This is a genomic window from Viridibacillus sp. d25.2, from assembly GCF_055456015.2.
Genome location: NZ_CM196652.1, coordinates 1499461 through 1557131, shown reverse-complemented (window position 1 = coordinate 1557131; position 57671 = coordinate 1499461). Strand labels below are relative to the sequence as shown.

Here is a 57671-nt window from a genome sequence, read left to right as displayed (position 1 = left end):
AAAAGGAAAATAATCGTTCCGATGACATTAAATAATACATGCATAGCTGCAGCTCGTCGAGCGGCTACTGATGCTCCAATAGATGCTAATACAGCCGTTATTGTCGTTCCTATATTATCACCGAACAAAATTGGTAACGCACCATGAAGAGGCATTAATCCTTCTCCATACAATCCTTGTAGAATACCGACAGTAGCACTAGAACTCTGTATGAATATAGTTATCAATGCTCCTAGAGTAACTCCTAGTATAGAATGCTCACTAAGACTTAACGCCATATCGATAAATGATGGTAGCTCTTGTAAAGGCTTCATCCCTTTACTCATTAGTTCCAGTCCTACAAATAATCCTCCAAGGCCAAAGACAATTTGTCCAATATTTTGTATGCTATTTTTCTTAAAGAAAAACAATAGAAATGCACCAATCGCTAAAACTGGATATGCAAATTGACCAATATCAAAGCCAATGATAAATGCCGTAAAAGTCGTTCCTATATTGGCCCCCATTATGACCCCAATCGCTTGACGTAGTGTCATAAAGCCAGCACTTACAAGTCCTACAATAATGACCGTGGTACCCGAGCTCGATTGAATAAGTACAGTTACTAAAATACCGACTAATACACCCATCACCGGATTTGTTGTATAGCGATCTAATATATCTCGAAGGCGATCTCCTGCTGATTTTTGTAAGCCATCACCCATGTATTTAATAGAAAATAAAAATAGTCCTAATCCTCCAAAGAACTGGAAAAGCATATCTTGCCAATTCAGACTCACCTGCTGTCAACTCCCTGCGCTTCTATTAAGCTATGTGCTTTATTATGAAGAAAACGTAATCAAATTGTAAGTTATTCTCGAAAAAATTTACAATCGTTTAATATTTTTACTTTTAATATAGTGGAATTGTTCACAATGACGACAATTACTAAGTATTATGAACTCATGGTAATATAACATAGAAGGAGAATATCATATTATGAAAATTAAACATTATCAATTATTTGTAGACAGTATATTACACCCAAAAAAGCTCGCAGCATACCGAATGCTACCAATTGGCAAATTGATTCAATACGTTTTTATATTAATCACTTTTATCACCATAATTTCTTTTATCCAGTTCTTAACGGGTGTTGGCTCAAGCGTAGACACTTCACAGCTTGAAGGGCTAAAAGAGTACTTGGAGGATATTAAATGGTTAATCTATCCGTTTGCTTTCATCTTTCTATTCACCATGGCTACGTTTTTAACTTTTGTACGAATAAGTATTTATGGATTTATAGGCTCTTTATTGTTGAAAATGATGGGACATCGTGGTGAATACCGCCATATTTGGCGTACAACTGCTCTTGCTACAACTCTATCTACTATTCTCTCCAGTTTACTATCTTTTACTTCATTAAACGGAACGCTAATGACCATTTTTTCTATGGTGATTACAGTAGCTTATATTGCAAGTGCTATTACAAAATACCCGAAAATAAAAAAATAATAGAATTGCAACGAATGAATCTCTCTCTTGTTCATATATTGAACGAAGGGGGAGATTTTTTTGAAGATATTCTTTTCTGCACTTGGTATTCTGTTTATTGCTTTTATCCTAAAAATTGATCTTCTAGAGGGTACAATCCCACTAGCAGCTTTTTATAAAGAATCAGTTGTTGAAGAAACTTGTGTTGACGTACCTGATATTCAGACAATCACCGTTCGTACAATACCAGGTGATAGCCTACAATCATTATTTGCGCTCTACCCATCTGAAGATTCAATGAGCTTCCCAGAACGCCTGGAGCTTTTTTATGAACTGAATCCACATTTACTAAAACAGTCCTTTAAGCCTGGTGAGTTAATTCAATTACCTTTCAGTACAAAAAATGCTCACTCATGTACAAATTAAACAATTAATGTTTCTTCCTTGTCATTTTCTTTAGAACACTGCTAAAATAGTGTACAGTGAAGGCTCTATTTTTGAGCCTATGAAGGAGAGAGTTTTCATGAATGAAATCGTTCACCGTACTAACACGCGGAAAGTTCGCGTAGGTGACTTAACAATTGGCGGAAGTAATGAAGTAATTATACAAAGTATGACAACAACTAAAACACATGATGTGGAAGCAACTGTGGCAGAAATTCTTCGTTTAGAAGAGGCTGGCTGTCAAATCGTGCGTGTTGCTTGCCCAGATGAGCGTGCAGCTGATGCATTAGCTGAAATTAAAAAACGTATCCATATCCCACTAGTAGCGGATATTCACTTTGACTACAAATTAGCCTTAAAAGCAATTGACGCTGGTGTTGATAAAATTCGTATTAATCCTGGTAACATCGGTCGTAAAGAAAAAGTAGAGGCTGTTGTAAATGCGGCTAAAGCTAAAGGCGTACCAATTCGCATCGGTGTAAACGCTGGTTCATTAGAACGTAAAATTCTTGAAAAATATGGCTACCCTACTGCAGACGGTATGGTTGAAAGTGCCTTACACCATATTAAAATCTTAGAAGACTTAGATTTCCATGATATTATCGTTTCTATGAAAGCATCTGACGTAAACCTAGCAATTGAAGCGTATGAAAAAGCATCTCGTGCATTTGACTACCCACTTCACTTAGGTATTACTGAATCAGGTACATTATTCTCAGGTACGATTAAATCTGCAGCTGGTTTAGGTGCAATATTAAGCATGGGTATAGGAAATACAATGCGTATTTCATTAAGTGCGGATCCTGTTGAAGAAATTAAAGTAGCACGTGAACTATTAAAAACATTTGGTTTAGCTTCTGACATTCCGACACTTATTTCATGCCCAACTTGTGGTCGTATTGAAATTGACTTAATTTCAATTGCTAATGAAGTAGAAGAATATCTTCAAACAATTAAAGCTCCACTTAAAGTTTCTGTACTAGGATGCGCAGTAAATGGCCCGGGTGAAGCTCGCGAAGCTGATATCGGTATCGCTGGTGCTCGCGGAGAGGGTTTACTATTTATGAAAGGTAAAACTGTTCGTAAAGTACCTGAAGAAACAATGGTTGAAGAGCTGAAAATCGAAATTGATAAATTAGCCGAAGAATATTATAAAAAAAGAGATGCTGAAAAAGCTGAAAATGCAAAAGCATAGTATACAGGGGGCAATGAAATGAAGAAAAACTACCGTTTTGGCATCGATATTGACGGTACCGTAACAAGTCCAGAATCACTTCTGCCTCATATCAATAAAGCTTTTAACGTCAACTTAGCTTTAACAGATATAACGCAATATGATTTAACTGCTGCGTTCCCTGTTGATAGTGTTGAGTTTTTTAAGTGGTTTAGAGAAAATGAACCTGAAATTTATATGGCTTCACCTATTCAACAAGATGCACAAGCGATTTTAACTGCTTGGCAAAAAGATGTGGAGCTTTATTACATTACAGCTCGTGAAGACAACTCAACAGAAGTCACATATGAATGGTTTAAACAATTCAATGTACCATTTGATAAAATTGACATCGTTGGACCAGTCAATAAAGCTTTTAAAGCCCGTGAATACGATGTACATGCCTTTTTCGAAGACAAGCATTCAAATGCCGTACAACTTCATGAGGAATTAGACATTCCAGTACTATTATTCGATGCACCTTATAATCGCGAACCCATTCCAAATGGCGTGATTCGTGTAAGTAACTGGCAAGAAGCTAATCACTGGATCAAAAAAGAATTCGGTATTTAAGGAAAACGCTAGACAAAAGACATTCAGAATGCTCACATTCTGAATGTCTTTTGTTATTTACATATATTTTGGTTATTTAAGCTCCTCTTTTGTAGATAAAATACTCTTTGAGTGTTAACTTGTATTCCATTTTTGAACTTCGCCAATTACAATTGGCGAAGTTCTTTAAATTCACAGCAGAAAAGGTAAGCATTTCCTGCATAGACACTTTTTTAAGACCGCTTACGGTATTTTTTATTGATTGTTATTATTCCCCATAATCTCAGAAGATTTGTTTATATTATATGTGTAGTTGATTGGAGCGAAGGTGGTGACTCCTGCGGGAAAAGCGAGACAGTCCAAGACCCTGCAGGAGCGTAGCGACGAAGCGGCTTAGCACCCGCCCGCGGAAAGCGTCCATCGTAGCGGAAATCAACGGTCTTATCTATTTAAAAAAAAAGATAAAAGACCGTTGATAAATTCGAATTTCTTCGACTTTGTCTACAGTCTGAAATGATTTCGCTATCATTTTCCACCAACTCAAAAGATTTTTTTATATTACATGTGTAGTTGATTGGAGCGAAGGTGGTGACTCCTGCGGGAAAAGCGGGAAGTCCAAGACCCTGCAGGAGCATAGCGACGAAGCGGCTTGGCGCCCGCCCGCGGAAAGCGTCCACCATAGCGGAAATCAACGGTCTTATCTTTTTTCAAAAAAATAGACCGTAGATAAATTCGAATTTCTTCGAGTTTGTCTACAATCTGAAAGGATCTCGTCATCATTTTTCATCGCCTCAAGAGATTTGTTTTTATTACATATGTAGTTGATTGGAGCGAAGGTGGCGACTCCTGCGGGAAAAGCGGGAAGTCCAAGACCCTGCAGGAGCGTAGCGACGAAGCGGCTTGGCGCCCGCCCGCGGAAAGCGCCCACCGTAGCGGAAATCAACGGTCTTATCTGTTTATTTTTAGTACGTAAATTGGGCACTAGCTTTTTTTGTTACCAATTGTTAAAATTCAATACCTAATAGTTCTTTCACTTCTTTATAGAGAGCAGTATTTTTCTTTGCTGATATATAAGTCATTTCTTTTTTTACTGGATCTTGGAAAAACACAGTACCATCTTTTAATACATATAATTTATACGTTTTACCAGTGACATCTGCTGACTTAGAAAGTGCAATAATATAGTTCCCTTCGTTATGAAGTTCTTTTACACTTGCAGTATCCTTATATGATTTCGGCTTGATTACTTCCATTAGATTCACTTTTTGTATAAATGATTGGATTACCTTCTTGTCTGTAATTGTCTTTCTAGTAGTATCCGTACCAACGCCCTCTTCATTTACACCTTGTACATATAGTGACTGATAATCCTCAGTATCTGGAATTTTTATTTCCTTCGTTTTACTCGCCTTATCTTCTTTTCCACAAGCACTTACAATCATTATCGTCATCAATATCATTAAGACTATCTTCCATGTCTTCAAGTATTTTCTCCTCCTCTAGTTGCAACAATATTTCAAGATCATATTGCCATTATTATACTACGGATATATAGCACTGTCATAAAGTCGCAGAAGTTGTAACAAGATTGGCAAACGTTTCTCCGGTTAATGTTATTTTTGAATCTATAGAACATATTAAATCCTTAAAATGCTTTTTATAGAAATTTATTGGAACCTTTTAAATTAGTGACCGTTCTAAATTCTACATATTAAGGAAAAGAGGTGGAAATAATTAATTTTCAAATGGATCGACAATTAAATTTATATTTATGTATGCTAGCATTTATCAGTTGCTTATTTATCTATTCAAGTAATGCTAATTCCGGGCAATATAGCGGTTCTTTTATAGTTAAACAAATGGTCTTCTTTTGCATAGGCTTTGCCATCATGTACATAATTGCAAGGCTAGATTTCAATCAATTAAAGAAAATTTCTTGGTATTTTTATACGCTGATTGTACTTTTATTAATAGTGCTAATTTTCGCCCCTGAAAGTATTGCTGAACCTATCAATAAAGCAAAAGCTTGGTATCAAATCAAATATATTGGTACCTTCCAACCCTCTGAGTTTTTAAAGTTTGCATTTTTACTCGTTGTTGCCCAAGTTATTGTAAAACATAACACAAAGACATTTAAACAAACTTACATAACTGACTTATGGCTATTACTCAAAATCGGTTTTATTGTCATTCCCCCAATGTTAATCGTTTACAAACAACCTGATACAGGAATGATTATGCTTTATATGGCTATGCTAATCCCGATGATTTATTTTTCTGGTATTAAATATCAACTGTTAGTACTCATGACACTAATTCCTACAATCGTCATTAGTGCTATCGTGATTATATACTTTAGATTTAATAGTTTCTATACAGAAAAAATTTTAGGTAGCCTGTCACCTCACCAAGTTTCTCGTATTAATGGCTGGCTTCATCCATTTGAATTTAGCGATTCTGCCTTTCAAACCAAGCAAGGATTGTTAGCAATTGGCTCTGGATTACTTGGTGGGAAAGGATACTTAGAGAATAATGTCTATGTCCCTGAAAAACATACAGATTTTATATTTTCTACTATTGCTGAAGAAACGGGATTCATCGGCGGATGCATTGTAATTGTCTTGTTCTTTTTATTAATCTATCGCATGGTTTTTCATGCTTTACATGCTAAAAAACAATATACCTTCCTATTAGCTTCCGGTATCATCGGCTTATTCACGTTTCAAATATTTCAAAATATCGGCATGACAATTGGCTTGTTGCCTGTGACAGGTGTTACATTACCATTCCTTAGTTATGGTGGTAGTTCGTTATTATCTAATATGATGCTGCTTGGGCTAATTCATGTTATAAAAAATTCGTATAACGGTTATTTGTTCCAAAATACAAATGAAGTGGATGTGCAATTTGATGCAAAATTCCCCCGACAAAAGGATACTCGTACTATTTAGTTTAGTAAGTTTCTTTTTATTAATACTAATTGTTCGCTTAGCATATATAATGATTTTCTAACAAATAAAGAGTATCTACCATAAAAAATGTGCAAGATACTACACTAACTATTTCCCAGAAAATAATAAAAGCATTTCCATTGAGATATTGATCTCTTTGGAAATGCTTTTTGTCATTCTATTGTTTCTTATTAACCATTAGATAAGACGCGTTTTGCATCTTCACGAATAGCTTCTAGACGTTTTTTATCTTCTACACGTTGTACTGCTTGTTCTTCTTTAACTGCTTTATATTCATCAATTCCTGTAACAATGGTATCCCACATATTCTCAATCGTTTCCATTTTAATACTTGAGCTCCCAGAGCGGCGGGCGATATCTACACTTTGTTGCATGATGTCGCTTGTTACATCTTGAAGCATTTGGTTAGCACGATCTTCAAACGCATTTAAAGAGTCCGCATGTAGCTTTTGGCGTCGTGCATTGACTGCATTTATAATCCCCATTTTAAAGACTGGGATCGTTGTTACAAACGCACTGTTAATTTTGGCAACCAAATCATTATTACCTCGTTGCATTGTTTTGATTTGTGGTGCAGCAATCACCGCAACCATACGTGCTTTTTCAAGGTCATCTACTTTACGTTCTAGTAATTCCTGTACTGTTCTTAAGTTTTCAAGCTCGATACGCGCCATTTGGTTTCCACCACTTACACGAGCTTCACATTCAGGCACTAACAACGTTTTCACTTCATCTAGCTTCATTTCTGCTGCGACAATATACTTCTCTAATTCGAAGTAATATTCAATATCCTCTTGATATAACCCTTCTAAATCACGGTTATTACTTTTCAATTCTTCTTCAATAATCATAAACTGTGCATGGATTTTCTCAATTTCTTTACCAAGCGTATTGTATTTATTGAAAAGAGCTTCTACCTTTTGCTTAGCCCGTTTGAAAATTTTATCCAACATACCAGGCTCTTTTGTTAGTTCATTTTTGTCAAATTTATTCATTAACTTTTCTAATTGATTTAACAGTTCACTTGATTGATCTAATTTAGATACTGTCATTGTATCTAGAATTCGGTCAGAGAAACGTGACAGTTTGATTGCTGGCTCTTTACCTAATGATAGTAAATCGATTTGATTTCTAATGTCTATCATCTTCACGATTTTTTGGACTTCAGGTTCCTGGCGTAACTGCAATTTCATTTCATTTGCTGTTTGTTCGTTTAATCCATCTTTTTCAATTGCAACTAAATCTGACATCTGGACACTCCCTACTCATAAGCTATAAAAACTTATGGATGAATTTTTTTATAATTGAATTTGGTTTTGCTTTTGGCTCTTGATATGGTTGGTCAAAAACCATATGTTCGAGTAAGTGAACGTCAAATATATCTTTTTCCATATACAATTCCATATCTAATTTACCTGTCGGGTTGTATAGAATGATATCTACACCAAATCTGTTTAAAAAGACTAATAATGCTGCATCTTCACGGGATAGTTCCCCATCCATTTGAGAATGGTATAAAATGAGTTTGGGTATTTCCTGTGAGTAATCAAAGTTCTGCAACAAACGTAACAACTCAACAGGAATCATCGTTGCTGTTTTAAACATAAAGAGCTGTAGATCAATCTCTTTCTCATGTCCAAGAGGTATGAGTGAAGGGTTTTCACAGCAATCTTTGATAGTATGTGCAATGGCCTTCTGAATGGATTCCTGCAATTGACCATATTGCCACCAATCGCTTGCTATCATTTTAGCAGGTGATAATTCATTATTCTCTAAACAATGATTAAAGTGGAATTGGAAATTGGCTTTGCTACTTTTCATATACGGGAACGCTTTTACAAATAGGCTATTCGATCCTTGTGTAAGCTTGTGCATATTCTCCCAATATTCTTCACGATCCGCTGAAATACCTGCAATTTTCGCAAAAATAACCGGAATATATATTTGCTCTCCTACAACTTTGAACTCCGGTCTCACCATCGCTTTTTCATTGCCATAGATGAAAATATCATCATATGTTGTCCGCAATGTAATGGAACGTGGTAAGTGTTCTTTGAACTGCCAAGGCTTGTATACACCTGATTGTTGGTCATGCATTAATTTGTCAAAATGTTTGCTAGAGCGATAACCAACAGTCGCTTGTCGCTCCCGTAATTTATCTGGAAAAGGTTGTAATGTCGTCGTCGTTGCATAACGATAAACAACAGACAGCTGCTCCTTAGTATCTAATGCAGAAAACTCATCTGTCCCAGTTGGAGAAAAAATTAATACATCACATCCAAGTTCCATTAACAATAACAAAAAGTAGCGCTGGCTAATGGTCGACTCTCCGTACCAAACTACTTTAGGAAATTCATCACCGATATCTATTGTCTGTGACCATTTTGCCCAATGGTTTTTAAGCCATTTGATCATATCAATTAAGAAGCGTCTAAATTCGTTTGATAGTAAACCCGCTGCTTGCTGTTCTTTAAATAATTCGATGATGTTAATCATAGTTAGCTGTAAATGCTTATTTATGAAAGCATTAGGGTGTTGTGGGATTAATTGATGTCCATACATCATGGCAACCAAACGATTAATAGACAATCCTTTAGGCGTCTCTTGATGTGCTTTTAAAATAGATTGCACAGCTTGAAAGTCCTTTGGATCGATATATTTATCCAATTCTTCGCTTAACACATGTACTGATTCATTTTTCCCCATATCATATAGAGCGTTATAATAATCATCTTCCTCTACAGGAACACCTAATACACGTACAGCAATCCGGCTAAAATTGAATTTAGCATCATCCAATTCATAAAGCGCTCTATCTTTGCTAGACGCTAAAAACTGCGCTTGCCAATCTGTTGTATCCTTATGTAATATAGGCTCAATTTGCATATTACGCATACAAACTCCTCCTTCCTTAAAGAGTGTGTTTGAACTTATAGTATTTCATTTTCTCTTATAGTGTAACACGATTTACATGCTCTAGAACATCTTGTAGTAGTTCTTTCGTAAAGGCTGTACCATTTTCGATTGAATAGTGAGTTTGTGTTAGTTTTTTCGGCTCTTTATCCTTCATATCACCGTGTAGTGGTGTGTACGAGCGGTCTGCCATTGCTAGCATATTATAGTCCAATATAGAATCGCCAGCCGAAAAATGATAATCGAAGCTGTATTTATTCTTGATGTACGAAACAGCTGCTTCTTTTGTTAGAACATTAGGCATCATATAAAGCTTTTTCTTTTGTAATAACAAATGCCAGCCAAATTCATGTAATTCATCTTTTAATTGCTGTAAAGCATCCTCTTGGACGTTCTCTAGATGAACATGATTGACATAAAATAAGTCATCTACATAAAACGATTGATCCATCCAATTTGAATATTTTATATTTTTCATGATATTCAACATTTGATCGTCTGGAATCGAAGAATCTTCAATAGATTGTCGCAAATGCTTTGCCCAAACTAAATCTGGCTTGCCTTTTTCTAATATAGTACCTCCGTTACTTGTAACTGCAACAACAGGATGTATATCTTGTATGAAATGAATCCGCTCATATTGATGTCGTGAACGAGTGGTAACCGGAACAAATATTGTCTTCTTTTTCACTTCTTTTAATAACTCAATCGTATTGTCACACATCCAACTAGTCTCTACACCGCCTTTACGTTCAACTGCTGTTTTTGGTGCGTTCGTGGGATAAAGTGACATCATATGATTTGAATAGATGAGGGTACGATCTAAATCAGATGTAAATAGTATCTTCATATTAACTCCTCTATACTTTTTTAATGAGTCCACAGCAAGAATAGGACATATTAGGGTATTCTTCAATTGGAATGTTTTTGTCTTTTGCTAATAATAAGACATGTTCTAATTCATCAATACATGCGGGGTTTATCAAAATTTTCCATGGCACACGTCTTAGTAATACTCGAGTTGTTTCCCCGATTCCAGGTTTTACGAGATTGGCGTCAGGTATTTCCATTTCTTTTTGAATAGCTTCAACAGCTTTTATCCCTAGCCAGGTTGGAGCTGTATCTTCTAAGAGACGCTTAACCAAAACACCTCGCGTCTCCTTAGCTATATCCTGGAAATAATTCGAGATTTTATCAACATATAAATTTGATACATCGTCGTCTCGTAACTCTTTATAAAATTTTGCTCCGTGAAAATCCCCTTTTTTCAAAAGAATTTCATTAAATATAGTACGACTTACAAGGCCTGAAACCGTGGAATTTAAACAAGCAGATGGAATTAAAAAGTCCTCTCTTGTCCCGTATAACGAAGAACAATGACCTGGGTCTGCTAAAACCGCTAAATCACTATCAATTTGTGTACCGTAATTTTCGTTATATTTTACACATGATTGCTCTAGCTGTTTTGTAATTGCTCCTTTTCCAGTCCAGCCGTCGATAAATTGAATATTAGCATCAGGATGTTTTTCGAAAATGTAACTAATGGCTGTCTCATCAAAACCTTTACCACGTATGATTGAAATCGAATAATGCGGGATGTCCACACTATAGTGTTCTTTTAAGTAACGCTTAATTAATACGCCGATAGGAGTACCCGCTCTCGCTAAACTGACAAGTACTAAATTCTCAAGGCTCTTTTGTATATTAATTTGCTCTGCTACGACGCCTACTGCAATAGCAATACGCTTTGCATATGCTGTTAAGGTTTTATGAAATAAGGTTAAATATTCTTCAGAAGGCTGATATTCAATGGGTAGCATTTCTGAATAGTGTGTGCCTGATTGAATTAGGCGTTCACGCGCCTCATTGCTCATTTCAAGCGATTGCATACTTAAATCTCGTAACAAAAAGACGCAGTCATCCGATTGATAGCTTCCCATTGGATCTGGTTCATATTTCATTTTACTCATTCATTTCCCTCCCCGTAATTCAGTACGAGGATATATATTTGCTCTATATTCACAGTTTCCAATTGCTCAATAAGCTCTGTTAAAGCCGCTTTATTTGCTATTCTTTCTACCACAAGAAAAAGTTCAGTGTATGGGTGGGTATTTAAATTATATAAGAAGTTCACAACTCCATTATTCTCTGGACTATCAAATGACCATTTCTGCGAAATAGTATATCCTTCTTCTAGAGAAGGATATATTGGGCTACGTGTCGTTGATTGGAAATAGACATCTGATCCCATAAATGATGCTATCCGCATTGGGAGATACATAAATTCTCCGGTCCCTACTACAAGAGCTGGACCTGTTGTACGTAATGTAGTGAGTTGTTCTGCCATTTGCAGTAGTTGTCCGTCAAGCTCATGATGCATTTCAGCAGTTAAGCCAAATCGGCCCGTACCTTGTAAATAGGATGCATTATTCACTTTTTTTTGCTCGTCTGTTGATGTATATTGGAGGATATTATTTGATTTAGCATCAAGTACTTGAATACATGCTTTATTTTGTGATGCATTCTCCAACTTTTGTTCCACTAGTTCCGGTACACCATGCAGTTCAAAGAAACCTTGCACAATAGATATAAAGTGAATAGTAATACCCCACTCTTGCTCTAACTGTTTAAAAATGGCTTGTTTCTCTTGTGGACGCCAATCTAGAATAGACATAATCGTGTAATGCTTAATATGTGGAAAGCGCTCATTTAACGTCTTAATAATATTAATCACTGTATTACCTGTCGTAATTTCATCATCCACTAAAACAATACGTTGTGCTTCCTCAAAAACGGCTTTATTTGTTGAATAAACACGGTGACTTGTCGCATGCGAGTGTTCCTCTTCAAAGCAAACAATTGGCTCAAGTCTATTGATCAATTCTCGCGTTGTATGAATATAAGTGGCATTTGAATCAAAGTTACGGAAAACGGCATGTCCTAAAGCAGTTGCAGTTTCAGCAAAGCCGATAAAAAGTGTCTGATGTTGTAAGTTTACGGGCTGTTTTGTCACTTGCTCATGCGTTTCTTGTAAATTTACTTCACGTCGCAATGCACGAACTACTAGATTTTCTAGTTCATTCATTTCACCGTATGTCTCTCTCATAAAACGCATACTTAATAAAGTACCTACTAATAAAGGTATTTGTGGCTCAATTGCCAAATGCTTTCCGAGTACTTTGCTAACAAAAAGAAATCCTCTCTTTTTATTAATACGCGTCGCCATTTGAAATAAATCCTCAATGTTAAATTGATATGGATTGTCATTTATAGTTACGGTAATTTCATAATCACCTAAAATCGGTAATCGTTGCTCATATTGATTCTTTATCAATTCATTCACCATCCATACTTAATAAAAACGTTGCAAAATCAGCTGATTCATTTAAAACACCAAAAAATTTTGCTCGCATAAGAATTTGTTCTGCCCAAAAGCTATGTGGTTTCATCTCGTTCATCTTATTTGCATATTGACTCTTCAAAACACCTTTAGAACCGTCATTATGCTGCTTGATACTAAGTGCATCCATATACTCTTCATGCGTCACAGCATAAAGCGCATGGACATAACGAATATGTGAGGGATGGATAATCGTCTTTCCTACTATGCCATTTTGTTTATCTAACAATACCTCTTTTACTAAACCATCTATATATTTATCTAGAATTGCCTGACGTTCATTAACGGCTCCATTTTTGATAAACGGGGTTTGTCTTAACGTTGGTTTTAACACACGCTCGTGACTAAAGTATTCCCATACAGGGCCTGAAATTACATAGGCATTCGGTTGTCTTTTAAACACATTGATGATGTCAGCCATACAATCTCTTATTATAGAAACATCATAGATCGTCGAATCTGCACTGCGACGAATACCATATATACCACAGAAATCAGTTGCGCCAATACGGACATTTAAAACAAGTTCACGATACTGATCTAGTAAATGTTTTATTGCCAAAAGTTTTTCTAAGCGTAGCTCTTTGTATATAATATCTGGTGTTTCTAAAATTGGCATACCATAGATTGTTAGATTAAATTGTTGTTTCGCTTTTGTTAATAAAGAAAAAAATTCATGTCCTACTTCGGCAGTAAATTTCGGAAATACATATCCCGTTAGCACCACTTGCTTACGGCCCATTGCTTGCATTAAACGATGTAATTGCTCAGGATCTCTAACACGAATAAATACAAGTGGGATATTTTCTATTACTGAGGCATCTTGTACATACTTTTCATAAAGTCTGTCCATTGCCTTTACAACTAACTTTTCAGCTTTATCAACATCATGATCACCAACTGCGTCCTCTAAATCTATTACTAGAGAAGTTAGATCATTGTATTTACGATTTTGAATTACTTCATCTAACTTCGGCAAGGTGCCGGGCATATATAAGGTTGCACCTAATGAATAGGCTAATTCTTGTGGATTATCCCATTTCGTAAAATGTTCTGGTGCTTTATAGAAAATTGTATCTAACATATTTTCAAAATGTCTCATATTGTTCTCTCCAAAGCTTTAAAATGGCATTACAAGTTCATAGAAAAAGGCATTCTATGAGTCTAAATTTAGTCGACTAATAGAACGCCTTCATGCTTGGTGTTACATATTTTCAAGGTTTTTCTTATTTCTGAAATGTACAATGAATGTACCTAAGAAAGCAACAATTAAGATAAGGAAGAAAGTTGTATTCTCCATGTGGAAACCGAATACACCTGCAAACATTTTAATCGCAATAATAGCGATTAATATAAAGGCTGTCGTCTCCATCTCTGGAACTCTTTCGATTAATGTAAGGAATACACCTGCAATTGTTCTCATCATAATAATTCCAAGAATTCCACCTAATAATAGGACCCATACTTGGTCAGAAATTGCAAAAGCAGCTAAAATAGAGTCAACGGAAAAAGCAATATCCATTAATTCTACAGAAATAACTGTTGCCCAGAATAAGCCAAATACACGTACAGTCCAGGATCCTTTTTTAAACTCTTTTGCTTCGTCATCTTCTCCCCCCTTATTCTTGAAGTGAGAATAGACAATCCAGCCTAAATAAGCGGCACCTAGAACTTTAACAAGTGAGAATTTGACAAGGTAAACACCAATTCCTATAAATATAAATCGGAAAATGTAAGCACCGAACATTCCGTAAAGAAGTGCTTTTTTTCTTTGTTCTGGTGGTAAGTGTTTTACTAATACAGCTAATACAAGTGCATTATCTGCAGATAAAAGTCCCTCCATTACAACAAGAGAGCCGATTAAACCCCAAGCTTCAGGGCTTTTTAATACCTCTCCCCACATTTCCCAATTGAAGAATTGAGCGTATGTACCAAATATTTCGTTTAGTATTTCCAAGTGACTTTCCTCCGTTAAATACATATTAAATTGTATGATTACTACTAAATCTTATTGAAGTCCATATGCGTTTACTAAAGCTCCTAAGCCACCTTGGTAACCTGAACCTACCGCAGCAAACTTCCAATCATTATTGTGACGGTATAATTCACAGAATACAACTGCTGTCTCAATGCTGAAGTCTTCACCTAAATCATATCGTAGTACTTCACTTTGCGAATCTTCATTTAATAAACGGACATATGCATTTGACACTTGTCCAAAGTTTTGGCGACGAGTATCGGCTTCATGAATCGTAACAGTTACTACAACTTTTTCGATTTGCGGAGAGATTTTGCTTAAATCCACAAGAATTTTCTCATCGTCTCCGTCACCTGCACCCGTACGGTTATCACCTGTATGTGTAATAGATTGATCTGCACTAACTAGGTTGTTGTAGAAGATAAAATCTTGTTCGTTACGGCATTTCCCCGATGCATCTAATAAAAATACAGATGCATCTAAATCAAAATCTTGACCGCCATCAAACTGTTTTACATCCCAACCTAAACCGATTCCGATATTTTTTAAACTAGGATCATTTTTTGTTAAATCGATTCGTTGTCCTTTACTAAGCTGAATTGCCATATACAGACACCCTTTCTAAAGTTAATAATAGAAAATTAGTTCACATCTAAGCCGTAATCATTACAAAGTGCAGCTAATCCACCTTGGTATCCAGCACCAATCGCATTGAATTTCCACTCTGCTCCGTGACGATAGATTTCACCAACAACAACTGCTGTTTCAATACTGAAATCTTCACCTAAATCATAACGTACGATTTCTTCATTTGTATTAGCATTCACTACACGAATAAATGCATTTGAAACCATACCGAAGTTTTGACGACGCGCTTCTGCATCGTGAATTGTTACTGTAAACGCAACACGTTCAATAGATGCTGGAATTTGGTTCAGTGATACTTTTGATGTCTCGTCATCTCCATCTCCAGCACCTGTTAAGTTATCACCAGAATGCTCAACAGCACCGCCAGCACCTTTTGTATTATTATAGAAGACAAAATCTTCTGGAGCAGTCACTTTGCCGTTTGCACCTAATAAGAATACCGAAGAATCTAAGTCAAAATCTCCGCCACCATCATATTTGTTTGTATCCCAACCTAATCCAACTATTAGATTAGTTAATCCAGGGTTTGATTTTGTTAAATCTACTTTTTGTCCTTTTTGCAATGAAATTGAAGCCATTTGAAATTCCTCCTAAATATTAATGTGCTATTTTATTGAAATCTATTACAAACTTCGCCTAATTTAGCATCTGTTGTACCATCACCAATGGCACCAAATTTCCATTCGCCGTTATGACGGTAAATTTCACCCGCTACCAACGTTGTTAAATCAGCATAGTTTTCAGATAAGTTATAACGAATTAATTCATTTCCAGTATTGGGCTCAAACACACGAATATATGCATTTTGTATCAAACCGAAATGTTGTTTACGCTTGACACAATCATAAATATTAACAACAAACACAAGCTTGTCATAATCTGCTGGTACAGCTTTTAAATCGATAGAAATGACTTCATCATCGCCGTCTCCATCACCCGTTAAGTTATCTCCAGAGTGCTGAACAGATTCACATTTACTTTTTAATTTACCGAAATATACGACATCTTTACCATCTTTTAAATGACCATCTTTTAACATTAATACAGAGGCGTCACAGTCAATATTACTACTGCTTCCTCCACCACCAAATAGTCCGCCTAGAAGACCTCCACTTTTCCCTTGGCTAACAGGGTCCCATCCTAATCCAACCATTACACGATTTAAATCTGCTTTACCCTTTGTTAAATCGACTCTTTGACCTTTTTGTAAATTAATGCCCATAGTCATTCACTCCTTATTATTAAAAAATCCGCACATATTTCAAAATTAATTTGAAAAGAAAATCATCATTGAACCTAAACACTTCATCATTGTAAGTATATAACAAATGTTAAGGTTATTAGTAACATTCTCTTTGAATCAAATTATATTATATACCCAATAATAGATTCATTATTGGTCTATTGCTTCTGCTGCATTTCCACCTTTTTATGTAAGAATTACTTCGTGTAGCAACTAGCTTATACGGCTTAATACTATATACGATTATAACATTAAATGGTTTCATTTTATTTTTCAAATCTTAGACAAATAAAAAGGGAAATTTCTTAATCTATTGTCGATTAAGAAATCTCCCTTTTTTTATTATTTTATTCATAATTTCTATTTATTCATGCAATTTCCCAGGAAATAGTTGCAAGAAAAACTGTTCAATATACGAAAATAAATTACCAGAATCCTTTTTCTGAGCCTCTTCTACAATTCCCTCCAAATTAAGCATTTGCTCTTTTCCATCACCTGTATAGTAGAGTGTATGATCATAAACTCTTAAATCACTCGACTCTTGTTCATTAATCTTCATTTTTTTTGAACCATCCATATGAATTCTAGTTAAATAACCATTCTTATCTTTATTACTAAAATACAACCAGTCTCCAGCTTTCACTAAGTACTTTGCATTTGTATTTGATATTTCCTTCTCATTACTTGTCGTTGTATCTCGCGTATAAATACCTCTACTACCGTTTGCCTTTGTATAGTAAACCTGGTCTCCAGATTTCACAAAGTCTTCGGTATCTCTAATAAAATTATACGATGAATCTGACGCTGCTTTATAATCTTTTGTCACCCATCTATGATCTTCAGCCAATACTGAATCAGATAACAAGAAATATTTGCTACTTACTATACCTTCACGATCTGGTGTAGGGTCATTAAAGGTAGAATCGACATGATACCACTTACCATCTACCTTTACTAAATTCCATGAATGAGCTACTTGATCGACATACCCTATAACATATCTCACATCAATTCCTGCTGCTTGATATAATTTATAGGCTGCTAGTGTATAGCCTTGACAAACTGCTTCTCCTTCTTTAAAAACAGCATAAGCCGAGTGAGCGCTTGCTTTAGTATCCGATCCGTACTTTGTATTTAATACGATATAATTATTAATCGCTTTTACTTTGTCAAAATCACTCATCTTTTCAGATATCTCTTCTTTTATGAAACGCTTTACTTGTGCATCTACATACTGTTCTTGACTCTTGGACGTATGATATGAAAACGTATAGTTTATAATAGCTGAACTTGAATTGTATTGATAATGAATTTTACTCTCTTTAAAACTACCTGAGAGATAATCATCTGCAGCTAAAAGTTTTTCCACAACTCCATTTATTTGCTCCATCTTTGGTGTAATATCTCCCTTATAAGAGATTATTAACTTTCCTTCATAATTGTGCATAGCCTTAGATACAGCTGATTTAAGACCTTTAACAGAGGAAACAGTGACGGCATCTTTTGCAGCTGATACTTCCAAAATCCCGTCCCTACTACTTGATAAAGCCAATATCAATATTAAACTGAAAATCGATAGGTACCAATTTACCTTTCTCACGTCATTATCACATCCTCTACATCATCAGTCTACATTCAATATACACCATATTCAAATTTTTTATTAGATAAATAAAAAGAAGGACAGTACAGAAAGTCCCCTTTCCTATTATACGTTTTAGAGTCCTAAGTATTCCCAAAAAAGAACTCTAAACAGACTATTTTGATTCTTCGTTTGTAGTTTTTTATTTTAAACTCGAAATAAATTTACCTACATTCTTTATTATTTCAAGTTCACTTTAAGAAATGGCAAATTTATTTTTGGATACCACTTAAGCTTGGTCGACAAGATAAACTGAATTTAGAAGTCTTATTATTTCATTTGAATGCAAGCTATAGAAAACGAGTATTTGAATTGGCACGAAATTGTTACTTTATGTACTCCTTCCCATTATAATTACTCCTTTTCAAGTTAGTACAAGCAAGTCTTCAAGCTATTTGATATGATAATAACAGAATGAAGAATGTACTGAGGTGGTTTTGTGCAAGACATAATACAAAAAATGCAATCGCTTGGCTTTAACCAATATGAAGCCAAAGCATATTTGGCATTAGTGCGACTTGGCTCTGCCAGTGCTTATCAAGTAAGCAAGGACTCAGGTATACCACGTGCACGCATATACGAAATATTAAACGGACTTGAAAAACAAGGGCTTGTCTTGAAAGAAGAAATTAATGAAGCTGCGCAATATTCTCCGCTCCCTGTAGATGTTTTTTTAGAATCAATGCAGTCAAATTGGCGCACTAATTTTGAATCCATTAGCGAGTCGTTAAAGGAGCTTGAAAAAACTGAACTGACACCCGATAATCGCGTAGCAACATTAAAAGGTGCCGAACATATTCTCTCCTTCTGTCGCACTCTGCTGAAAAAGGCTGAGAAAAAAGTGGTGATTTCATTTTGGGGAGATATGTATGAAGAATTACTTGTAGATTTACAGTCAACCTCCAAAACCTGTGCTTTAAAAGGCATCGTCTTTGAAATTGAACAACCATTACTTGGTTTAGATCATCATCGCACAACTACTTATACAGAGAATATTGGTCATCAAAAGTGGTTTATCTTATCTATTGATGGGAAAGAAATGATTTATGGTCCCTCCATCTTGGAAAGAGAAACCGCTTTTTATACCGACGATCCAATCCATATTTATTTATTAGAAAACTATATCTGGCACGATATTCTTGTCAATCGTTTAGTCAAAAAACAAAATGATACAGTAGAAAAATGGATTGCAACTGAAAGAGAGAAATTTTTTTCAATATAAACTGAAAATCACCTTCGCATTTTATCTTGCGAAGGTGATTTTTTTTATAAAATATGTAAATAATCAAGTACGTTTTTAAGGATTAGAATAACCGTGACAAAAATAAATAACAATCGCACATAACGTGCTCCCTTTTTGATTGCAAATCTCGAACCTACAATAGCACCTACAATCATTGCAAGCCCCATTGGTATCCCATATGAGAAATTAACAGCTCCGAGAAATAAGAACATTATGAGCGCAGCAATATTACTAGCAAAATTCAAAAACTTCGCACTTCCTGCGGCTTGTAAAAAATCAAACCCAATCATTAAAAATGCGAAGATAAAAAACGAACCGGTCCCGGGTCCTAAAAAGCCATCGTAGAATCCGATAATTGTCATTACCGCTGTAAAAATCAGCGCTTTCTTTTTATCTAATTTCGCATAAGTGGACTTTTGACCCCAATTTTTTTTGAAGATTGTATATGTTGCCACAGCAATTAAAAGTATTAACACAAGCGGCTTCAGCACTTCTGGTGATATAAAATGTACAAACCATGCACCGAACATCGAACCAAAGAACACGAGTGGGAAGTATTTACCGACTATTTTAAAATCGATTTTTCCGGAGCGAAAAAATGAAATAGTACTTGTAAGGGACCCCATTGACCCTGCTAGCTTATTCGTCGCAATCGCAGTAGAAGGTGATAAACCAGTAAACATTAATGCAGGAATTGAAATCAAACCGCCCCCTCCAACGACTGAATCAATAAATGCTGCTAAAAATCCAAATGCAATTAACAATAAAAGTGTATATAAGTCTAAATCCATCATGCAAACCATCTCCCTAACTTTCTAATACAGCAAATAACGTTACTACTTTAATAGTAACTATAGTTTGTTGCATTGTAAATAGAAAAAATGTGCATTTTCTAAATTATATAACTATTCTTCAATATGTTTCGTATACTAATTTATAGAGAGGAATAATTCAATGATCAATATCATTTTCACTATCGGAGTTATAGCCCTTCTCGTTGCAGGACTTCTAATAGGGGCATGGCAAACTGACCGAAGATCAGTTCAAAATATTACATCAGAAGATCGTGATATAAGGATGAGAATAAGTACATATAGTTTAGCAGTTGGCGTAATTTGTTTAATAATCGTTTGGGTACTTTGGTATTTTGGCATTAAATAAGGTAGTAAAAGCAATTGCTTTTACTACCTTATTTGTTTAGATAATCACGTTGTAATCCATTTTACTTAACATTTTATAATAATTTTTAAAATATGATGTTGAATTCAATTCAGCACAATTATTTAAAGTAGAAAAAGCACTTTCTATAAGAAATGCTCTTGGTTCTTCCTTATTCAACAATTCTTGTTGAATAAAAGAAAGAAGATTTAAATAAGTATCTCTTTTTGAGTTCTCATTAACAAATACTTTTTCAATTTCCCTTCTTAAAGCAAGAGTTGTAAAGGATAATTCATTATCAAAGAAATCATCGTTATTAACCTGTGGGAAAAGTTTATTTACTTGTTCCGGCGTGAAAATTCGATCCCCTTTTCTACTTATATCATCTAAAATATTCATAATACGATCCATACAATACTTAGCTATCTCCTTATCTGAAATACTTTCATGTAAAATTTTCGTCGTTTGAAGAAAACTTTGCATAATACCATTGAACATAATAGCACAGTCAAATGAATAAGGTTGTTTATCATTTGGAAGTATATTCAAAAACCGACCATGTACCCACTGTAAAAACATAAATTTGAAATTTTTAATGAATTTAATTAGATCAGGATCATTTGAAACAATCACATCATTTAATAGCTGATGTAATTTATTTTTTCGATTTTCCCTAATCATTAAACTCACTTGTTCTATAAACACATTAACATCAGAGATATCTTTTCCAATCATTAATTTATCTCTTTTCTCTTTTAGCTCATCTAACATTAATTTAAAGACGGATTTAAAAAGATCAGCCTTAGAAGGAAAGTAATTATAAAATGATCCTTTAGAAATACCACAGTGATTAAGAATATCTTGTATCGATGTAGAATGATAACCCTTATCTATAAATAACTCATGAGTTTTTTCAATAACTTGCTTTTTTCGTTTATTCATCTAAATACCCCTTTGAACAATGGCTGTTTATACTCTTATGTACATCTTACCACAATGACTTAATTAGGAATTTTTAGAATTTCAATTTAAATGATAACAGCAAACACATTTACCATTTTTCTGTCAGAATAATGTGGTACATCGATTGTTAGGAAATTTAAAAATAAAAAAACTCATCAATCAAATAAGGGACTGGCGAGTTTTACATCATGACATCTCGCTCAAAAACACAATTACAACTCATTAACTATCATCCTTATTCTCTTATTAGTTTTTGTATAGTATCTATAATTGTAACATCAGCCGTAACCAATCTTATTACCCTACTTTTTTCATCATCAATCACCCGTTTACTCTGTCATACATTTTCACCTAGCTCACTATTATCAAGTGGCATCAATTTTATAGTTTTTTCTAATGAAATATATGGTAAGGTAAGTACTGTTATATATACACTATGGAGGTATTACAATGAAAAGAATCATTCTTACAACATTTGCATCAACATTACTACTAGGATTATCTGTTCCCCCTTTAGAAACAGATGCTGCTGCTAAATCGTTTAAAAACTGTACAGAGCTTAACAAAGCTTACAAGGGTGGCATTGCTAAAGATAACAAAGTAAAAAACAAAGGCGGTAAAACTAAATATAAACCTACAGTATCTGCCAAACTTTACGCGGCTAATAAGTCGAAAGACCGTGATAAAGATGGCATTACTTGTGAAAGATAAAACCTCCTCATAATAAAACAAGCATCTTCCTATAGTAGAAGATGCTTATTTTTATTTACTTTTACTTTATAATTGCTGATATTTTTTACAATCTGGACACTTGCCATAGATTTCAAATTTGTGATCATCAATTTCGTATGAAGGTAGTTGCTCTTGTAGGAGGTCCATTGGGCAAAGATGAATTTCTTTAATATTGCCACACGCCATACAAATGAAATGGTGATGATGATGTTCCGTTTCACATTGCATGCGGAAGTGACGCTCGCTGGAAAGTTCGGTTTCTTCAAGTATTCCTAGCTGTACAAAAGTAGCAAGATTACGATAGATTGTGTCGTAACTCATACCTGGGTAATCTTTTTTCATAACAAGTAATAGGTCACGTGCGGTTAAGTATTTTTCTGTAGCCGCGAACATATCTAAAATTTGCTCTCGTTTGTCCGTTTTTTTATAGCCATTCTCTTTTAAAATTTCCAATGCTCTAGAAATATTCATACCCAAACTCCTCCTTGTAAATTAAGCGCGTACGCTCATCGCAATCTTCTTGCCTACAATAACGATTAATAAAATCAAAATAGAGATTACAACGATTGTTCCACCAGGTGCTAAGTCTAAGTAAAAGGCTGATACAAGACCTGCAATAACAGCTATTTCCCCAAAAATAATTGCATATAATATAGCTTGTTTAAAGCCTCTCGCAATACGAATACTTGCTGCTACTGGTAACGTCATTAATGATGAAACTAGTAAAATCCCAACAATTCGCATACTAGCAGCAATAACTAGAGCTGTCACAATCATAAATAATAAGTGAATCCATTTTGCAGGCAAACCACTCGCCTTTGCATATTCATCATCAAATGATAAAACGAATAATTCTTTATAAAATAAATATATAAATGCTATCACTAACAAAGCTATTGCCACAACTATAAATAAATCCTGTCTACTAACAGCTGATACTGAACCAAATAAATAACTAAATAAATCAGTGCTAAAGCCCTTTGCAAGTGAGATGAAAATTGCACTAATCCCAATCCCACCAGACATAATAATTGGAATTGCTAACTCCTCATAATGCTTATAAAGTCGACGTAATCGTTCAATAAGTACAGAGCCACTGACAGATGCCACAATCCCCAAATAAAGCGGATTAAGTAATGCTAGACCTGTGAACGTTTGGCTTAGATAAAGACTACCAGCTATCCCTGCAAGGGTTACATGGCTTAGAGCATCCGCAATTAACGATAATCTTCTTACGACGATAAAAACACCAAGTAACGGAGCAATGATTCCTATAATAATGCCAGATAAAAATGCGTTTTGTAAAAATTCATAATGTAGTATAGATGAAATCATTGCGTCTTCTCCTCTTTAGTATGGTGAATTTTACGTACTGTGTGACCATACCAAGCATTCAATTGATCATTAGATAACGAATCATAATCGTTTTTGAAGCCGTGAAAATGAATTGTTTGATTTAAACAAGCAACATGACTTATATGATTTGAAACGGTATCGACATCATGTGTTACTAAAATCATTGTCATTTTATGGTGCTCATTTAAGTTTGCGAGCATATCATAAAATGACTGCACATTTTCGTGGTCAATACCGACTGTCGGCTCATCTAAGATTAATAACTTCGGCTCTGCGACAAGCGCTCTTGCTATAAAGACACGTTGCTGTTGCCCGCCTGACAACTCACCGATATTCCGATTCGCAAAGCCATCCATTCCGACGTCTTGTAATGCTTGCATCACTTTATCATTTTGATCAGCTAAGTGGCGCTTGAAAAGACCAATCTTTTTTGTTAAGCCACTTGCAACAACTTCCTTTACTGTTGCTGGAAACCCTGAGTTAAACGAGTTTGATTTTTGTGAAACATAACCAATCAACTCACGCTTTTTAAATGTGTTTGCTGGCTGTCCAAATAATTCAATTTGACCGGAAGTTGTTTTCATCAACCCTAAGATTAGTTTTAACATTGTTGATTTCCCCGAGCCATTTGGTCCGAGTAATGCGAGAAAATCGCCTTGCTCCACTTTTAAAGAAATATTTGATAACACTTGAGTATAGTCATATTGGAATGAAACATTTTTAAGTTCGATTAAAGGCACTTGCGCCATATTCTTCGCTTCTTTCTAATTCAGAATCATTACGATTTACAAAGAATTAGTATAAGTGAAAGATAGGACTTTGTAAAGAACGAATACTTGAAAGGGTGAAAGTATGGATTATATGTCATTAATACAGGAATTCCAAGGCAAATCGGATGAGGAGCTTGCCCTCTATGCAAAAAATTACAAGATTCCATTATCGAAAAAAGAAATTCAAAAGTTGCGCCCACTATTATCGTCCTTTTCCATTCAATGGGTGCTAATGGGGATACCAGATCAAGTAATGCGAGATATTGAGAAAGCCATTGGCAAACAGAAAACAGCAGATTTACTAAAACAGTTTGGCCGCTAAAATTCTTGCAACATTATGATAACAGTACAAAAAAGACTTCTCACCTTTTTAGGAGAGAAGTCTTCATCATTTAAAACTTTTAAAATTATTCCCCTTTTAATGCATCTATTTTCTCAGGCATAAAAGATTGGTTACGGAACATTTCAATTTCATATTTGTATGGTGCTTTTTTATTTTTTGCATCTGTACCAACAAATGGTGTTTCTAAAATTTTCGGTACATCTTGGAATGCTTCATGATGAACAATACGGTTTAGGGCTTCAAAGCCAATATGACCGAAGCCAATATTCTCGTGACGGTCCTTCGCTGCACCACAAACATTTTTACTATCATTGATATGGAGCACTTTGATACGATCGATACCAATCGTTTTATCAAAGTTTTCAAGAACTCCATCAAAATCATTGATAATATCATAGCCTGCATCATGTGTGTGACAAGTGTCAAAGCATACAGAAAGACGTTCGTTATTTTTTACACCATCGAAAATCTGAGCAAGTTCTTCAAAAGTGCGACCACATTCAGAGCCTTTACCAGCCATCGTTTCAAGAGCGATTTGTACCGGATAATCTTGTGATAGTACTTCGTTAAGTCCTTCAATGATTCTTGCAATACCAACCTCAGTACCTGCACCAACATGAGCACCTGGATGTAAAACAATTTGTTTTGCACCTATTGCCGCTGTTCGCTCAATCTCTTTTTGCAAGAAGTCGACGCCTAGTGCAAATACTTCAGGTTTTGTTGTATTGGCAATGTTAATAATATACGGTGCATGGACAACAATGTTCGAAAGTCCATGCTCCTGCATATGCAATAATCCTGCGTCAATATTTAACTCTTCAATTGGTTTTCTGCGTGTGTTTTGAGGAGCACCAGTATAGATCATGAAAGTGGATGCCCCGTAGGATGCTGCTTCTTCACTTGAAGCTAGCAGCATTTTCTTGCCGCTCATAGATACGTGTGAGCCAATAAGCATGGTCTGTGGTCCTCCTTAACTATTTCTGACGGTTTTTCAAACGACGCTCACGTTTTTTAACTTTATCCATTTCCCATTTCATATTACGTTTATAGCCAGGTTTAACCTTCTTGGGTTTACGGACAAGAGCTTTCGCTTTTTTGTCAATTTCGTTTTCTTTTTTCTCACGGTTTTGACGTGCATTACGCTCTTTCATGTCAATTAGTTCGCCGTTTTTAATGTCCTTTGGTTGGAATGGAATACCCATTTTCTCAACGCGTACGATTGCATCTTCTTCTGATGGTTCGAAAATTGTGATAGCCGTTCCTTTGTTACCAGCACGAGCTGTACGACCTACACGGTGAATGAAGAACTCTAAATCCGAAGGTAATTCGTAGTTAATAACATGGCTGACTCCTGGAATATCGATTCCACGTGCAGCAAGGTCTGTTGCAACAATATATTGGAATTCCAATTCACGTACTTGTTTCATCACTTTTTTACGATCACGTGGTGATAGGTCTCCGTGGATACGTCCAGCTTTGACGCCGTTATTTGCTAAGAAATCAGCAACATAATTCGCTTGTGAACGCGTGTTAGTGAATATAATAGCTAAATACGGATTGATTGTCTTCATCACTTCAAGTAAACGACTGTTTTTTGATTTACTACGAGTTGATACTAAATAGAAATCTAAATTTTCCGCTACTGGTCGCTTATCATCCATTTTGATATGGACTGGTGAAGACATATATTTTTTCAAGAAAGGTTGTAATTTCTCAGGAACTGTTGCTGAGAAAACGAACATTTCAAGAGTTTCAGGCATTTGAGAAGCAAATTTATCGATATCCTCGATGAAGCCCATGTCGAATGCAAGGTCTGCTTCATCTACCACAAGCATTGGCGCCGTATATACTAACAAAGCTTTTTCATCAACTAAATCACGGATTCGTCCTGGTGTACCGACAACAATTTGCGGTTGTGTTTTTAGTTTATCGATTGAGCGTTGTTTGTCTGTACCCCCGATGAACAATTTGGCTTGGATCGATGTTTCTTCGATTAGTTTTTGCAACTCTGCAAAAATTTGTGTTGCAAGCTCGCGAGTTGGTGCAGCAATAACCGCTTGCACTTCCTCTTTATCTGCACGGATTCGCTCTACGATTGGAATAAGGAAACTATGTGTTTTCCCTGTACCTGTATGTGCTTGACCGATAGCACTTTTCCCTTTTAACACCAAAGGAATTATTTCCTTTTGGATAGGTGTCGGTTCTGTGAAACCTAATTTCTTAATTGCATCTTGCAAAAAAGGTTGAAAATTGTAATCTGTATATTTGGACATAATTGTCCCTCCTAACTTACTTACCTCATTGTAACATGATTCGTACATTTAGTAGACCATTTGCATATGATATCTATTAATAGAACGTACGTCAATTCAAGGCGACCATTATTTTTTAAAAATAGTGGCTATTCTTGATAAAAATGTGCAAATACCAAGTAGAAAGGAGATCATTAATGCGCTATTCATCATTTTATCCATTTGCGCAAGGTTTATCGCGAGCTGGAGGTGCTGCTGCAGCCGGGCCTAGTGCTGCCGGTATGTTTGGTAGAGCCGCTGCTGGGCCTAGTGCTGCTGGCATGTTTGGTAGAGCTGCTGCATCTGCTGGTCCTGAAGCTGCTGGTATGTTTGGTAGGGCCGCTGCCGCTGCTGGACCTGGAGCTGCTGGTATGTTTGGTAGAGCCGCTGCTGCTGCTGGACCTGGGGCTGCTGGCATGCTAGGTAGAGCCGCTGCTGCTGCTGGACCTGGGGCTGCTGGTGTTGCAAACGCTGCTGGTGCAGTTGGTGGTTTGGCAAGGATGGATCAATATTTGGCAACTGCTGATAAGTTTATGTCTACAGCGCAACAGTTCACGCCTATTTTCAAACAAATTTCGCCCATGTTCCAAAACTTGCCTGCACTTTATAGATTATATAAAGGTTTTAAATCAATTCCTTCAACAGGTGGGGAAGGGGCTAGTTTAGAAGGAGCTACCCCTCGCCAAGAATCACGCTCTCAAGGAAGTGATCTAGGAAGGAGTAATTCTGCACCAGAACAAAGTACTTCCATCCCTAGTACACCTAGACCTTCCACTCCTCGCATATTCCAACCACCATTTTAAAGTAAAATAGTGACCGATTCTTTGTATATAGTCGGGCTGTCCGTTATAATGGTATTTAACGAGCAATGAAGGGAGTTCGGATCATGCAAGTAACTAAAATTACGCCACGAGGATATTGCTATGGTGTTGTTGATGCTATGGTCATCGCACGTAACGCTGCATTAGACAAAACATTACCTAGGCCTATCTATATTCTCGGAATGATCGTTCATAATAAACATGTAACGGACGCATTTGAACAAGATGGAATTATTACTCTTGACGGTGAAAACCGCAAAGACATTTTAGACAAAGTTGATAAAGGGACAGTCATTTTCACAGCTCACGGTGTTTCGCCTGAAATTCGTGAAATTGCACGTCAAAAAGGCTTAGTGTCAATTGATGCTACATGCCCTGACGTAACTGTAACCCATGATTTAATAGCCGAAAAATCACAAGAAGGCTATGACATTATCTATATCGGGAAAAAAGGACACCCTGAGCCAGAAGGTGCCATTGGTGTTGCTCCTGATCATGTACATTTAGTGCAATCTATTGAAGATATTGATCAATTACAATTACATCGCGAAAAATTACTTGTAACAAACCAAACGACAATGAGTCAATGGGATGTTGCACATTTAATGAAACGTTTGGAAGAAAAATTTCCAAATATCGAAGTCCATAAAGAAATTTGTCTTGCGACTCAAGTTCGCCAAGAAGCTGTTGCTAAGCAAGCCGGTGCAACTGATTTATTAATAGTAGTTGGAGATCCAAAAAGTAATAACTCTAACCGCCTAACGCAAGTTTCAGAAGAAATTGCGCATACAAAATCTTATCGTATCGCAGATCTTTCTGAATTGAAATTAGAGTGGTTGAAAGGAGTTAATACTGTAGGTGTTACAGCCGGTGCCTCTACACCAACACCAATTGTCAAAGAAGTAATCAAATTCTTAGACCAATTCGACCCTGCGGATCCAGAGACTCACAATATAGAGCGCTCTGTTACACTTGATAAAATCTTACCCAAAATTAAAACGCCGAAACCGGTTGTTAAAATCGCTCCATATCCAACTTCGAAATAATTTTGATGAGTCCCTTGATGTTGAAAGTTTGCATCAGGGGCTTTTTTATTGTGTGCTGTAGTCTGGCGTTTGTTGTGGGGATTTTGGCTACTTCAAGGGTTTGTTGCTTTGGCGCTTCTCACAGCCTCTTTAATGATACTCAAGCGACTTTTCTCTCTGCAACCCTCTCTTAATCCGACGCAACAAAAAAACTCCTACCAAAACTACTTTTGGCAGAAGTCACTTTTCATTTTTTATCTAGAATCAAACGAATTTGAATGGTTCAGTTGAGATTTTAGATGGGATAAATTCACAAGCTAGTTTTTGTTGTTGGCATAGGTTTTGCATTTTATCGGCTACGCCTACCTTCATAACGCTTTCAACATGGTGGCCTGGATCTACAATTTGAAGCCCGATTGCTTCTGCGTCTTGTGCAACATGGAAATACATATCACCAGTTACATATACATCTGCTCCAGCACGTTTTGCTGAGTGGATATATTTGTTACCATCTCCGCCAAGTACTGCAATTTTTGAAACACTTGATGTAAGATCGCCTACTACGCGTACAGCAGGAACTTGTAAGGATACTTTCACATGCTCTGCAAATTGTTTAAGTGTCATTGATGATGGTAGTTTACCAATACGACCAAGTCCCATTTCTTTTGCTGGTGTCTCTAGCGGAATAACATCATAAGCCGGTTCTTCATATGGATGGCTGTTTAGCATTGCGCGAAGCACTTTATTTTTGATTGATTTAGGGACAACGACTTCAATTTTAATTTCTTGTTCAATGTGTAATTCGCCTACTTCACCGGTGAAAGGTGTTGCTCCTGAAAGTGCTCGGAAACGTCCTTCTCCTTGCATTGTGTAGCTACATGAGTCGTAGTTTCCAATTTGTCCTGCTCCAGCTTTAGCAAGTGTCTCTCGAAGTTGATCTGCATGTTCGACTGGTATAAAGACTGCTAACTTAAACATTTCTTCACTATATGTTGGTACTAGTACCTCATAATTTTGTAAGCCCAGCGCTTCAGCAAGTAAATCGTTTACACCGCCTTCAGCAACATCCAAATTTGTGTGGGCAACATACACTGCGATATCATTTTTAATTAATTTTTCGAATAGCTTTCCTTGTGGTGTATCTGTTCGGAGTGTTGAGAGCTTTCGGAAAATAGGTGGGTGATGAGCGATGATAAGTTCACAACCAGCTGCAATTGCTTCATCCACAACCATATCATTGACATCAAGTGTGACTAGAACTTTTGTGACAGGTTTGTTTAGGTTACCGACGTGAAGACCGATTGGATCATTGTCCATTGCAGCTAATTTTTTGGGAGACCAACTTTCGAACAGCTGAATGATTTCTTGACCATTGGTTTTTTTCATCGCTTCAGTACCTCCCCAACTGCTTCAATTAGATGTGCTAACTCAGCTGATTTCTCTAAGATTTCGGGTGTTTGCTCGGCTTTTTGTAAGGCTTCGCGAACATGTCCCCATTGTTCAACTTCTCTTGTCCATTTACTATGGAAGACTTCTGAGTGTTGTTGTATTAATACTGGACCTAATAGCTTTTCAAGTTCGCTTAAATTCATTTCTCCTCGTTCTAATACAAGGATTTCATAAATTTTTTCGTCCTCTAAAATGATAACTTCATCGATAATTTTCCAACTATTTTGTAATGCCCATTCACGAATGACTTTTGCGTGTATATTTGGCTGTAGAATTAGACGCTCGACACCTTCTAGTGCCAAGGGATGTTTTTCTAAAATTGACGTGATTAGTGGCCCACCCATTCCAGCAATTGTGATGGCTGTAACGCCGTCCCCTGGTTCGATGGCTGCGAGGCCGTCTGCAAGTCTTACAGTGATTTTAGTTGTTAGTTGTTCTTTTTGGACTTCATGACATGCTGATTCATAAGGGCCCTTTACTACTTCGCCTGCAATAGCGCTCTTGGCGATATTGTTATGTACAAGGTAGCATGGTAAATAAGCATGGTCACTACCAATATCAGCTACTATAGCGTCTTGTGGAACGAATTTTGCAACGGTTTCTAGACGTTTTGATAGTTTTTGTGCGTTCATGGCAGAAGCCTCCTTTCAAGTTGTATTGTAACGAAAATATGCATTTTTGCATAGAAAAACCCTTATCCTCTAAGGAGAATAAGGGCTCTTGCATATATAGTGATTTAATTATTTCAAATCAGCGATATATTTAGCCATAGCATCAAGGTTTTCTGCTGGTACTAAACCACCAGGCATAGCGCCTTTACCGTTTTGAAGAATACCTTTAACATCATCAGCTGATAAACCAGTACCATGTAGGTTTGGTCCCATACTGCCTTCTAGGTTTTCACCGTGGCAAGAGATACATTTGCTTGCAGCGAATGCTTCAGGGTCAAATTCACCTGCTGCTTCTTCACCTTTAGCAGATTCTTCAGTTTTAGTTTCATCGCCTTTTGCGATTTCTTCTTTTTTGTCTGCTCCATCAAGAGACATGAAGAAAATCAAACCGATACCAAAAGCCATAATTAAGATGTACGGAATAATCGGATTCTTTTTCATCAAATAACCCTCCTCATAAGTTCAGTCTTACTTCTAATTAAATAGAATCAGTCAACACTTAATATTGTACTTCATTCTATTGAAAACGAAAAGACCTAAAGGGTAGTTTTTCGGCCGAATGTGACAAAATTGCCATATTCGTCACATTAACATCCAATTTGACGAGCTATTACCATTCTTTGTACTTCAGAGGTTCCTTCTCCAATTTCTAGCAGTTTTGCATCCCTCATATAGCGCTCAACTTCATATTCTTTCATGTAGCCGTAGCCACCGTGAATCTGAATCGCTTGATTAGTAATTTCCATAGCTACTTCCGACGCATATAACTTTGCCATAGCTGCCTCTTTTGTAAAAGGTTTACCCTCGTCTTTTAACCAAGATGCCTTATATACCATATTTCTAGCCAATTCTATTTTCATCGCCATATCTGCAAGTTTAAATTGTGTCACTTGGAAAGAAGATAACGTTTGACCAAATTGCTTGCGTTCTTTTGAGTAACTGAGCGCTCGCTCGAAAGCAGCCTGAGCGATTCCCACTGCCATAGCTGCAATACCAATTCGTCCACCGTCTAGTGTGACAAGGAATTGACGGAAGCCATTACCTTTTTTACCAAGTAAGTTTTCTTGCGGTACACGTACATTTTCAAGAATTAGTTCTGTTGTATTTGATGCATTTAAGCCCATTTTTTCGTAACGATCTAAAACGGTAAAACCCTCCGCATCTGTCGGAACAATAATGGCGCTAATTTCTTTTTTTCCATCTTTTATATCTGTAATAGCAGTTAAGGCTAAATGTTTGGCATAGCTAGCGTTAGTAATATACACTTTGCTACCATTTATAACGAAATCTTGCCCTTCTTCTTTTGCTTGTGTTTCAGTACCTCCGGCATCAGATCCAGCATTTGGTTCTGTTAATCCGAATGCCCCTAATGATTCTCCTGTGCAAATAGGTGCTAAATATTTTTCCTTTTGCTCTTTTGTACCAAATAAGTGCAGTGGAGCTCCACCTAGTGAAATATGAGCGGAATATGTAATACCTGTAGAGGCACATGCTCGGCTCAATTCTTCAGTCACAATGGCAAAGCTCGTTGTGTCTGCTCCTGCTCCTCCGTACTCTTCTTCAAACGGCAAACCCATCATCCCCATGTCAGCAAGCTGTTTGAAAATCTCCTTTGGAAAAACTTTCGTGCGATCGCGTTCAATTGCTCCCGGTGCTACCACTTCATCAGCAAACTCCTTCATTGTTTTGCGAATCATTTGCTGTTCTGATGTAAGATCAAAATTCATACAATCACTCCCCTTTGTGAATACGCTTACACATTAGATTATACAGAAGTAAAATGTATATTCATAGAATAAAACGCATTTAACGAGAAAATATGAAAATATTAGAAGAAAAATATGTATGTAAAAATAATTAATAATCCACCTGCTCCAGATATTAAAAAGTAGATTAGTTTCATCCATTTACCTGAAATTAGCCATAACACACAATTTGATATAAGCGCCATATGCATTGCTTGTGGGCTATCTGGTAAGTAGACTTCCACAATTCTAACTGAGGTTCCGAGTAATAATAGCGCTGCCGCGGCAAATGCGAATGTGGATAAAACACCTTTTTGTGATGCAAATTTAAAAACGTAAACTAGTAAACTAACGATTGCAATAGATACAATAGTAATAGGTAAAATGACAAATTTCGCGCTCATTAAAAATAAAAGAACAAGTAAGGAGATTGTACTTACTCCTAATAAACCCATTACCAATAGTTTGTTAGAACGCTCTTTTGAAAGAATAGCATTTTTGGAGCCAATTTTGAGTTCAGTAGAAGCTAACTCTTCCCCTTCCGCATATAAGGTGGATAAAAAATCGCAATAATGTTCCGGTAATAAGTTATTTTCTTTCCAAAATAAGATTTCATTAAGGATTGTTTCTTTTCGTTGATTCTTCATCTAGTATTCCCCCAACTAAAAAACCAATTTCATCCATAATTTTACCCTATTTATATAAAAAAGACACCCCTGGAAAGGAGTGCCTTAAGGACTATTCTAAGAAGTCTTTTAAACGTTTGCTTCTAGAAGGATGGCGCAATTTTCTTAGTGCCTTCGCTTCGATTTGACGAATACGTTCACGTGTAACGCCAAATACTTTCCCTACTTCTTCAAGTGTACGAGTACGCCCGTCGTCTAAACCAAAACGTAAACGTAATACATTTTCTTCACGATCAGTTAATGTATCAAGTACATCTTCTAATTGTTCTTTTAGTAATTCATAAGCTGCATGATCAGATGGTGATTGCGCTTCTGAGTCTTCGATAAAGTCTCCTAAGTGTGAATCATCTTCTTCACCGATTGGCGTTTCAAGTGAAACTGGTTCTTGTGCGATTTTCAGGATTTCACGAACCTTTTCAGGAGTTAAGTCCATTTCTTCTCCGATTTCTTCAGGAGATGGTTCACGACCTAAATCTTGTAAAAGTTGTCGTTGTACACGAATTAGTTTATTAATTGTTTCTACCATGTGCACTGGAATACGGATTGTTCTTGCTTGGTCAGCAATTGCACGTGTAATAGCTTGGCGAATCCACCAAGTTGCATACGTACTAAATTTGAATCCTTTGCGATAGTCAAATTTTTCAACCGCTTTGATAAGACCCATATTACCTTCTTGTATTAAATCAAGGAATAGCATACCACGACCAACATAACGTTTAGCGATACTTACTACAAGTCGTAAGTTGGCTTCAGCTAATCTCTTACGTGCTTCGTCATCACCTTGCTCTATGCGTTCAGCAAGTGCAATTTCTTCTTTAGCACTTAATAAATCTACGCGACCAATTTCTTTTAGGTACATTCTTACAGGGTCATTGATTTTAACACCTGGAGGTACGCTTAAATCATTTAAGTCAAACGTCTCTTCAGCTGCACTACCTTTTAATAGACGATCAAGATTTTCCTCATCACCGTCTTTACCACCAAGTTCAATACCTTTAGATTCTAATTGCTCGATAAATTCTTCTACCTGATCCGCTTCCATTTCGTAGGATTGTAGTTTATCTGCAATTTCTAGGTAAGTTAATTCACCATTCTTTTTACCCGAATCTACTAAAAGTTTTTTTGCTTCTTCTAGTGTATGTTCATGTTCAACCACTGGTTTAATATTTTTAGACTTGTCTGCCATAGGTATTTCCTCCTTCAACAACCGAATCCGCATCACATTGCCGATAACGATTTTCTTAAATCAATTACTTCTTGTGAAAGCTTTAATGCATTTCCGAAATCATGCATCTTCTCCGCTTCTTTTAATGCGTGATTCTTATCTTGAATCTGCTGCTCAATTTTATACTTTTGAACTTGTTTCAAGCAATCCGCGATCTCTTCTTCGAGATGCTCTGGATCACGATCTGCTAAAGCTGCTTCCATTGCAATTTTTCGTAATTCACTATCTTCTAGAACTTCAGCGAATCGCTGATAATCTGATTTCTGATGGTTTTCATAGAAACCAATGAGATGTACATAGACCGCTAAATAATCATCTCTTACAAATGGTTCTTGCTCCGCTAAACGTACACGATCAACAACGTCAATGTTATGTAACATGTGTGCTAGGAGTAATCTTTCAGCACGGTCTATCGCTGTGATTTTCTTTTTAGGGAGCTTCATTTGCGGCAAAGGGGACTGTTGTTGTTGCTGCTCTTGTCTTTTTGAGTTTTGAGCAATCTGTCCTTCCTTTTGGCGGAGTTGCATGTTTAGCGTGTCTTCTGAAATATTCGTTTCTGTTGATATTTGCTTTATATATAATTCTTTCTCAATTGGTGATATTCCTCCAACTAAATAGTTCAAGGCTTCATCCACATATTGCAATATATCATTATTAAATTGGAAGTTTTTATTTCTTCTAGCAAACATTAGCATAAATGCTATATAACTTAGCGGTTCTTCAATAATCTTAGATTTAAAAGAGTCTTCTCCAAACTGCTTTATATAGTCATCCGGGTCAAGTCCTGTTGGGAGTACTGCCACATCTACTTTCAACTTTTCTGCGTGTAACATTTCCGCAGCTCGCTTAGCAGCCTCCCAGCCAGCTTTATCACCGTCATAACAAACAATGATACGTTCAGCTAGACGTTTTATCTTGTTCAAATGTTGCATCGTAAGTGCTGTTCCCATTGTAGCAACAGAATTATGAACATTTGCCTTTTTACCTGATAGAACATCCATAAAGCCTTCAAATAATACAATCTTTCGCTCTTTACGAATAATCGGTCGAGCCTGATCTAAATTATATAGGATTTGCCCTTTATGGAAAATGGGTGATTCTGGACTATTCAAATACTTGGCGTCTTCTCCAGTATTGTCTATTATCCGTCCTGAGAAAGCGATTATTCTCCCGCTCTCATCTTTTATAGGAAACATTATTCTTTCCCGAAAGCGGTCAAACCATCCTGAACCATCTTCCTTTTGAATGATGAGTCCACATTGTTCCATTTCTGCTAATTCGAAACCTTTTCGTTTTAACAGCTGAGTAAGCGAATCCCAATGCGGCAAGGACCAGCCAATGCCATAAGATTCTATAAGTTCCTTTGTAAATCCTCTTTGTTGCAAATATATAAGAGCTTTTTCTCCTTCCTCAGTATTGAGGAGGAGGTGCTGATAATATTCAGCAGCAAAAGCATGAGCTTCTTTCATCCGCCCTTCTTCTTTAGAAATAGGGTGCGTTTGTTCCTCAGTAGTTGATACCTCTACATGAACGCCCACACGATCACCTAGCTTAGCGACCGCCTCTTGGAATGGAATATGATCGATATCCATCAAGAATGTAATGGCGTTCCCTCCAGCTCCGCAACCAAAGCAATGGAATATTTGTTTATCTGTTGAAACAGAAAAAGAAGGTGTTGATTCACCATGAAACGGACATAAACCAAACCAGTTTCTGCCTCGCTTCGTCAACTGCACATAATCATTGATGACATCAACTATATCTGCCTGTGAACGAATTTGTTCAATAATTTCTTCAGGTATTCTTTGAGCCATTCCATCACCATCTTTACTTGCTAATAACTGAATTCGAGATAATCATTAAAAGTCCTGCATATTTCGACATAAAATTTTATATTTTATTATGGCAAGGTAAAAATACTTACATACATTTTTACCACAATTCTTTATTATAAAACATTTCACTTGAAAAATCTATCACTTTTTTGTATATACAAACAAAAAAACCTCCCCAGATACGGGGCGGCTTGCATACTTATATCACTTTTTCGATAATTGAATGCGATGAAGTATATCATTTGCAGTCTCTTCTACAGCGCGGTTTGTCACATCAATGACATGACACCCGATGCGATCGACTACTTTTCGGAAATGTACAATTTCTTCATTAATTCGATCAAGTTTTGCGTAATTCGCACCGTCGTTCAATCCAAGTGCAATCAAACGCTCTTTTCTTATATTATTCAACTTTTCAGGCGAAATTACAAGCCCAAAACATTTTTGAGAATCCACTAAGAATAATTCTTCGGGTGGCTCAACTTCGGGAACGAGTGGTACGTTTGCAACTTTAAAACGCTTATGGGCTAAATACTGAGATAATGGAGTTTTTGATGTACGTGAAACTCCTACAAGCACTATATCCGCTAGTAATAAGCCTCTAGGATCCCTACCATCATCGTATTTAACTGCAAATTCAATTGCTTCAATCTTTTTAAAATAATCATCATCTAATTTTCGTACTAATCCCGGCTCTTCTACAGGCTCAATTTTCAAAGTTTCTTCCAATTTCCCCATTAGTGGTCCCATTAAATCAATCGCCGGAACAAACATGTTGTCACTTAGATGTTGTACATAAGAACGCATTTCTTCTTTTACAAGTGTATAGACGATTATGGCACCCTGTTCAGTAGCTAAATGAACGATTTCTTTTAACTGTTCCAAACTCTCTACATGAGGGAAACGCTTCAAAAAAGTATCCTGCATACCAGGTCTGAATTGGCTGATTGCAGCTTTTGTGACAAGTTCTCCTGTCTCTCCAACTGAATCAGAAACGATAAATACGGCTAATTTATTCATTGAACGCATCACCTCACAAATCATGATTATCAGCAAGCGATAAAAATGCTCGCGTAATATTTGTTTTTGTTAGCCGACCTATGACTTCGTAGCCATCTGGATGTTCAAGGACGACAGGTAACGCATCAATTTGTCTTTCAATAAGCTTATTGGCAGCTTGAATCAATCCATCTGACTTCATACAAAATGCAATATTAGGCATTCTTGTCATTATAATATGTACTGGAATGTTATTTAAGTCCTGATTTCCAATACTTGTGCGAAGTAAGTCTTTCCTTGATAGGACACCTGTCAAGAATGCGTTTTTGTCTACAACAAAAAGAGTTCCAACGTCTTCTAGAAACATCTGACAGATGGCATCATATACTGAAATATTCTCAGATACTACAATTGGAATCGACTGGAAATCTTTCACTTTCATATTCATCATGCTATCTATAACAGCTTGACCTGTTTTTTTACCAGAATAAAAATAACCCACACGTGGTCTAGCATCTAAATAACCTGCCATTGTTAGTATGGCTAGATCTGGTCTTAGTGTCGCTCTAGTCAGTGAAAGCCGCTCAGCAATTTGTTCTCCCGTTATAGGGCCGTTTCCTTTAACAATTTCTAAGATCTCATCCTGACGTTTGTTGAGTTCTATTGGACTCACCGCCTCAAAAAGTGTTATACTCAATACTTAATAATTATATACTATTTCAATGTATATTGCTAAGAAAAGAAACGCATGTTACAATGTGTTCAAATCATATAGGCGATGAACGGAAAATAAGTATCATTTCAAAACATAGAGAGTAGGGATCGTGAAAGCCTACACGAAATGAGAAACGGCAGCCGGGAGCTAATTTTTTTAAAGAGGACTAAGTTTGGTCTTAGTCAATCGGGGTGGAACCGCGGGTCATTACGCACTCGTCCCCGGGCATTGTGCCCGGAGACGGGTGCTTTCTTATTTTAAATTACTTTATGGAGGGATTTTCATGGCAAAATCAATGGAAAATATCGTTAGCTTAGCAAAACATCGTGGATTCGTATTCCCTGGATCTGAAATCTACGGCGGATTAGCAAACACTTGGGATTACGGCCCACTTGGTGTAGAACTAAAAAACAACGTAAAAAAAGCATGGTGGCTAAAATTCGTACAAGAATCACAATATAATGTTGGTCTTGACGCCGCTATCCTAATGAATCCAAAAACTTGGGTAGCATCTGGTCATGTTGGTAACTTCAATGACCCAATGGTTGACTGTAAAAAATGTAAATCTCGCCACCGTGCAGATAAATTAATCGAAGATGCTGCATTAGCACAAGGTCAAGAAATTATCGTAGATGGTTTACCATTAGATAAAATGGCTGAAGTAATGAGTGAATATGACGTGAAATGTCCAGATTGTGGCGAACAAGATTTTACTGACATCCGTCAATTCAACTTGATGTTCAAAACATTCCAAGGTGTAACTGAATCTTCAACAAACGAAATTTTCCTACGTCCTGAAACAGCACAAGGTATTTTCGTGAATTTCAAAAACGTTCAACGTTCAATGCGTAAACGTACACCATTCGGTATTGCACAAGTAGGTAAATCTTTCCGTAACGAAATTACACCAGGGAACTTTACTTTCCGTACCCGTGAATTCGAACAAATGGAACTTGAATTCTTCTGTAAACCAGGTTCTGAATTAGAGTGGCATGCTTACTGGAAAGACTTCTGTAAAAACTGGTTATTAAACTTAAGTATGTCTGAAAGCAGCATGCGCCTACGTGATCACGCAGACGATGAACTTTCTCACTACTCAAATGCAACAACGGACATCGAATTCCAATTCCCATTCGGTTGGGGCGAACTTTGGGGTGTAGCATCTCGTACAGACTTTGATTTAAAACGTCATATGGAACATTCAGGTGAAGATTTCACTTATATCGATCCAGTTACGAACGAACGCTATGTACCATATTGTATCGAACCATCATTAGGAGCAGACCGTGTAACACTTGCATTCTTATGTGATGCATATGATGAGGAAGAATTAGAAAACGACGACAAACGTACAGTTCTTCGTTTCCACCCTGCTTTAGCACCATTCAAAGCAGCTGTCTTACCACTTTCAAAAAAATTAGCAGAGCAAGCTAATGACGTTTGGGCTGATCTTCGTAAAGAATTCCCAGTGGATTATGACGAATCTCAATCAATCGGTAAACGCTACCGTCGCCAAGATGAAATTGGTACACCATTCTGTATCACATACGACTTCGACTCAGTAGATGACGGTCAAGTAACAGTACGTCACCGCGATTCTATGGAACAAGTTCGTATGCCGATTACCGATGTTAAAGGTTATATCGCAAAACATCTTGAATTTTAATCTTAAATGCTGAAGGCGCTCGTTCAGACTCGACAAGCACTGGAACTTTCGAATCAAAAGCGTCTTTTCAGCTTTTGTCCGAGAAAGTGAAAGTGACCTCGAGAGTCTAGCGCCTGAAGCTGGATATCTTACTTAAATGCTGAAGGCGCGATAAATGATTATTGCACTAACTCAATTGATTGTTGTACTATCTTTCATGATTGTTGCACTAACCCAGTTGATTGTTGTACTAACGGCAATGATTGTTGCACTAACTCAGTTGATTGTTATTTAGCAGAATATTCAAGTCCTTAGAAAATCATTTTATCGTCTAAAACAAACAAAAACCCACAAGCTGACTAATCCTCGTTAGCTTGTGGGTTTTCTATTTCTTCGGATGCTTCTTTTTTAGATTCAAAATTTGCTCCGAATAGTTGAGGGGTTCTTTCAAGCTGCTCAATGAATGCTTTTGATTTTAAGCGCAGACCTGTTTGTTCCTCATAAATTGTTGTGATAATTTTTTTAATAAATTTCTTTGTTTCTTTTTTTAACGTCAGTTTCCCTATCTTTTCAATAGGTACACTGTAAAACATTCGAATAAGCTTTAACTGAGTTGGTGAAAGGCGTATTATATACGGATCTTGGTGGAAGCAACGATGACAAAGGAAGCCCCCTTGTGTAAATGAAAATGCAAATTCTCCATCAACAGCACTACAACTTGCACATTCATGCAATATTGGTTGCACACCAGTAAAGGGGAGCATTTTCCATTCCACAAACAAAGAGATGGCTTCTGGGTCGTAACCTTCTTCAATGGCACGCAATGCTTGCACTAATACTTCAAAAGCATAAGGTTCAGCTTTTTCTGATTCAATCAAACGGTCGACAAGTTCAACTGCATAACTAGCATAGGCGGTCGCTACAATATCTTCACGAATATGACGCATTGATTCAATAGGTTCACCTTGTTGCACTGTCCCCATCCCACGTCCTTGTTGTATTAAAAAGGAACCATATGTAAAAGGTTGTGTAACTGAGGCTAAACGGCTTGATGGTTTTTTCGCACCGCGAGCCATAGCCGTCACCTTTCCAGCTTCTCGCGTCATAAACGTGACTATTTTATTGGTCTCGCCATATGGTTGTGTTTTTAAGACAATGCCTTCCCATTTATTCAGCAATTGTCTTCACATCCCCAACTTAATATTCGTCTTCTCGGAAACCAAAATCACGTAATTGAGAAGATTTGTTACGCCAGTCTTTTTGTACTTTGACCCAAAGTTCTAAGTACACTTTACTGCCTAAAAGCATTTCTATGTCTTTACGTGCACGGATTCCGACTTCTTTCAAAAGAGCACCTCGTTTACCAATGACAATCCCTTTTTGCGAATCGCGTTCTACAATAATTGTAGCCATTACACGTATCATATCTTTTTCTTCATCTTTTGCAATTTTATCCACTTGCACTGCGATTGAATGTGGAATCTCTTCACGTGTTAAGTGCAATACTTTTTCACGTACTAATTCTGAAATGATAAAGCGCTCTGGATGGTCTGTTACTTGATCAGCTGGGTAATATTGAGGTCCTTCTGGTAAATATTTTGTGATTGTTTCAAGCAAACGATCAACATTATTACCATCTAGCGCAGAAATTGGAATAATCTCAGCAAAATCATATTCAGCTTTATAATCTTCAATTGTGTGCAATAAGTTATCAGGGTGCACTTGGTCGATTTTATTGATTACTAAAAAGACAGGTGTTTCGTTACCTTCAAGCATTTCTAAAATGAACTGATCCCCTTTACCTAACTTTTGAGTTGCGTTGACCATGAACATAATGACATCAACTTCTCGCAAAGTGTTTTTAGACACTTTTAACATGAATTCTCCCAATTTATGTTTTGGTTTATGAATCCCTGGTGTATCAATGAATACCATTTGGCTATCATCTTGTGTTAAAACACCTTGTACTTTGTTTCGTGTTGTTTGTGGTTTATCACTCATAATGGCGATTTTCTGACCTATAACACGATTTAGAAACGTTGATTTCCCTACGTTTGGTCTACCAATAATTGAAATAAAGCCTGATTTGAATTGATTATTTTCCTGCATTCCTTAAATCCTCCGGTGTAAAGGCACCTGGTAAAAGTTCGCGAACTGTGGTTTCTTGAACATCGCCTTTTAAATTTGTTAAGTAAACTGGCATATCTGGTGTACAAAATTCAGCAATAACTTGGCGACAAGCCCCACATGGTGAGCATGGTCCTTCTGTATCTGCAACAACAGCTAGCGCAGTGAATTCATTTTCGCCTTCTGAAATAGCCTTAAAAATAGCAGTACGTTCTGCACAATTTGTCATACTGTAACTTGCATTTTCAATATTGCATCCACGGTAAACTTTACCGTCTTTTGTTAGTAGAGATGCACCGACTTTAAATTTTGAATAAGGGACATGGGCATATTCGCGTCCTAGTTTTGACTCTTCTATTAATTGATGTTTGTCCATAAGAATCACCTCATGTAAAATAATTCATCCACTTAGGCAAAAAGATGAGTATCCCGATTATAGCACTTGCACAAGCAAATACAAGTACAGCACCTGCAGCAAGATCTTTCGACTGTTTGGCAAGAGGGTGTATTTCTGTTGTAGTAAGATCGACTACTCGCTCAATAGCCGTATTAATCATTTCAAGGGTAAGCATAATAGCAATAACAATAATTATCACAAACCACTCCATTTGAGATAGTCCTGTTAGCAAACCTACGCTAATAACAACGATGGCTGCTAACACGTGGAAGCGAAAATTCTGTTCTTTAAATGCATACAATATCCCCTGAAGTGCATACTGAAATGATTTCAGAAATTTACTGACGTTCATTAGCATCACGGCTTAAGCCGTAAGATTCAAGAATTTCATCTTGTTTGCCAAACATTACTATTTCATCTTCAGGCTCCATATGATCATAGCCAAGTAAATGTAAAAAGCCATGAACAGCTAAAAAGCCTAATTCTCGTTCAAATGAATGTCCGTATTCATTCGCTTGTTCTTGTGTACGATCGATTGAAATAATAATATCACCTAAAATACGTGTCATGCCTTCAGCAATAATTTCCACTTCTCCTTCTCCCATTTCTTCAAGGGCAAAGGAGATAACATCTGTTGGTGCATCTTTTTGGCGATATTGACGGTTAATTTCATGGATTGCTTCATTCGTAACAAATGTCACGGATAACTCTGTTTCATCTTCAATATGTTCAACTGTAGCAGCGTGTTGTAGTAATTTCTCTACTAGCTCGATATCAGAATCCTTTATTTTTGATGTTTCATCTAAAAAATCAATATTCAAACTCATATAATTTGCCTCCTAGGCTTATTTTGGCTTCGGATATTCGATACGTGAATGGAAGATACCATTTAGCGTTTCACAAAAAACTGCTTCAATCTTTTTTAATTCCCGGACGGAAAGATCACATTCATCAAATTGTCCATCCAGTAATTTGTCTTGCGCAATGGCATGAACCAGCTTCTGAATTTTTTCAGCATTTGGTTCTTTCATCGAACGAACAGCAGCCTCTACACTATCCGCTACACTTATTATAGCAATTTCTTTCGTTTGTGGCTTCGGTCCAGGGTAACGATAATTAGATTCAATTACAGCAGGATTTTTTTCCTTCTCTTTGTAATAAAAGAACTTCAAAAGGCTTGTCCCATGATGTTGTCTTGCAATGTCGATAATTTCTTTTGGCATTTTATGAGCTTCTAACATCTTGGCTCCATCTTCAGCATGCGCGATAATAATATCTCGACTCGTTTCTGATGGCAAGCTATCATGAGGATTTATCGCTCCTATTTGGTTTTCAACGAAAAAACCTGGCCTTTTTGTCTTTCCAATATCATGATAATAGCAACCTACTCTTGCAAGCAAGCCATCCGCTCCAATGGCTTCACAGGCAGCATCGGCAAGATTCGCTACCATTACACTGTGATGATAAGTACCAGGTGTTTCTACTAAAATCTTTTTTAATAATGGATGATTTGGACTTGATAACTCTATTAATCTAAAGGATGATAGAATACCGAATGCCGATTCGATAAATGGTAATAATCCTAAAGTAAGTGCTCCCGACAATAAGGCAGAAACGATGGAAGCAACTAAATAATATGCAAGTTCCGTCATTCCATATGTAGATTGCGTTAATAATAAATAAAAGCCGATAAAAGTCGCATTTACTATAGCAATACCTGTACTCGTCTGTAAAATACGTGAACGTTTTTCAATTCCTTTATTGAAAAACAAGCTACTTAATCCACCAAAAATAATATATAAAGATACTTCCATTTGAATTACTGTAGCATAACCTTCCTGGAATATGACGCCTGCTGCAACTGCCGTCATAATCGTTATAATAATTGCGATCCGCTCATTAACTAGTAATCTAATAAGCATTGGTGCCATCGCAACCGGGTAAAGGAACCCTATCATAACTTCAAATTCGTCCTTAATAAGACTCAACAACTCCATCACGACAATTGATAGCAAATAAATTGTTACTGTAATGATTAGATCACGGACTTTTGTCTTTTTATCCGCCTTCCAATTACTGAACAGTGCAAAGAAGAAAGCCATTTGTAATATGATTAGTAAGAATAGGCCAATTATCGGTTTAGTTGATGTATGATCAGCTAGCATACCCGTTAACTCTAATTCTCGGAAAACATCACGATCAATCACTTGTCCTTCTTGTACAATAATTTGCCCTTGTAATATACGTGTTGGATCAACATTTGCCTTTGCTTGTTCAACTTGTTCCCTTGTTAAATCTGAATTTTCCTTTTCTGTTTCTGTTATAGAAAATCGTCCAATTGACACAAGTGTTGCACGAATTTTTTCTGGAAATTCAGGTTTTTCCCGAATTTCTTTATCAATTTTTGCTTTTGTCTCTACTATTTGCTCAGTTCGAACAGGTTCTGACAAATGCTTTTTTACAAGTAAAGTTAATTCATCACGTGTTAATCGCAAAGAATCATTATCTTGTTCAAGCAAAGCTGTCAATTCTTGATCGGTGAACCGTAGACCTTGACCATCTGTTTTTAATGCAACTAATTTTTCTCGTAGTTCTGCTACACGGCTTTGCATAACAGCTTCTTTTTCTTTTTTAGTTTTTCCATCTTCAATCGACGTTTTCACTTCTAGAACATAGTCAAAAATCGACTTAATCATCGATGCACGATTTTTCGCAATTTCCTCAGAATAATGATAGATAGGCTTTACCTCGCTAGCTGCCTGCTCTCTATCTTCCTCCGTTTTTACAGTGTCCTCTACTGTCTTCGTCGAACGTATCGTATCCGGCGATAATTGAAAAAGTTTTAAGTCGAAATGTTCGCCCTTAACATTCCCAAGCATTAGTGAAAATTGCAAAATGCCCGTGATTGTTAAAATAATGGCAAGTAATACCGGAAAACGAAAGTACTGCATTAACTTTTTTATAAAAGTATCCATACAGCCACCTCCTATCTATAGACTATCATATCAACAATTGACATTTTTTTCACAAAAAATATAATCTATTTCGCTATAAATAATAATAAAATTATAAATAATTAATAATACCTACACTAAATCGACAAGATAAATTTCTTATAAAAAAAAAAAAACGCAACACCCATAAATTGAGTGTTGCGCAGTTTATTACATTACTGTTCTTCTTCATAAGCTTGAATAATTTTAGCTACAAGTGGATGACGAACGACATCCGCTTGCTCAAGAATTTGAAAATGGATATCCTTCACATTCTGTAAAGTATTTTCAGCATTTGTTAACCCTGATATTGCACCTTTTGGTAAGTCAATTTGGGTTTTATCGCCTGTAATAACCATTTTCGACCCGAAACCAAGTCGTGTTAAGAACATCTTCATTTGTGCTTTTGTTGTATTTTGCGCTTCGTCTAAAATGACAAATGCATCATCTAGCGTACGTCCACGCATATAAGCTAGTGGCGCAATTTCAATCGTGCCTCGGTCAATTAATCTCGTCGTTTGTTCTGCGCCCAATATATCGTGAAGTGCATCATATAAAGGACGTAAATACGGATCGACTTTTTCCTTTAAATCTCCTGGTAAGAAACCTAAGCTTTCTCCAGCTTCTACAGCAGGACGCGTTAAAATAATTCGTTTCACATTGCCGTTTTTTAGTGCTTGCGTTGCCATTACTACTGCTAAATATGTCTTTCCTGTTCCAGCAGGTCCGATACAAAAAGTTAAATCTCGGTGTCTAATTGCTTGAATATATTCACGCTGACCAATCGTTTTTGCACGAATCATTTTCCCTTTTGTGTTACGGGCAATGACTTCATCATAGAGCTCCGCAAAATATTCAATTGTACCATTTTTAGCCATTTCAACTGCTGTGGCGACATCTCGCTGATTGATATTAATCCCTTTACGAATAACCTTTAATAATTGTTCTAGTAACTTCGTTGCATCGTCTTTTTGGCTTTCATTACCGACAATATGAATTGTTTCGCCACGCGTAATGATTTGCACATTAAAAGCCGTTTCAATCAATTTCATATTTACATCTGATATACCTAAAAGCATTACTGCTTCGTTAGGATCTTGCACGTTTAATTGGGTAGGTTGTTGTTCTAGCATGCTCAATCTCCTTGATAAATCGCTTGTTTAACTGCAATGTTCTCATTTACCAAAAACAATACTTTCCCTTTTACTGTATCATTATCAATAGCAACCTGCAAAAGTTTTTCCTTTTTCATAACCGATTTAGATGGCAATTCATTGATATATTTTTGATGAAGCAGTGGTAGCAATACTTTTTCAACTGATTTTTCATCTAATACAAGTTCTCTTGTTATACTTTGTTGAGTGACAGATAAGTCAACATACTTGGCTAACCATTTTGGTAGTTGTACCGTTTTCCAGTCACCGTCCTTTTTTTTCTTGTCCTTTTTCCACTTTAACTCGTAATGTCGTTCACCCGTTACCTCATACTCTATCTTTTTTGGTAGTGAGAACGACGCCTCAATCCAGTAGTCCGCAAATACCTCTCCTTCAGCCCCGTAGACGATTTCTTTCTCACCTTGTTTCAATATACCAGTGACGAGCAAATCACCCGTATAAACGGCTTTATTTTCCTCTACAACGCGTTCACCTTTCGTTAAATTAAAATGCGTTATAACACCACTCTTTTTTGCTATTAAGTGGCTAGGTTGTTCTTTTTTTTCAATTTCAGTATCTAACTTAGGAGAAGGGATTGGTGAAAAGGTGAGATGACTTCCTTGCTGATTAATATGCACCCAAGATAAATCTCGCTGGTCTTGCAAAATTTGCTGTCTAATCACTGTTTCGTCTTGTAATTTACGCTTTAAAAATGGCGGTGAAATTTGCAATATATATAAACTCTTTTGCAGCTCTTCCTCCTGCTCTGGAGTGGATGCATCGATATCCACAGACCAAATAAATTGTGAAGCGCATAATGGTACGAGAAATAATAATAATAAACCTATATGCACAATCCACTCATTACGTAAAATAACTTCTTCATCTAGCCAGTCTATTGCAATTTTCATATGATATTTACGTCTTAGTTTACGAATCATCGGCAAATGTTTACGCGTTGTTTGAAATGTTACATATTGTTTAGTCGTTTTAACTTTTTTAAGAGGTATGTTCGCCTTTGCTAAAGCCCTAAGAAATCCAGGTAGACGATCATTTTGCGTAACTTCTAACTCCAGTTTACGATTATTCCATCCATGCCTTTGCAAGTTAACTCTCCTGCCATTTTTCGATTGTCATTCTTTCTAATTGATTCAATTTCAAAACAACGAGCTCGTCCTTTAGCACTTGGATTTGCAGCTCTTTCGCTCCGATATGAATAATAAACCCTTCATGCACAAATTCCACTTGCTGTTCAGAAATCTTTTGAATTGTAATTTTCCCTCTTAACTGGATCGTTTGGAAGTTTTCAATTTCGATAAGAGGCAGTAGCTGAAATAGCCGTTTCGACATACAAAAACCCCCTTCTCTATAGCATATGCAAAGAGAGCGGGGGTCATGTATTAGCGTTTCGATTTTGGTGGACCTAAAATTTCAGCCATTATAATTGATTGCGCTAATCGATTCTTTGTTTTTGGAAAATTAAACATGCTTTTATCAGTTTGTTTCACTTTTTTCTGCGTTTCTGTTCCGCGAGACATCGCAGGACGAGTCGATCTTGAGTTTTCAAAATTCCTTGTACCTTCTGAAAGAGTGTCTCGCTCATAAGTAGGCGCAACTGTTTCTTTGATAATTTCTTTTGCTTTTTCAACTTCAACTTTTGGTTGCTCACCGAATTTACTTTCAAGATCACGGAAAACTTCTTTTGCATAATCTTCTAGACTTCTCGATTGACCTGTTTTCCGAGGCATAGGTTGACGGTGTTCCGAATTTTGGTGTCTTTGAATAGGCCCTTTATTCGGCGCTTCCTTATTGCCTTGTTTTTTATCCTTAAAAAAAGCACTTATAATAGCTGATATTATGAACAGGATGATTACTTCCAATGGAAGTGCCTCCCTCCTAATGGTTGACGATTACTTATTGATTGTCATTGGTATTATCATGTGAATCTTGATTGATCTTGCTAATTGAATCACGCATGCTTGTATCAGCCTGCACATTTTTGTAGTTCATATAATCCATAATACCAATATTACCTGTACGAAGAGCTTCTGCCATAGCTAAAGGTACCTCAGCTTCTGCTTCTACTACTTTCGCTTTCATCTCTTGCACTTTTGCAACCATTTCTTGTTCGTTGGCTACAGCCATTGCACGACGTTCTTCAGCTTTTGCTTGTGCGATATTTTTGTCAGCTTGCGCTTGCTCAATTTGAAGTTCTGCTCCGATATTTTTGCCGACATCAACGTCCGCGATATCAATCGATAGAATTTCGAATGCTGTACCTGAGTCCAGTCCTTTTGACAATACAGTTTGAGAAATTGAATCTGGATTTTCTAATACTGTCGAATGATTTTTAGAGCTACCAATTGTACTTACAATCCCTTCACCTACACGGGCAACGATTGTTTCTTCACCAGCACCACCAACAAGACGTTCAATGTTAGCACGCACTGTAATACGAGCTTTTGCTTTAACTTCGATACCATTCATTGCCACACCAGCGATAAATGGTGTTTCAATTACTTTAGGATTAACCGACATTTGAACTGCTTCTAATACATCACGACCTGCAAGATCGATTGCTGCACAGCGTTCGAAAGTCAACTCGATATTCGCACGATGCGCTGCGATTAACGCATTGACAACGCGATCTACGTTACCTCCTGCAAGATAATGACTTTCTAATTGGTTAATCGTTACGGGTAAACCTGCTTTATGAGCTTTAATTAACGGATTGACGATACGTGATGGAATAACTCGACGTAATCGCATACCTATTAATGTGAAAATACTAACCTTTACCCCAGCTGCTAATGCAGAAATCCACAATGCTACAGGGACAAATGTAAATAGAACTGCCAATACTATAAATACTAATACAATAGCGATAATGGCTGTAATTGCACTACCTGTTAATGCCATTTAAAACTTCCTCCTTTTGTTTAAAGTACCTCTCTTACAACGATACGAGATCCCTCAACTTTAATAATTATAACCGTTTTTCTTGCATCAATGTAACCGCCTTCAGAGACGACATCGATTCTTTCTCCATCTAGCATAATCGCGCCAGCAGGTCTTAAAGGTGTTGAAGTTACTGCCTCTTTACCAAGAAGCTCTAGACGATTTATATTCGATACATAACCACTCTCTGTATCTGTTGCGTCTTTCAACACCATTTTGTTAAGCATCGTCATTTTTTTACCAAAAAATTTCATTAAGATCACCATTCCTATTACTGCTACTAATAGAGCCGTAAGAATTGAATAAGCCATATAGGTCACATTAGCACCAGCTAATAATAGACTTAAAACTATTGCGCCAAAACCAATAATGCCACTAATACCACCAGGCAAGAAAAATTCAGCCACTATTAGTATAATCCCGACAATCAATAATATGATGGATTCATATCCGGCAAATCCAGCAACTAGATGACCAAAGAAAAATAGAATGATGGCTATTATACTCATAGTCCCTGCTACACCAAAGCCAGGTGAATATAACTCTATTACTAATCCTAAACTAGCGATTGATAAAAGTATAGGGATAATAATTGGGTTGGTAATAAACCTTGCGATTTGCTCTGCAAAGGATTCTTTTACTTTTACAACTTCTGCACCATCTAAATCTGTTTTTACAAGTAGTTCTTGAAGCGTCGAAATAGTTCCTTCAGAATAACCAACTTTAAACGCTTCACTTGCTGTTAACGTTAATAATTCCCCTTCTGTTGCTCTGAATTCTGGTAATGCATAGGATACATCTGCCATAGCTAAAGCATAATCCGGGTTACGATTTGAGGTTTCTGCTGCTGCTTTCATTTGTGCTAACCATGCACTATTGGCTTTTTGATCAGCCATATTTCCCGCAGAATCAATAACTGCTGCTGCTCCAATTGTTCCATTAGGTACCATATAAATTTCATCGGCATGCAATGCTATAAATGCGCCAGCTGAATGAGCATCTTTATTTATAAATGCAATTGTTCTAACTGGTGCTTCATCCATCAGCTTCGCGATATCACCCGCTGCATTGACAAATCCACCTGGTGTATTAATTTCTAGAACAACTGCTTTCGCACCACTTTCTTCTGCTTCTTTAAACGCTCTTTGTAAGAACACATATAAGCCTTTTTCAACTTCTTTTTCAACTGGCACATGATACACTTCTGTTTTTGCGAAAACAGAAGCTAGTGGTAAAAGTAACATTAATGACATGAGCATCAAAAACAATAAGCTAACCTTTTTAGATCGCTGCAATTCCTCCCCACCCTTCTACTATGTAGTATGCCTAAATAATCTACGGTTGAACTACAAAAAAGTTTCAAATTTAATTAAAATAAAATCCGCCTTCAAATCGAAGACGGATTACATACTTCTTATAATGCTCTCTTTGAATTTCTAATCGCTTGAACTGATAATCTGACAAGTAATACTGCACTTAAAAATAAACCTAAGAAAGACACCGTATTTAAATAAACTGCATACGCGGTATTTATAAATTGTGAAATGGCTAAAAGTGCAACTGAAATAATACCAAACGTAATACCGACCATTAATAATATAAAAAGTGAGAACCATTGCGAGATAAACAAAGTATTCTCCTTACCTGAGAACATATCCAGCTTGACCTTCATCTCACCTTTTTCTAATCTTGTTGTAATATGGTCTATTTTTTTAGGCATTTGTTTGAGCATTGGTAACATCATAATCAGTTCTTGTTGTAAATGATCTTTTAGTTCTGTAGGACTTGAAATAGTCACAAAAGATCGTTTGTTTTTTGCTGTAAAGCGTTTTGCTTCTGAGAATAAATCAAAATTTGAATCTATGCCATTTAGCGTACCTTCTAAAGTTATTAAAGCACGCAAAGCTACTCCTACCATTGGATAGAGCTTCAACTCATAATGCTGGATAATAGTAAATAGGGTTTGAACAAGTTCTTCAGTTGATACTTTATCTAAATATTGTAATTGAATGAGCAACTGGCTTAATGCTTGTAATAAACCTTCTTCATCCATTCCGTTAGGACCTACATGTAGATGCTTCAAGCCTTCTAACACAACTTCAGGATCATTTCGTTCAATACCAATAAATAGCGTTCTCAAACCTTTTTGTTGTAAAGGCCCTAGTCTACCAACTGCTCCAAAATCTAAAAATGCTGCCGTGCCATCATTCATGACAAATATATTTCCTGGATGGGGATCAGCATGAAATACCCCCGCTACTAATAACTGCTCTAAAAAGCTATCATAAATCGAACTTAGTAATTTATACCTTTTTTCATTTGTTTTTTCAAACTCATTTTGGTAGTTATAAATGCTGACACCCTGAATGTATTCTAAAACGAGTAAATATTCATTGCTATATTCTTTATAAACATGTGGAATCTTAATTTTATTTTTGCTTTTAGAGAGCGCATTCGAAACTTGTTCCATATTGCGAACTTCCATTTCGAAATTAATCTCTTCAAGTAAACTATTAGCAAAGCCAATTGCAAGCTGATGGAACCCTAAATTTTCAGCCCAAGATGACTCTTCAACTAACCAATTTGAAAAGTGCAATAATATATCTAAGTCTTTTTGCATGACCGTCGTTATATTTGGCCTTAATAATTTTATAACAACCTCTTTGCCATTCTCTCTCAAGATAGCCTTATGTACTTGACCTATAGAACCCGAAGCAATAGGCTGCATATTAAAACTCCGAAACACTTCCGACATCGGTTTTGATAAATCTTTTTCCAGTCTCTTCTTTACTTGCTCAGCCGTCATGGGTTTAACATTTTGTTGCAATGTAGATAATTCTTCTATAAAAACGGCAGGGAAAATATCTTTCCGAGCTGATAAAACCTGTCCGAATTTAATGAAAATACCTCCGCACTCTTCTAACATATTACGAAGTGCTATTGCTAAATAGCGATCATTTTCGTACGTACGCTTATACTTCAACGCTTTACCTATACCATGTTTAAAGGCGATTTGAAATACTTCCACAAGTCTCTTTTGCCGATGAAACCGTCCACGAAATCTTGTGATAATATTTTTTTGTCCTGTTAATCTTTCTCCTTTTGCACCTAGTTGAATAGGATCAAACAGCTCTAAAATTAAATAAAATAACATTGCAATTAATAACATACTGCCGATCCACACAAGTGTACTGACATTCGTTACTGCTTGCACCATGTCTTCGCTTTTATAATCGGTATGACGTAAATACGAATACCAATAGACAAAAGTTGTGAAAGTCAAACTAAATACCGCTGATAATATTCGCTTCATAAAATTCAATTTCGTACCGATTAACCGACCACTGACAAAATAAATAATAAAACCAACCAATAAAAGTTGTAATACAGTCCAAATATAATGCATCGCTTCACCTACATATCCTGTATGATGTCTATAATTAAATCACAAATTGCCATACGATTGCTTGTAAAGTACATCAAAAATAAAAAACTAGCACATTCTTTTTTTGAATGAAACTAACTTGTGAATGCTGCTACTCCACCATACATCCTGTTGTTTTTGCCATTTTCTGGAGACTTGCCCTGGTAGGTGTATCATTTTTACTTCTCCTTACTACATAAAGCAGACAGTTTATATGCTATGTATCTATTACCGTTATTTCATTAAGTACCTTTTGTAGTGGATTTCTCTAAACTAGCGCTCAAAGTGTGTAGCTATATTAAATACATGTCTTCACTTTACTAACTACTAAACCATATTAAACTCTTAAAAAAATGCACAAAAATAAACCGAGAAATCACAAGGATTTCTCGGTTTAGGTCATTTGCAATTTTAATCAATCATGATGTTGCGTGTTTTGAACGTAGGGATTGTCTAGGAAATTAAATTACCACTTACGTTTACGTGCAGCTTCTGATTTCTTTTTGCGTTTTACGCTAGGCTTTTCATAGAATTCGCGTTTTCTAACCTCTTGAATTGTACCACTTTTAGAAACAGTACGTTTGAAGCGGCGAAGAGCATCTTCAAGCGATTCGTTTTTTCTAACGACAGTTTTTGACATCTCTCTTTCCCTCCCTCCGAACACACATCAAATACGAACATTAGCATAAGAGAACATGTTAATGCTGTGTACTAAAAAATTATACCTTATTGATACAAATTGGTCAATACTCATGCTCGAATTAATATTCAGAATCTGATTTTAATCCGTTCATAATTTTTACACCAGAGCTTGCACCGATTCTAGTAGCCCCGGCTTCAACCATAGCTTCTAGATCTTCTAAACTGCGAACACCACCCGAAGCTTTTACACCCATCTCTGGTCCAACTGTTTTGCGCATTAACGCTATATCGGCTGCAGTTGCGCCACCAGTTGAAAAGCCAGTAGAAGTTTTCACAAAATCAGCACCTACTTCTTTAGACAGTTGGCAAGCTACCACTTTTTCTTCTTCAGTTAGCAAACAAGTTTCAATAATAACTTTAACTAAAGTACCATTCGCTGCATCAACAACAGCTTGAATATCAGATTTAACAACATCAAGTTGACCTGATTTAAGGGCACCTATATTAATCACCATATCGATTTCACTAGCACCATTTGCAATTGCATCTTTTGTTTCAAATGCTTTTGTTGCACTTGTTTGAGCTCCTAATGGAAAACCAATAACAGTACAAACAACTGATTTTGCCCCTTCAAGATGTTTTGCTGCTTCTGCTACCCATGTCGGATTAACACAAACCGAAGCAAAGTCATATTTTTTAGCTTCTTGACAAAGAGTTGCAATTTGTTCTTTTGTAGCTTCAGGTTTTAATAATGTATGATCGATTAATAACGCGTAGTTTTTAGTCATGAATGAAAACTCCTTTGATTAAATAGATGTACGTACCTCTTCATATTACCATGATTTATAGTTCACTTACCACTATTATGCTATATACAAACCCACTACTGTAAAAATATTGATTCTGTTAGAAAAAAGTCATTATATCTATTATCCCCACAAGTACAGTTTTATTCTATACCGCCTAAACCTAGCACTAGTAAAGAAAACATCGTTACTGATTTTAACATCCACCATTTTAAAACTATTTTTGTCCAGCTACTCAAGCATTTGCATCTTCAATTGTTGAATTAGCAATGTAATGCCCACATTATAATCTAACGTCATATATTTTAGCGCTATAATATTTAAAATTAAAATATTATAGCGTTTCATCTCCTTATTATTCCAAAGCAAAACTTTACTACCCTTGATAGATTAATAAATAGATGTGGTTTTGAAATAAAGTTTAACCGTTTTAACGAGTCGATACTGACAGAACTAGGTCGACTTTTTTTATATCATTTATTATATTAAGAAATGGAAGGTTTCACACTAAGGAAGGATTCTGTGAAACAAGGATAGTAGACATATTAATTTCAGTATTTAGTCCAATGTTTTTTTCAAGGTAGCCCGTTATTCTGTACTTGAGGTGATTAGATGGAGAATGTTAATCTTCAAGCGATAATGGAGTCAAATACAAAATTCGAAAAAGTATGGGAAAGTATAGACCGAAACCATCGTATATTGTATTTTCAAATTGATGAGGACGATGAGGGTATTCCGGCTCATTTTCACCCTTATGGCGAAGATAGCGCTATCATACTACAGGGTGAGCTTACTTATGATATAAGTTTTAAACATCAAGTAAAAGCTATTGAAAATGAGATTGTATTTGGATGGACGAATTATGTACATGGTTATCACAATAACAGCCATAATCCGTTACATATACTTATATTCGCAACACCTGAACAAAATCCGTGTGTATATGAACAAAACGAATTTATGATATATAAAGATAAGAGCGTTCGAAAGACAAAACTTACTCAACATTTTAAAAAAACCTCTTCCAGTCGTATGATCTTTTCTGTAGGAGTCATTGAAAAATACAAGCCTAATATTTTCGTTTATAATTGGGATACAAAGGAATTAAGAGAAATACAGCCCTGGGAACACTATCCCTTACTGAATCAAGGTTGTTTATATATTTGCTTTCAATAAATAAGTAATAAACGTTTTAAGACTATTTCTAATCAAACTTTTTTAAATCAACGACTGAAATTTTCACATTCATTTGCTACTCTCAAAAGTAAAACCCCGAAAACGAAAATACATTCGTTTTCAGGGTTTATAAATTTGTTGTCAGCTAAATAGTTTAGTTTACTTGTACTTCTTCTAGTACACGTACAAATTGACCTTCAGACTGTGGATAACCAGCTTTCGTTACTTTCACTTTCACTAGTTTACCGATCATCTCTTCGTTGCCCTCAAAGATAACTTTTAAATAGTTGTCTGAATAACCAGCGTAAAGCCCTGCATCTTTTCCTTCTTTAATATGTTCTTCAGGAATGATTTCTAATACTTCGTTTTCGAATTGAGAAGCGTATTCTTTAGCCAGTTGATCATTTAGTGTTAATAAGCGGTGTACGCGTTCGTTTTTCACTTCTTCGTCAACCTGATCTTCCATACGAGCTGCTGGTGTTCCAGTACGTTTAGAGTATGGGAATACATGCAATTCAGCAAATTTGTGATTGTTGATGAAGTTATATGTCTCCATGAATTCTTCTTCTGTTTCACCAGGGAATCCAACGATTACATCAGAAGTAACAGCTAGATGCGGTAACACTTCACGTAATCGATCTAAACGCTCACCGAAGAATTCCATAGTGTATTTACGACGCATACGTTTAAGTACAGTATCAGAGCCCGATTGAATTGGAATATGTAAATGATTTACGACGATATTAGAATCGCGTAAAACTTCTATCACTTCATCGGTTAATTGACTAGCTTCTATAGAACTAATACGTAAACGTTTTAAACCTTTTACATTCTCTTCTAAGTCACGTAATAGTTGGGCTAGATTATAGTCTTTTAAATCTTGCCCATAACCACCTGTGTGGATACCTGTTAAAACAATTTCTAAATAACCAGCATCTACAAGTTGTTGTGCTTGATGCACGACCTCATGCGGATCACGAGAACGCATTAAACCACGTGCCCATGGGATTATACAGAATGTACAGAAGTTATTACAACCTTCTTGGATTTTCAATGACGCACGAGTGCGGTCAGTGAAATAAGGAACATCTAGTTCTTCATAAACTCGGTTTTTCATAATGTTTCGTACAGCATTGATAGGCTGACGTTCATTTTTGTATTGTTCAATATAGCCAATCATTTTTGTACGGTCTTGCGTCCCAACTACAATATCTACACCGGGAATCGCCATAATTTCTGCTGGAGAAGTTTGAGCATAACATCCTGTTACGCAAATAACAGCATCAGGGTTTTGTCTAATTGCACGGCGAATAACTTGTCGACTTTTCTTATCTCCTGTATTCGTAACTGTACAAGTATTAATAACATAGACATCTGCATGATGGTCAAATTCTTTGCGTTCATAACCTTCATCTTGAAACAGTTGCCAAATCGCCTCTGTTTCATAGTGATTTACTTTACATCCTAATGTATGAAAAGCCACTGAAGACAAGGCTCGTCACCTCTTTCATTCAAATTCATAAGAAATTGCGGAAAGAACATATAATGGCGCCGTTTCCGCACGTAAAATTCTTGGTCCTAGTGAAATACATTGACATCCTAATCCTTGTAAAGCGGTAGCCTCTTTTCGAGATATACCGCCTTCAGGACCAAATATGACAAGGATTGATTTATAATCATTCACTTTTTTTAATTGCTCAGCAAACCGAGTTCGTTCTAGTTGTTTAGCATCCTCTTCATCGGCTAAAAAGACAACATCAAATTCAGAGACTTTTTTAAGTAATTGTGAGAAGTTCACTGGTTCTTCAATCGTCGGGATATGCGTACGATGAGATTGCTCCGCT

59 protein-coding genes (2 of these 59 only partly in view) are annotated in these 57671 nt (G+C 36.4%); 13 read left to right on the top strand and 46 right to left on the bottom strand.

Annotated elements, in window-relative coordinates; genetic code table 11:
- Positions 1-758 carry the beginning of a Na/Pi cotransporter family protein gene (locus ACZLO7_RS07650; protein ID WP_464938713.1) on the bottom strand. Its footprint begins 850 nt before the window's first position, so 758 of the gene's 1608 nt are visible here — the first part of the coding sequence; it begins with the start codon at positions 756-758; its stop codon lies beyond the left edge, outside the window.
- 220 nt (positions 759-978) lie between these two features.
- Here ACZLO7_RS07650 and ACZLO7_RS07645 point away from each other — a divergent pair, with 220 nt between their 5' ends.
- The 4 genes from ACZLO7_RS07645 (at position 979) to ACZLO7_RS07630 (ending at position 3703) form a co-directional block, all read left to right on the top strand.
- Positions 979-1494 (top strand): DUF1189 family protein, encoded by a 516-nt coding sequence (locus tag ACZLO7_RS07645; RefSeq protein ID WP_464938621.1) that lies wholly within the window; start codon positions 979-981, stop codon positions 1492-1494.
- 60 nt (positions 1495-1554) lie between these two features.
- Complete coding sequence (gene yqfZ / locus ACZLO7_RS07640) at positions 1555-1899, top strand: protein YqfZ (protein WP_464938622.1); 345 nt, start codon at positions 1555-1557, stop codon at positions 1897-1899.
- A 97-nt stretch (positions 1900-1996) separates the two neighbouring features.
- On the top strand, positions 1997-3112 hold the full coding sequence (ispG, locus tag ACZLO7_RS07635) for a flavodoxin-dependent (E)-4-hydroxy-3-methylbut-2-enyl-diphosphate synthase (protein WP_464938623.1): 1116 nt from the start codon (positions 1997-1999) through the stop codon (positions 3110-3112).
- An 18-nt stretch (positions 3113-3130) separates the two neighbouring features.
- Positions 3131-3703: a 5' nucleotidase, NT5C type gene (locus ACZLO7_RS07630; RefSeq protein ID WP_464938624.1), complete on the top strand. Its 573-nt coding sequence runs from the start codon at positions 3131-3133 to the stop codon at positions 3701-3703.
- A gap of 983 nt (positions 3704-4686) precedes the next feature.
- On the opposite strand, the gene ACZLO7_RS07625 is transcribed toward ACZLO7_RS07630, so the two are convergent.
- Positions 4687-5166, bottom strand: coding sequence for a hypothetical protein (locus ACZLO7_RS07625; RefSeq protein WP_464938625.1), 480 nt, complete (start codon positions 5164-5166; stop codon positions 4687-4689).
- Positions 5167-5406: 240 nt separating this feature from the next.
- On the opposite strand from ACZLO7_RS07625, the gene ACZLO7_RS07620 reads away from it, so the two are divergent.
- Positions 5407-6633, top strand: coding sequence for an FtsW/RodA/SpoVE family cell cycle protein (locus ACZLO7_RS07620; RefSeq protein WP_464938626.1), 1227 nt, complete (start codon positions 5407-5409; stop codon positions 6631-6633).
- 191 nt (positions 6634-6824) lie between these two features.
- Here the strand turns inward: ACZLO7_RS07620 and ACZLO7_RS07615 are convergent, their stop codons facing one another.
- The 11 genes from ACZLO7_RS07615 to ACZLO7_RS07565 all read right to left on the bottom strand — a co-directional run bounded on the left by ACZLO7_RS07615 (position 6825) and on the right by ACZLO7_RS07565 (position 18436).
- The gene (locus ACZLO7_RS07615) at positions 6825-7904 is read right to left on the bottom strand and encodes a toxic anion resistance protein (RefSeq protein ID WP_464938627.1); all 1080 of its coding nucleotides are present in this window, start codon (positions 7902-7904) and stop codon (positions 6825-6827) included.
- Between the two features lie 22 nt (positions 7905-7926).
- Entirely contained in the window at positions 7927-9549 is a 1623-nt protein-coding gene (locus tag ACZLO7_RS07610) for a YceG family protein (RefSeq protein ID WP_464938629.1), read from the bottom strand.
- Between the two features lie 55 nt (positions 9550-9604).
- On the bottom strand, positions 9605-10417 hold the full coding sequence (locus ACZLO7_RS07605; RefSeq protein WP_464938630.1) for an HAD family hydrolase: 813 nt from the start codon (positions 10415-10417) through the stop codon (positions 9605-9607).
- A gap of 10 nt (positions 10418-10427) precedes the next feature.
- Entirely contained in the window at positions 10428-11537 is a 1110-nt protein-coding gene (locus tag ACZLO7_RS07600; RefSeq protein WP_464938631.1) for a cysteine protease StiP family protein, read from the bottom strand.
- Positions 11534-12901, bottom strand: coding sequence for a phosphoribosyltransferase family protein (locus tag ACZLO7_RS07595; RefSeq protein ID WP_464938632.1), 1368 nt, complete (start codon positions 12899-12901; stop codon positions 11534-11536). Before ACZLO7_RS07595 ends, ACZLO7_RS07600 begins: the two co-directional genes overlap by 4 nt.
- Position 12902: 1 nt before the next feature.
- The gene (locus ACZLO7_RS07590) at positions 12903-14069 is read right to left on the bottom strand and encodes an HpcH/HpaI aldolase/citrate lyase family protein (RefSeq protein ID WP_464938633.1); all 1167 of its coding nucleotides are present in this window, start codon (positions 14067-14069) and stop codon (positions 12903-12905) included.
- Positions 14070-14171: 102 nt separating this feature from the next.
- Positions 14172-14924: a MeeY/MeeF family manganese export membrane protein gene (locus ACZLO7_RS07585; protein ID WP_464938634.1), complete on the bottom strand. Its 753-nt coding sequence runs from the start codon at positions 14922-14924 to the stop codon at positions 14172-14174.
- Between the two features lie 51 nt (positions 14925-14975).
- The gene (locus tag ACZLO7_RS07580) at positions 14976-15551 is read right to left on the bottom strand and encodes a TerD family protein (protein ID WP_464938635.1); all 576 of its coding nucleotides are present in this window, start codon (positions 15549-15551) and stop codon (positions 14976-14978) included.
- Between the two features lie 35 nt (positions 15552-15586).
- Positions 15587-16171 (bottom strand): TerD family protein, encoded by a 585-nt coding sequence (locus ACZLO7_RS07575; protein ID WP_464938636.1) that lies wholly within the window; start codon positions 16169-16171, stop codon positions 15587-15589.
- Between the two features lie 32 nt (positions 16172-16203).
- Positions 16204-16815 (bottom strand): TerD family protein, encoded by a 612-nt coding sequence (locus ACZLO7_RS07570; RefSeq protein ID WP_464938637.1) that lies wholly within the window; start codon positions 16813-16815, stop codon positions 16204-16206.
- 385 nt (positions 16816-17200) lie between these two features.
- Positions 17201-18436 (bottom strand): transglutaminase domain-containing protein, encoded by a 1236-nt coding sequence (locus ACZLO7_RS07565; protein ID WP_464938638.1) that lies wholly within the window; start codon positions 18434-18436, stop codon positions 17201-17203.
- Between the two features lie 481 nt (positions 18437-18917).
- Between ACZLO7_RS07565 and ACZLO7_RS07560 the strand changes: the two genes are divergently transcribed.
- On the top strand, positions 18918-19700 hold the full coding sequence (locus ACZLO7_RS07560; protein WP_464938639.1) for a TrmB family transcriptional regulator: 783 nt from the start codon (positions 18918-18920) through the stop codon (positions 19698-19700).
- A gap of 44 nt (positions 19701-19744) precedes the next feature.
- Here ACZLO7_RS07560 and ACZLO7_RS07555 read toward each other — a convergent pair whose 3' ends face one another.
- Entirely contained in the window at positions 19745-20515 is a 771-nt protein-coding gene (locus tag ACZLO7_RS07555; protein WP_464938640.1) for a sulfite exporter TauE/SafE family protein, read from the bottom strand.
- Between the two features lie 160 nt (positions 20516-20675).
- Here ACZLO7_RS07555 and ACZLO7_RS07550 point away from each other — a divergent pair, with 160 nt between their 5' ends.
- Entirely contained in the window at positions 20676-20882 is a 207-nt protein-coding gene (locus tag ACZLO7_RS07550; protein ID WP_464938642.1) for a DUF5316 family protein, read from the top strand.
- Positions 20883-20918: 36 nt separating this feature from the next.
- Here ACZLO7_RS07550 and ACZLO7_RS07545 read toward each other — a convergent pair whose 3' ends face one another.
- Positions 20919-21821, bottom strand: coding sequence for a TetR/AcrR family transcriptional regulator (locus ACZLO7_RS07545; RefSeq protein ID WP_464938643.1), 903 nt, complete (start codon positions 21819-21821; stop codon positions 20919-20921).
- A 471-nt stretch (positions 21822-22292) separates the two neighbouring features.
- On the opposite strand from ACZLO7_RS07545, the gene ACZLO7_RS07540 reads away from it, so the two are divergent.
- Complete coding sequence (locus tag ACZLO7_RS07540) at positions 22293-22553, top strand: excalibur calcium-binding domain-containing protein (RefSeq protein WP_464938645.1); 261 nt, start codon at positions 22293-22295, stop codon at positions 22551-22553.
- 66 nt (positions 22554-22619) lie between these two features.
- Here the strand turns inward: ACZLO7_RS07540 and ACZLO7_RS07535 are convergent, their stop codons facing one another.
- From ACZLO7_RS07535 to ACZLO7_RS07525, 3 genes are read right to left on the bottom strand one after another with little or no spacing between them, the layout of a single operon-like run.
- Positions 22620-23045, bottom strand: a complete 426-nt coding sequence (locus ACZLO7_RS07535; protein WP_464938646.1) for a Fur family transcriptional regulator — start codon at positions 23043-23045, stop codon at positions 22620-22622.
- 21 nt (positions 23046-23066) lie between these two features.
- Positions 23067-23909: a metal ABC transporter permease gene (locus ACZLO7_RS07530; RefSeq protein ID WP_427751569.1), complete on the bottom strand. Its 843-nt coding sequence runs from the start codon at positions 23907-23909 to the stop codon at positions 23067-23069.
- Positions 23906-24679, bottom strand: coding sequence for a metal ABC transporter ATP-binding protein (locus tag ACZLO7_RS07525; RefSeq protein ID WP_464938647.1), 774 nt, complete (start codon positions 24677-24679; stop codon positions 23906-23908). Before ACZLO7_RS07525 ends, ACZLO7_RS07530 begins: the two co-directional genes overlap by 4 nt.
- Positions 24680-24782: 103 nt before the next feature.
- On the opposite strand from ACZLO7_RS07525, the gene ACZLO7_RS07520 reads away from it, so the two are divergent.
- Positions 24783-25022 carry a hypothetical protein gene (locus ACZLO7_RS07520; protein WP_053416357.1) on the top strand — a complete coding sequence of 80 codons (240 nt, stop codon included), beginning with the start codon at positions 24783-24785 and terminating at the stop codon, positions 25020-25022.
- 85 nt (positions 25023-25107) lie between these two features.
- Here the strand turns inward: ACZLO7_RS07520 and ACZLO7_RS07515 are convergent, their stop codons facing one another.
- Together ACZLO7_RS07515 and ACZLO7_RS07510 are read right to left on the bottom strand one after the other, a co-directional pair.
- Positions 25108-25998 (bottom strand): deoxyribonuclease IV, encoded by an 891-nt coding sequence (locus ACZLO7_RS07515; protein WP_464938648.1) that lies wholly within the window; start codon positions 25996-25998, stop codon positions 25108-25110.
- A 19-nt stretch (positions 25999-26017) separates the two neighbouring features.
- The gene (locus ACZLO7_RS07510) at positions 26018-27316 is read right to left on the bottom strand and encodes a DEAD/DEAH box helicase (protein ID WP_464938649.1); all 1299 of its coding nucleotides are present in this window, start codon (positions 27314-27316) and stop codon (positions 26018-26020) included.
- A 176-nt stretch (positions 27317-27492) separates the two neighbouring features.
- On the opposite strand from ACZLO7_RS07510, the gene ACZLO7_RS07505 reads away from it, so the two are divergent.
- Together ACZLO7_RS07505 and ACZLO7_RS07500 are read left to right on the top strand one after the other, a co-directional pair.
- Positions 27493-28137 carry a hypothetical protein gene (locus tag ACZLO7_RS07505; protein ID WP_464938650.1) on the top strand — a complete coding sequence of 215 codons (645 nt, stop codon included), beginning with the start codon at positions 27493-27495 and terminating at the stop codon, positions 28135-28137.
- Positions 28138-28220: 83 nt separating this feature from the next.
- Positions 28221-29201 carry a 4-hydroxy-3-methylbut-2-enyl diphosphate reductase gene (locus ACZLO7_RS07500; RefSeq protein ID WP_464938651.1) on the top strand — a complete coding sequence of 327 codons (981 nt, stop codon included), beginning with the start codon at positions 28221-28223 and terminating at the stop codon, positions 29199-29201.
- 243 nt (positions 29202-29444) lie between these two features.
- Here ACZLO7_RS07500 and ACZLO7_RS07495 read toward each other — a convergent pair whose 3' ends face one another.
- The 9 genes from ACZLO7_RS07495 to ccpN all read right to left on the bottom strand — a co-directional run bounded on the left by ACZLO7_RS07495 (position 29445) and on the right by ccpN (position 38463).
- A complete protein-coding gene (locus ACZLO7_RS07495) occupies positions 29445-30566 on the bottom strand; it encodes a Nif3-like dinuclear metal center hexameric protein (protein WP_464938652.1) in 1122 nt (373 codons plus the stop codon).
- Positions 30563-31261, bottom strand: coding sequence for a tRNA (adenine(22)-N(1))-methyltransferase (locus ACZLO7_RS07490; protein WP_464938653.1), 699 nt, complete (start codon positions 31259-31261; stop codon positions 30563-30565). The genes ACZLO7_RS07495 and ACZLO7_RS07490 overlap by 4 nt, the downstream gene beginning before the upstream one ends.
- A gap of 108 nt (positions 31262-31369) precedes the next feature.
- Entirely contained in the window at positions 31370-31741 is a 372-nt protein-coding gene (gene cccA / locus ACZLO7_RS07485; RefSeq protein WP_464938654.1) for a cytochrome c550, read from the bottom strand.
- Positions 31742-31887: 146 nt separating this feature from the next.
- A complete protein-coding gene (locus ACZLO7_RS07480) occupies positions 31888-33027 on the bottom strand; it encodes an acyl-CoA dehydrogenase family protein (RefSeq protein WP_464938656.1) in 1140 nt (379 codons plus the stop codon).
- 101 nt (positions 33028-33128) lie between these two features.
- On the bottom strand, positions 33129-33692 hold the full coding sequence (locus ACZLO7_RS07475; protein ID WP_464938657.1) for a hypothetical protein: 564 nt from the start codon (positions 33690-33692) through the stop codon (positions 33129-33131).
- Positions 33693-33783: 91 nt separating this feature from the next.
- Positions 33784-34917, bottom strand: coding sequence for an RNA polymerase sigma factor RpoD (rpoD, locus tag ACZLO7_RS07470; RefSeq protein ID WP_038186973.1), 1134 nt, complete (start codon positions 34915-34917; stop codon positions 33784-33786).
- A 32-nt stretch (positions 34918-34949) separates the two neighbouring features.
- On the bottom strand, positions 34950-36770 hold the full coding sequence (gene dnaG, locus ACZLO7_RS07465) for a DNA primase (protein WP_464938658.1): 1821 nt from the start codon (positions 36768-36770) through the stop codon (positions 34950-34952).
- Between the two features lie 225 nt (positions 36771-36995).
- Positions 36996-37811 (bottom strand): pyruvate, water dikinase regulatory protein, encoded by an 816-nt coding sequence (locus tag ACZLO7_RS07460; RefSeq protein WP_464938659.1) that lies wholly within the window; start codon positions 37809-37811, stop codon positions 36996-36998.
- 13 nt (positions 37812-37824) lie between these two features.
- A complete protein-coding gene (gene ccpN, locus ACZLO7_RS07455; protein ID WP_427751542.1) occupies positions 37825-38463 on the bottom strand; it encodes a transcriptional regulator CcpN in 639 nt (212 codons plus the stop codon).
- A gap of 325 nt (positions 38464-38788) precedes the next feature.
- On the opposite strand from ccpN, the gene ACZLO7_RS07450 reads away from it, so the two are divergent.
- Complete coding sequence (locus tag ACZLO7_RS07450; RefSeq protein WP_464938660.1) at positions 38789-40171, top strand: glycine--tRNA ligase; 1383 nt, start codon at positions 38789-38791, stop codon at positions 40169-40171.
- 338 nt (positions 40172-40509) lie between these two features.
- On the opposite strand, the gene recO is transcribed toward ACZLO7_RS07450, so the two are convergent.
- The 15 genes from recO to deoC all read right to left on the bottom strand — a co-directional run bounded on the left by recO (position 40510) and on the right by deoC (position 54633).
- A complete protein-coding gene (gene recO / locus ACZLO7_RS07445) occupies positions 40510-41328 on the bottom strand; it encodes a DNA repair protein RecO (protein WP_464938662.1) in 819 nt (272 codons plus the stop codon).
- 19 nt (positions 41329-41347) lie between these two features.
- The gene (gene era, locus ACZLO7_RS07440; protein ID WP_427751538.1) at positions 41348-42259 is read right to left on the bottom strand and encodes a GTPase Era; all 912 of its coding nucleotides are present in this window, start codon (positions 42257-42259) and stop codon (positions 41348-41350) included.
- On the bottom strand, positions 42246-42653 hold the full coding sequence (locus tag ACZLO7_RS07435) for a cytidine deaminase (RefSeq protein ID WP_464938663.1): 408 nt from the start codon (positions 42651-42653) through the stop codon (positions 42246-42248). Before ACZLO7_RS07435 ends, era begins: the two co-directional genes overlap by 14 nt.
- Positions 42654-42663: 10 nt before the next feature.
- Positions 42664-43026 (bottom strand): diacylglycerol kinase family protein, encoded by a 363-nt coding sequence (locus ACZLO7_RS07430; RefSeq protein WP_464938664.1) that lies wholly within the window; start codon positions 43024-43026, stop codon positions 42664-42666.
- Complete coding sequence (gene ybeY, locus ACZLO7_RS07425) at positions 43013-43501, bottom strand: rRNA maturation RNase YbeY (protein WP_464938665.1); 489 nt, start codon at positions 43499-43501, stop codon at positions 43013-43015. The genes ACZLO7_RS07430 and ybeY overlap by 14 nt, the downstream gene beginning before the upstream one ends.
- 18 nt (positions 43502-43519) lie before the next feature.
- On the bottom strand, positions 43520-45649 hold the full coding sequence (locus ACZLO7_RS07420; RefSeq protein ID WP_464938666.1) for an HD family phosphohydrolase: 2130 nt from the start codon (positions 45647-45649) through the stop codon (positions 43520-43522).
- Positions 45650-45843: 194 nt separating this feature from the next.
- Entirely contained in the window at positions 45844-46800 is a 957-nt protein-coding gene (locus ACZLO7_RS07415) for a PhoH family protein (RefSeq protein ID WP_464938667.1), read from the bottom strand.
- Positions 46801-46802: 2 nt separating this feature from the next.
- Positions 46803-47927, bottom strand: coding sequence for a sporulation protein YqfD (locus tag ACZLO7_RS07410; protein ID WP_464938668.1), 1125 nt, complete (start codon positions 47925-47927; stop codon positions 46803-46805).
- Position 47928: 1 nt separating this feature from the next.
- Positions 47929-48171, bottom strand: a complete 243-nt coding sequence (locus tag ACZLO7_RS07405) for a hypothetical protein (RefSeq protein ID WP_464938669.1) — start codon at positions 48169-48171, stop codon at positions 47929-47931.
- A gap of 50 nt (positions 48172-48221) precedes the next feature.
- A complete protein-coding gene (locus tag ACZLO7_RS07400; protein WP_464938670.1) occupies positions 48222-48701 on the bottom strand; it encodes a YqfB family membrane protein in 480 nt (159 codons plus the stop codon).
- A gap of 34 nt (positions 48702-48735) precedes the next feature.
- On the bottom strand, positions 48736-49740 hold the full coding sequence (floA, locus tag ACZLO7_RS07395; RefSeq protein ID WP_427751523.1) for a flotillin-like protein FloA: 1005 nt from the start codon (positions 49738-49740) through the stop codon (positions 48736-48738).
- 20 nt (positions 49741-49760) lie between these two features.
- A complete protein-coding gene (locus ACZLO7_RS07390; protein WP_464938671.1) occupies positions 49761-51074 on the bottom strand; it encodes an NfeD family protein in 1314 nt (437 codons plus the stop codon).
- 119 nt (positions 51075-51193) lie between these two features.
- Complete coding sequence (locus ACZLO7_RS07385; protein WP_464938672.1) at positions 51194-53185, bottom strand: ABC1 kinase family protein; 1992 nt, start codon at positions 53183-53185, stop codon at positions 51194-51196.
- A 484-nt stretch (positions 53186-53669) separates the two neighbouring features.
- Positions 53670-53843, bottom strand: coding sequence for a 30S ribosomal protein S21 (gene rpsU, locus ACZLO7_RS07380; protein WP_004227078.1), 174 nt, complete (start codon positions 53841-53843; stop codon positions 53670-53672).
- A 121-nt stretch (positions 53844-53964) separates the two neighbouring features.
- A complete protein-coding gene (gene deoC, locus ACZLO7_RS07375; protein ID WP_464938673.1) occupies positions 53965-54633 on the bottom strand; it encodes a deoxyribose-phosphate aldolase in 669 nt (222 codons plus the stop codon).
- A 630-nt stretch (positions 54634-55263) separates the two neighbouring features.
- Here deoC and ACZLO7_RS07370 point away from each other — a divergent pair.
- Positions 55264-55827 (top strand): cupin domain-containing protein, encoded by a 564-nt coding sequence (locus ACZLO7_RS07370; RefSeq protein ID WP_464938674.1) that lies wholly within the window; start codon positions 55264-55266, stop codon positions 55825-55827.
- 154 nt (positions 55828-55981) lie between these two features.
- Here ACZLO7_RS07370 and mtaB read toward each other — a convergent pair whose 3' ends face one another.
- Both mtaB and ACZLO7_RS07360 read right to left on the bottom strand, forming a co-directional pair.
- Positions 55982-57319: a tRNA (N(6)-L-threonylcarbamoyladenosine(37)-C(2))-methylthiotransferase MtaB gene (mtaB, locus tag ACZLO7_RS07365; protein ID WP_464938675.1), complete on the bottom strand. Its 1338-nt coding sequence runs from the start codon at positions 57317-57319 to the stop codon at positions 55982-55984.
- A gap of 15 nt (positions 57320-57334) precedes the next feature.
- A protein-coding gene (locus tag ACZLO7_RS07360) for a 16S rRNA (uracil(1498)-N(3))-methyltransferase (RefSeq protein WP_464938676.1) crosses the window boundary here: on the bottom strand, positions 57335-57671 show its final stretch. It continues 401 nt past the right edge of the window; only the last 337 of its 738 coding nucleotides appear in the window; its start codon lies off the right edge, out of view — the gene reads right to left on this strand; its stop codon occupies positions 57335-57337.

What these genes read in the sequence shown, in the direction of transcription:
- ACZLO7_RS07535 (WP_464938646.1), bottom strand. Translation starts at nt 23,045, where the DNA reads ATGAATATTTCTAGAGCATTGGAAATTTTAAAAGAGAATGGCTATAAA.
- ACZLO7_RS07490 (WP_464938653.1), bottom strand. Translation starts at nt 31,261, where the DNA reads ATGAACGCACAAAAACTATCAAAACGTCTAGAAACCGTTGCAAAATTC.
- ACZLO7_RS07480 (WP_464938656.1), bottom strand. Translation starts at nt 33,027, where the DNA reads ATGAATTTTGATCTTACATCAGAACAGCAAATGATTCGCAAAACAATG.
- ACZLO7_RS07385 (WP_464938672.1), bottom strand. Translation starts at nt 53,185, where the DNA reads ATGCATTATATTTGGACTGTATTACAACTTTTATTGGTTGGTTTTATT.
- ACZLO7_RS07370 (WP_464938674.1), top strand. Translation starts at nt 55,264, where the DNA reads ATGGAGAATGTTAATCTTCAAGCGATAATGGAGTCAAATACAAAATTC.
- ACZLO7_RS07460 (WP_464938659.1), bottom strand. Translation starts at nt 37,811, where the DNA reads ATGAATAAATTAGCCGTATTTATCGTTTCTGATTCAGTTGGAGAGACA.
- ACZLO7_RS07580 (WP_464938635.1), bottom strand. Translation starts at nt 15,551, where the DNA reads ATGGCAATTCAGCTTAGTAAAGGACAACGAATCGATTTAACAAAAAAT.
- ACZLO7_RS07605 (WP_464938630.1), bottom strand. Translation starts at nt 10,417, where the DNA reads ATGAAGATACTATTTACATCTGATTTAGATCGTACCCTCATCTATTCA.
- ACZLO7_RS07475 (WP_464938657.1), bottom strand. Translation starts at nt 33,692, where the DNA reads ATGAAGAATCAACGAAAAGAAACAATCCTTAATGAAATCTTATTTTGG.
- ybeY (WP_464938665.1), bottom strand. Translation starts at nt 43,501, where the DNA reads ATGAGTTTGAATATTGATTTTTTAGATGAAACATCAAAAATAAAGGAT.
- ispG (WP_464938623.1), top strand. Translation starts at nt 1,997, where the DNA reads ATGAATGAAATCGTTCACCGTACTAACACGCGGAAAGTTCGCGTAGGT.
- cccA (WP_464938654.1), bottom strand. Translation starts at nt 31,741, where the DNA reads ATGAAAAAGAATCCGATTATTCCGTACATCTTAATTATGGCTTTTGGT.
- dnaG (WP_464938658.1), bottom strand. Translation starts at nt 36,770, where the DNA reads ATGGCTCAAAGAATACCTGAAGAAATTATTGAACAAATTCGTTCACAG.
- ACZLO7_RS07505 (WP_464938650.1), top strand. Translation starts at nt 27,493, where the DNA reads ATGCGCTATTCATCATTTTATCCATTTGCGCAAGGTTTATCGCGAGCT.
- ACZLO7_RS07590 (WP_464938633.1), bottom strand. Translation starts at nt 14,069, where the DNA reads ATGAGACATTTTGAAAATATGTTAGATACAATTTTCTATAAAGCACCA.
- era (WP_427751538.1), bottom strand. Translation starts at nt 42,259, where the DNA reads ATGCAGGAAAATAATCAATTCAAATCAGGCTTTATTTCAATTATTGGT.
- ACZLO7_RS07645 (WP_464938621.1), top strand. Translation starts at nt 979, where the DNA reads ATGAAAATTAAACATTATCAATTATTTGTAGACAGTATATTACACCCA.
- rpoD (WP_038186973.1), bottom strand. Translation starts at nt 34,917, where the DNA reads ATGGCAGACAAGTCTAAAAATATTAAACCAGTGGTTGAACATGAACAT.
- ACZLO7_RS07500 (WP_464938651.1), top strand. Translation starts at nt 28,221, where the DNA reads ATGCAAGTAACTAAAATTACGCCACGAGGATATTGCTATGGTGTTGTT.
- ACZLO7_RS07420 (WP_464938666.1), bottom strand. Translation starts at nt 45,649, where the DNA reads ATGGATACTTTTATAAAAAAGTTAATGCAGTACTTTCGTTTTCCGGTA.
- ACZLO7_RS07435 (WP_464938663.1), bottom strand. Translation starts at nt 42,653, where the DNA reads ATGGACAAACATCAATTAATAGAAGAGTCAAAACTAGGACGCGAATAT.
- ACZLO7_RS07525 (WP_464938647.1), bottom strand. Translation starts at nt 24,679, where the DNA reads ATGGCGCAAGTGCCTTTAATCGAACTTAAAAATGTTTCATTCCAATAT.
- ACZLO7_RS07515 (WP_464938648.1), bottom strand. Translation starts at nt 25,998, where the DNA reads ATGCTTATTGGCTCACACGTATCTATGAGCGGCAAGAAAATGCTGCTA.
- ACZLO7_RS07600 (WP_464938631.1), bottom strand. Translation starts at nt 11,537, where the DNA reads ATGAGTAAAATGAAATATGAACCAGATCCAATGGGAAGCTATCAATCG.
- ACZLO7_RS07540 (WP_464938645.1), top strand. Translation starts at nt 22,293, where the DNA reads ATGAAAAGAATCATTCTTACAACATTTGCATCAACATTACTACTAGGA.
- ACZLO7_RS07630 (WP_464938624.1), top strand. Translation starts at nt 3,131, where the DNA reads ATGAAGAAAAACTACCGTTTTGGCATCGATATTGACGGTACCGTAACA.
- deoC (WP_464938673.1), bottom strand. Translation starts at nt 54,633, where the DNA reads ATGACTAAAAACTACGCGTTATTAATCGATCATACATTATTAAAACCT.
- ACZLO7_RS07520 (WP_053416357.1), top strand. Translation starts at nt 24,783, where the DNA reads ATGGATTATATGTCATTAATACAGGAATTCCAAGGCAAATCGGATGAG.
- ACZLO7_RS07510 (WP_464938649.1), bottom strand. Translation starts at nt 27,316, where the DNA reads ATGTCCAAATATACAGATTACAATTTTCAACCTTTTTTGCAAGATGCA.
- ACZLO7_RS07555 (WP_464938640.1), bottom strand. Translation starts at nt 20,515, where the DNA reads ATGATGGATTTAGACTTATATACACTTTTATTGTTAATTGCATTTGGA.
- ACZLO7_RS07450 (WP_464938660.1), top strand. Translation starts at nt 38,789, where the DNA reads ATGGCAAAATCAATGGAAAATATCGTTAGCTTAGCAAAACATCGTGGA.
- ACZLO7_RS07430 (WP_464938664.1), bottom strand. Translation starts at nt 43,026, where the DNA reads ATGAACGTCAGTAAATTTCTGAAATCATTTCAGTATGCACTTCAGGGG.
- ACZLO7_RS07495 (WP_464938652.1), bottom strand. Translation starts at nt 30,566, where the DNA reads ATGAAAAAAACCAATGGTCAAGAAATCATTCAGCTGTTCGAAAGTTGG.
- ACZLO7_RS07610 (WP_464938629.1), bottom strand. Translation starts at nt 9,549, where the DNA reads ATGCGTAATATGCAAATTGAGCCTATATTACATAAGGATACAACAGAT.
- ACZLO7_RS07545 (WP_464938643.1), bottom strand. Translation starts at nt 21,821, where the DNA reads ATGAATAAACGAAAAAAGCAAGTTATTGAAAAAACTCATGAGTTATTT.
- ACZLO7_RS07550 (WP_464938642.1), top strand. Translation starts at nt 20,676, where the DNA reads ATGATCAATATCATTTTCACTATCGGAGTTATAGCCCTTCTCGTTGCA.
- rpsU (WP_004227078.1), bottom strand. Translation starts at nt 53,843, where the DNA reads ATGTCAAAAACTGTCGTTAGAAAAAACGAATCGCTTGAAGATGCTCTT.
- ACZLO7_RS07615 (WP_464938627.1), bottom strand. Translation starts at nt 7,904, where the DNA reads ATGTCAGATTTAGTTGCAATTGAAAAAGATGGATTAAACGAACAAACA.
- ACZLO7_RS07530 (WP_427751569.1), bottom strand. Translation starts at nt 23,909, where the DNA reads ATGATTTCATCTATACTACATTATGAATTTTTACAAAACGCATTTTTA.
- ACZLO7_RS07575 (WP_464938636.1), bottom strand. Translation starts at nt 16,171, where the DNA reads ATGGCTTCAATTTCATTGCAAAAAGGACAAAAAGTAGATTTAACAAAA.
- ACZLO7_RS07415 (WP_464938667.1), bottom strand. Translation starts at nt 46,800, where the DNA reads ATGCTAGAACAACAACCTACCCAATTAAACGTGCAAGATCCTAACGAA.
- ACZLO7_RS07405 (WP_464938669.1), bottom strand. Translation starts at nt 48,171, where the DNA reads ATGTCGAAACGGCTATTTCAGCTACTGCCTCTTATCGAAATTGAAAAC.
- floA (WP_427751523.1), bottom strand. Translation starts at nt 49,740, where the DNA reads ATGGCATTAACAGGTAGTGCAATTACAGCCATTATCGCTATTGTATTA.
- ACZLO7_RS07570 (WP_464938637.1), bottom strand. Translation starts at nt 16,815, where the DNA reads ATGGGCATTAATTTACAAAAAGGTCAAAGAGTCGATTTAACAAAGGGT.